The sequence below is a fragment of the Pedobacter sp. Bi27 genome (assembly GCF_918698255.1).
GTDB lineage: Bacteria > Bacteroidota > Bacteroidia > Sphingobacteriales > Sphingobacteriaceae > Pedobacter.
The window spans coordinates 922,744-980,414 of the sequence record NZ_CAKKMW010000002.1; the positions used below are offsets into that span (position 1 = coordinate 922,744).

Genomic DNA, 57,671 nt, shown 5'->3' on the forward strand with positions numbered 1-57,671 from the left:
GGCTTCCGTTCTGCCCCTCAGGCAATGCCGGATCATATGATGCAACCATTAACTTATTTGAGTCTTTATATTTTGTGGTATTCTTAAATTCATAAAACTGTAAGAAAGAAATTCTCTTAGTTCCCATATCGAGCATCAGTTTGGCCGATTTTAAAGACATATCGTATTCGTAAACTTTACTGCCAACGGTATAGAAAATATAACCCAAATCTGGATTCACAGCATATAATTCTGCATTTGCAAAATCTGTGGCTAAAATTTCTGCATAGTAAGATTGTGCATTGTTACCACTGTTAAATCGGGTCAGATAGCGTTTTGATGAGTTGGGATCTTTGAGTACACTAAACACCTCGCCGCCATTAAACGCTACCCATTGCATATAAATTAAATCCATCCCGGTTGAGAAATTGAATAATTTCTGTGCATCCGGAGGGTTTGGCAATGTTGTACAAGTTGCTGCCGAACCTACGTGTTTTACAAACCTACGGTTGGTAATGTCGTAAAATATAGCGTGGGCATTTGCAACAACAGCTGGGTTTCCTCCAACAAAAGGAGCAACCTTAAATCCTTTTTGTTCGGCTGTTATGTAATTTATAGGAGCAGAATAATATATGTTCTGTACACGCTCATAGTAATAAGCGTCCTGGTTTCCGATCATATATGCGGAGCTGCCTCCACGTTGTTTAATAACATCTGCATAAAACCCCTCAGGAACATTTCCATACATCTCATAAGTTAGGCCCATGGTTTTTGTCCATTTAAATGTATTAGGATCAACCTTTTGAGTACTTTTATCGGTACCAAAATAAACACCATAGCTAATTTGATCGGGCCCGACTAAAAGACCGGTGTTATAGGTATAAGCCAATACAGGTTTTCCGTCTAGTTTTAGGTCTGAACTCGTTGTGGCCAATAAATCTATAATTACATCGAACGTACTGCTTGTATTTAACGATAGCATATCTACTCTTGCTTTTCCCGATACATCGCACATCAACATCCAACCCTCATTTATCTCATTTACAACCTTTAACGTAAAAGGGTACCTAAATTTTACTCCCGTACTTTTATCAGTAACAGAATAATAAAATTGATAACTACCTGCAATAATTGTCATTTTTAAATCGAGGTTCCTTGTTGTGGCCAAAGTAAAGAGCTTAGAGCCTCCTACTCCATTTGGCCCGATGTAAGACCACTCGTAACTGTATTTAGATTCGTCTGCTCCAGCATCTTGTGTAAACTTCAAATCAGGCTTTAAAACAAATTGTTTGCTGTATACTGCGGTTAAATCTGGTGCGATACCGCTAACAGCTGATAGTTCATTTATATCATTGTAATTGTAATTGCCTATGTCCTTTTTACAAGCGCTAAATGTGCCTATAATACAAAGTGCAATGATCAATATGTATTTCTTGAAAGTCATAATCAATAATTTAAGGGATAGATTTTATTGAACAGAAGCACCCATAATCATTTCTGATCCGTCGTCTTCGTAAATAGTTTTTCCGGCTGCTTTTTGATCGTTTAAATAACGCTGCATAAATTTACCATATGCAGTAAGCTCAGCAATCGACATAGAGGTGTCCATGTAAGCTGGATCTATACCCAATACTTGAACAATCAAACTCAGCTTTTTTCGGGTAAAAGTACCTAGATAGCCATCCAACCACCTCCCCGGTTTTTTAATGATATCATTTACAAACCACCGGTATTTGATAAAGCTTAATCTTTGCCCGGTTGTGGCATTAATTAATTTATCTACCATATCAGTACTAAAGTTTTCATTCGCCTCCAGCTTAAAAAACAGTGTAAAATTCTGAGCCTGCATATCTACAGTTTTATGAAATTTAATCTTAACCGTATCTTGAAGTTTATTCTTTTTGATGCTAAAAGTTTGAGGTAAAGCGTCATAATGTTTTCCTTCTATGGCGGTCGAAACCGGATCCATTATTAATTTATAAGAACGGTCTTTATCACTCACTGTGCCGGTGGTTTTAATTACCATGTTTACTATTGAATCTGTATTCTTCGCTAAAGAAAAAGACATTACAGTAGAATCTCTTATTACTTCACCGTTAAACGCGGGTAGCCTGCCGGCCTCATTAAAATATATATTGTTCTTACCGCTGTAGGTTTCCAGATTTTTTTTGCATGAATTTGCGAATATCAGTATCAGTAAACCTGCAGTATAAAATTTAATTTCTTTCATTGGATCAATCTTTTAGGTTAACGATATTGAGTTTCTGATAATGGAAGTGGTACTACAGGAACAATGGTTATATTCCCACTCCCCGTTCCATTTCCTACCGAGGTTACATTTCTACGTTTGTAGTAATAAAACAACTGTCCTTCGCCAAAAAATTCTTTTTGATATTCTTTTTGCAGCTCTGTATTTACATTCGCGGTGGTAGCAAGGTTCGCTAAGCCCCTGTTAAGACGTACCACATTCAATTGGTTAATACCATCCGATGCAACAGGTTCACATTCAGCAGCAATGAAATACATTTCGCTAATTTTTAAAAGTGGAATAGTAAATCTGAATGTTTTGGTTTTATCTACGATATCAGCATACTTATAAAAGGTCCTATAGCTTTTTATCCCTGTTGATGGGATCTGCCAATTTAAATTATATCTATAATCGCTTTCGTTAGATTCAAAAACCGTTGTTAATCTTGCCGCTGCAGGTGCTAAAATGTTACCCTCCGTAACTGAAGGATCAAATAAAGTAAGGTAATTGTTGTACAGCTGTGTATTCATTGTACCGAATATCATCTCTGTAGAAAATACACGATCGGGGTTTACTTTCTCGCTTAAAGCATTGGTGGTAGTCGTCCACTTAAATTTATCGGCTTGCTGTATAACTGATTTCGCTGCCGAAAGTGCAGATACTTTATCTCCCCGGTATAAGTGGGCTCTTGCCAACAAACCCTTTACAGCATAATAATTTAAGCGGTAGTTTCGACTATTGTTTACAAAATCGACCTCTGCATTTGCTGCCGGAGGATTAACACCCGAACTCGTAATGATGATATCATTTTTGAGTAATTCTTCCGCACGCTGAAGATCACTCAAAACCTTTTGCATTACTTGATTGGCGGGCAAAAGTGGATTAATTTTCGATTGACTGTTTTCATAATAAGGAATAGATTGTTTAGTCGAATCTGCTGAGCTGTATTTAGGACCATAAAGGCGTAAAAGATCAAAGTGAAGTAAAGCCCGCATGGCCAAAGCTTCTCCCTTATAAAGAGATTCGGTTTTTGTATCCAATACGCCGGTATATATTTCAAGATTTTCTAAAAAACTATTGATATTTAGAATCGTAGAATAGGCTTCCGTCCAAATAGCATCGAACTTGGTGGTTGCTGGCTTATCCCCGTAGGCATAAGAGGCAATTTTATATAAGCTATGCGTTGACGGCACATTATATCTTTGGGCTAAAATCTCTACTGTAGAAAGTGTAAGATTTTCTCCGTATAAATTAGATTTTGCCAGGTTAATATACAAGCCATTTAAAGCAGTATTTATTCCACCTTTACTTGCAAATACCTGGCTTTCTATAACCTTATCTTCTGGCTGAACGTTAAGGAATTTTTTGCAAGCACCCAGCAACAGTGACAATACAATTGCTGCTACAAATAATTTTATATAATTCTTTTTCATCTATATATTTATTAAAATGAAGCCCTGAAACTAAATGATACCGTTCTGGCAAAAGGGTAATCAATGCCCCGCTCCTGTCTAACAGTTGATGCTTTGAAAATATCGTTTGCCAATGCATTAATGGCGAGAGAACGCATACCCAATTTTTTAACCCAAACCTTATTGTCGAAAGTATAGCCAAGATTGATCGCCTCGCCACTTATTGTATTTTCCTTTTGTACAAATCTTGAGGAAATTGGTGTGGTCGATGTCTGTGATATAGATTTAAACTGAGCTACGTCGCCAGGATTTTGCCACCTGTCGTAGAGTGCTCTTTTATCTTGGTTAAGGTTTATATTCGAAAAACTAATGTTTTCAACCTTATCAAATAAGGCTCCATTAAATACATCACCACCAAGTTTATACCTAATGTTAATACCAAAAGTAAATCCCTTAAACATGAGGTTTGTGGTAAATACCCCTTCAACTGTTGGTGTTGTATTTCCCACAGGTAATATATTGGCGGCACTATAATCAAATGAGTATTGGCCGCTTGGCGTTAAAAACACTTCCCTTCCTGTTGCCGGATCAATACCTAAAGATTTGGCAGCCCAAATGGTTTCGGCACTATAGCCATCGGTAAATCTCAATTTGCTTTTATTTAACTCTTGTTGTTTATTTAATGAGTTCAATGTGTTTCCAAAGCCTGCGTATTTACTCTTAAACATCGTTCCAGTTACTCCAAGCATTAATACAAATCTTTTTGCTGTATTGTAAATCGGAGAATAATTTAGTTTCACTTCTACGCCATTATAAGTTAAGGTACCTGCATTTAAAGGATAGCTATAAACACCTGTAGATGAGGGTAGGTCGACCGCTACAACTAATGGATCTGTTGTTTTATTGTATGCATTGATATAACCTGTAAACCTGCTATTGAAAAGCATAAAGTCTAGCCCTCCACTAATTAGCCTTGTTTTTTGTGGTGCTAAATCTGGGTTACCCAGCGTACTTAAATCTATACCTTGTCCAAATTGATTGTAATTGCTGTTACTATTGTAATTATAAACTGATACAGAGGTTATATTCCCATAATTCTGATTACCAGTTACTCCAATATTGGTAAAAAGCTTTAGTCTGTTTATCCAGTTTTTTCCCTTAAAAAATTCTTCGTTATGGATGTTCCAACCTAAACCAAAAGAATAATATGGCGAAAATTGCTTATTTCTTCCAAAAGCGGTAGACCCATCTAAGCGGTACGAGGCATCAGCCAAAAACCGATTATCGTAAGCATAGTTGGCAGAAAAAGTTCCATTTAACGTTCTGTAAATACTGGAAGCAGCTTTAGGCACTCCATTTTCTGCATAACCATAAGCAAATCGGGGGTTCCCATTGCTTCCTTGCGGAAAACCTTCTAAAAGGGTGATAAAACTATCATCCTGCCTTTCGTTGACTGTTGCCCTAAAATTTGCATTCAAAATATGTTTTTCAGCAATTGCTTTATAGTAGGTTAGCAATAGATTTGCCTGATAAGATAAATTATTGGAACTACTATCCTGATAAGTTCCCTTTCTTAATAAAGCCACATCTTCAAAATCGCTACTTTCTGGCGCTCTAAAAATCTTTCCTTTTTTATTGCCTTTCGTAATTTGAACAGCTCCGTTTAATCTTAAATCTGGCGTTAAATCGTAGTTGATATTTAAATTGTTTTGAACCTCTAAATTTTTAGTATTGTCGTATTGTGGAAGAGTGGCATCATACAATGGGTTTCTAACTTTAATCTCCGTACCGTTCGACTGTCTCGAAATCTCTAAATATCGATCGGAGTAGTTCTTTTCAAAATATGGATTTGCATTTACATAGTCCGAAAAAAGGCCATAAGGTGAATTAAAAGCAGAATATCCTCTGATGTAGGTAATATTATTAACGTTTAACTTCTTTTTTCTGTAAGTAAGATTGATGCTGCCACTATAACTATCTCTTCCAGAGCCTTTCATTGCACCAGTTTGGGTTTTATAATTCATCCCCACGCCGTAAGTAAAAGTATTATCTCCACCCTGTACAAAAACTGATGAGTTGTTGCTGTAGCCCGTTTGTATAGGTTCACTTAACCAATAGCTATCAACACCTCTTTTTACTTTCGCTAAATGCGAATTATAAAGCTGATCTAAATAAACCTGTTGTGTTGGGCTTCCATCTCCAGCAGAATATCTTCCAGATAACCTTTCGAATGCTAACTTTTCGGCCGCGTTCATCATATTATATGCAGATAAATCCGGTGTTTCTACTCTGAAATCATTTGAATAAGTAAACTGAAGTTCACCTGATTTTGGTCTGATTGTTTCAATAACAACTACCCCGTTTGATGCCCTTGCACCATAAAGAGCTGTTGATGCCGCATCTTTTAAAATAGTAATAGAACCCACCCTGTTCATATCCAAATCCACTATAGTTTGTAAGGTTGATTCAAAACCATCTAAAATAAATAGTGGTTGATTAGGATCGCCGCCAAACTGGTCTTTTAAACTGGCACTTGGTACACTACTTTTCCCCCGAACTTCTATAACTGGTAAAACATTTGGATTAGATCCTACCAAATTATTTTCAATTAAGATAAAAGAAGGATCTAAAGTTCTTAAACTTTGAATAATGTTGTTATTTCCAACCATTTTTAATGCATCACCAGAAAATGTGGCTGTACTTCCCGTAAACGTGTTTTTATTTCGGGTAATACCTGTACCTGTTACCACGACTTCTTTATCAAGGCTGGTACTGCTTTCCTTTAAAATCACTGATAGTGAAAAAGTACCTCCATCCTTAACCAGTCCATTAACAGTTTTAGATTCATACCCAATAAAATTAATGGTAAACTTGTAAGGGCCTGCTGCGAGCTTTGGAAAACTGAATACCCCGTTCCTATCGGATGATGTAGTTGTTCTAGCTCCCGTTTGAACATTTTGAGCGACAATTGTTGCCCCAACAATGGTCTCCTTTTCATCTTTAACGATTCCCTTAACAGCTGGAGCCTGCGCATAGGCACTAAAGCCATAATAAAGGCAAAGCAGTAGCAGTAAGGTACGTTTTGGAACGTTCCTTTTAGTAAAAATTTTAATCATGAAGTTAGTTAGTTTGGTTGTTTAGGTTTTTCGTTTACTTCTTCTTTATGTTATATCCCACCTCTGTTTTTTCTGGAGCCAAGTTATTGAGAGAACAAAGCATATTTAAGAAAGAGTCAATGTCATCGCGTCCGAATTCATATTGCCCTGTAAATACTTTTTTGTTTAACTGACTTGCAGAATATTTTATTTTAATGTTCAATTTAGTTTCAAGTGCATCAAAAACACCAGCTAATGATTCGTTATCGAAAATAATGGCATTTTCGGTAACAATAGCCTTGTTTTGATCTAAAATTTCCAGCTTCTTAGCCGGTAGTATATTAACCTCTTTCACATTTGCAACATAGGTTTGCATATTTACAGTAAATACTTTCCCTGGCAATAAATAAACGGTTTTAACCCCTGCTGATAAAAGTTTTTGCTGGGGTTTAACTACTACCTTTCCCTCAATTAATCGCACTTTAGTGTAAAGCCCCTTTTTAAAGGCTGTAATTTTAAAAACCGTACCTAAGGCAGTAGTAGCGAGGTTATTGGCAAAGACCGTAAAAGGTTTTGTCTTATCTTTATGTACCCTAAATAATGCCTGTCCTATTAAAACCACATCTCTTTTCCCTTGGTCAAACGGAAAATAACTTACCTCACTGTTTGGGTCAAGTTCAACAATGGTTCCATCAGGAAGGGTATGGATTAGTTTTGTGTTCGATGTATTGGTTACAAACTTAGCCACCCTTGCAGGCACACCGTGTTTAGCTAAAGCAACAGTATTTGATCTAGAAATCTGAGTACTATTAAACTTATAAACAACCAATCCTATTGTAGCAATCAATGCTATTGAGGCGGCATAAGCCAAATAACGCAACCGGCTTCTTTTGATTTCTATTCTATCATGGATATGATCTAACACATTTACATAAATCCGGTCTGATATTTCGCTATCAACTTTTTCTTTCGGTTCAAAATGCGCCCATTCCTCGCTGTTTAAATAAATTTCGCGGTTGTCTCCATCTGCTAAAAATTTACTTACCAAGCGGGCTTCTTCGGCAGTACACTGGCCGGCAAAGAACTTCTCAACAAGCTTTTGGTTGATTTGCATAACTACATTACGTTTTTGAAAGTGCTTTACCCCTATTCGATTGAAATTATTTGTGTAATTTCTTAAAATAGCGGTCCTGATGGTCAAAAAAGGCAATAATTATTTAATTATAATGGCCGACATGATGACGGCTAAAGAAATAATAGAAGAAAATGCAGCCCTTAATTGTTTTAATGCCTGCGATATGTGATTTTCGACTGTTTTTGGAGAAATAGAAAGCATTTCTGCAATTTCTTTATAAGAATACCCCTCTACTTTACTCAATTTAAATACTCTTTTTCTAACAGGGGCCATTTGTTCGATAGCCTGCTCAAGAGCATGATGCATTTCTGGCTGGTTAACTTCGTTCTGCATGGCATAATCACTTTCGACTACCGTTAAATGCTTTTTGCCAACAGCCTCTTTTCTAAGTTGATCGATAAGGATGGTGCCCGCAATGCGGAAAATCTGAGCTGATAAACTGTATTCCGAAGATAAATTTTCCTTCTTTTCCCAAAGCCTGATAAAAGTAAGCTGCACCACCTCTTCTGCCATGTATACTGAACCTGTTTTTTTCAGTACATAGCCATAAAGTTTTTGGTTGAACAAACGGTAAACAGTTTGAAAAGTTTGTAAACAACCCGACGTTAAATCAACAACATAGTCCATTAATAGGCATTCCTAAGAAAATAAAAAAGGGTGTTTTTACTAGTTATTCGGAGCGGATGATACGCCAAAGATATTTTTTCATTAAATAAGAATCAACCCATTATTAATCTTTTAATGCATTTTAATACAAAACGCACCTTAACGCATCTAATCAAACGTTTGTCTTATTTTTACCATTTTCATTATTTTGATGGAATTTCGATAAAAAACCGGCAAATAATCAGAATTGATAACCGATTTGTAATAAACACGTTATGCTAATATCAGATTTCTTTCAATTGATTAGAACTATTTTTACATTTACGGTGATATGGTGAGCAATAACTACAGCGATTTATTACGGAAGATAGATGAGTTTATCCGCAAATTTTACCTGAATAAAATTTTGCGCGGGAGTATTTATGCCGCTGCCATACTTTTAGGCCTATATCTCCTAGTTTTTTTGAGCCTTTATTACCTCAATCCAACTGCCGGTTTTAAAACCTTTGTATTTTTTGCTTATTTACTGATTGGGGCCTTACTTATTGGCTTTCTAATTATTAAACCATTACTTTCAATGCTCAAATTGGGCAAACACCTCACTTTCGATGAAGCATCGGTTATCATCGGAAATCACTTTTCCGATATTAAGGATAAATTGCTCAACACCTTACAACTTCACCGCCTTTCAGAAAATCATCCAAATAATAATCAGCTCATTATTGCCAGTATCGATCAAAAAATATTAGAGCTCAAACCTGTCCCCTTTTACACGGCTATTAGCATTAACGATAACCGGAAGTATTTAAAATATCTTTTTGTTCCCCTTTCTATTATTCTGTTAATTGCCATTATCGCACCTGCTATTTTGCGCGAGGGCACAAACAGTTTTTTTAAGTACGATGAATACATTGCACCTAAAGCACCTTTCAGTTTCACAGTTTTGAATAAGAGTTTAACCGTTACCCAAGGTGATGATTTAACACTAAACGTTAAACTGGCCGGTGATGAACTTCCTGCCGAAATTTACGTTGAAGACGGCAAAAACACCTATAAACTCGAAAAAGAGAACATCAGTAAGTTTAATTATAACATCAAAAATATACAGAGCGATAAAAAATTAATTTTTAAAGGGGGGGGCTTTAGCTCAGCTGTGTTTACAATTTCGGTTAAACCACGCCCTGAACTACTAAATGCAACCGCCACTTTAAATTACCCTGCTTATCTGGGCAAAAAACAAGAACTGATTGCCAATGTTGGCGATATGCTTCTACCCGAAGGCACAAAAGTTACCTGGAACTTTAAAACCGGCCAGAGCAACTCCCTGCTGTTTATTTTAAATGGGACCGAAAATGTTTTAAAAGTTGAGGACAATGAATCGGCCTTTAATACTACCATCAGGAATAATTCAAAATATAGCATCACACCTAAAAACCAATATGTTACGCTCAGAGATTCTTTGTCGCATCAAATCACGGTTGTTAAAGATCAATCTCCTAGTATTTCTGTTGAAGAAAAATCAGATTCGGTAAGTAACAAGGCCTTGTATTTCAGCGGTCAGGTTACTGATGATTATGGTTTTAGCCGCTTAAGTTTTAAATACAATATAAAAGAAAATAACCGCATTGTGGGTACAGTTACCAAAAATATTGCCATTAAAAGCAATGCGACAGAAAATAGCTTTTTCTATTTCTGGGATTTAAAAACTGCGGCTGCCAAACCTGGTCAGGAAATTGAATATTATTTCGAAGTAGCCGATAACGACGGTGTAAATGGCGCAAAAGTTACCCGATCTGAAATCAAAACCTTTAAACAGCCTACTAAAAAAGAAACTGCCGAACAGGTAAATGCAAGCAACCAGGCTTTAAAACAAAAAATGCAATCGGCCATACGCCTGGCCAATACCATCGAAAAAGAAAGTAAAAAGGTGGCCGAAAGCCTCATCGATAAAAAACAGATATCTTTCGAAGATAAAAAACAGATTGAAGCCCTTTTAGACAAACAAAAACAGCTTGATGAGGCTGTAAAAGAAATAAAAGAGCAGAACGATAAAAATATCCAGCAACAGGAAGACCAAAAGCAAACTGAAGAGCTCCTAGAAAAACAGAAGCAGATTAAAGACCTGTTTGATAATGTACTGGATAAGAAAACAAAAGAACTTTTGCAAAAGCTGCAAAACCTGATGAATGAGAAAAATAAGGACCAAACGCAAAATGAACTCTCGAAAATGCAACTGGACAATAAAACCCTTAAAAATGAACTCGACAGGATTCTAGAACTCTACAAACAATTAGAATTTGAACAAAACCTTCAAACCGATATCGATCGGCTAAATGAACTGGCTAAAGAACAAAAGGAACTTGCTGAACAAACCAAAGACAAAAAACAAGATAATGAATCGTTAAAGCAGAAACAGGATGCGCTTAACAAGGAAATGAAAGACCTGAAAGACGATCTAAAAAAGCTGGAAGAAAAAAATCAGTCGCTTGAAAGGCCCAATCCTTTCGAAAATCCTGAAAAAGATGTGCAGGATATACAAAAAGAACAGCAGGACAGTAAAGATGCTTTAGATAAAAAGGATTCGAAAAATGCAAGCCAGAAACAGCAAAAAGCTGGCGAGCAGATGGAAAAGTTATCTAAAAAAATGAGCGATATGCAGCAGCAGGGTGAAGAAATGGAAAACAACCTGAACGCCAAAGAGTTGCGACGCCTCTTGGAAAACTTATTGACCACTTCTTTTGATCAGGAAAAAGTAATGCTTGCTTTAAAGAAAATGACCGCGGCAGATCCTTCTTATACCAGCAACGTTCAGAAACAGCGCAGCATTAAAGATAACCTTAAAACTATCGCCGATAGCTTATACAGTTTAAGCAAGCGCGTTCCGCAGATAGAATCGACAGTTAACGAGGAGATGAACAAGATCAATTTCAACCTGGATAAAAGTTTGGAAAGTTTGGGTGATAGAAGAACGCCTGAGGCTAATCGTTTTCAGCAGTTTACCATGACTTCTATCAATAATCTAACCTTGATGTTGAGTGAGGCCTTGAGTCAGCTCCAAAATATGCAGAAAAACGGTAAGGGCGGTAGTGGAAAGAAACAAAAACAAGGGATGAAGCAGCTTTCGCAGATGCAGGAACAGTTAAACAAAAGCATGCAAAAGGCTCGTGAGCAAATGCAAAAATCGGGAGATAATCAAGGTAAAGTTGGCAAAGGACAAATGAGCCAGGAGTTTGGTAAGATGGCCCAGCAACAACAAATGATCCGTCAGGCGCTCGAAAAGATCAACCGTGAAGAGAACAAAGATGGCACAGGTAAAATGGGTAATCTAAATGAAGCCATTAAAGAAATGAAACAGACAGAGAGCGATCTGGTTAACAAACGTTTGCAACAAGAAACCTTAAACAGGCAAAAAGACCTTTTAACAAAGTTATTAGAAGCAGAAAAAGCCGAACGCGATCAGGAAGAAGACGCTAAACGGGAAAGTAAAGCAGCTAAAGAGTTCCCTCCATCCTATCAAAAAATGGTCGATCAGTTTAAAAAACAGCAACAAAACGGCAATGATATGCTGCAAAAACTGCCTCCAAGCTTAAATTATTACTATAAAAACAAGATCGCTGAGTATTTGAAGTCGTTAAATATGGAACGATGATGTTAGGCGTTGAGTCACCCTGACGTAAATCGACCCGTCATTTCGAGCGGAACACAGTGGAGTCGAGAAATCTTTTAACCTTGCCTACAATCTTTTTAATTAAAGATCTCTCAATTCCGTTGCACTCCAGTCGAGATGACGGCAACTATTGGAATATTTCTTAAATTTGCAGCCTTAAACACCACAATATGCCTGCAATATCATTTTTCACAGAATCAGTTAGCTATAGTCTTCCTCAGAAACTTAAGGTAAAGAAGTGGATTAAAACTACGATTGAAAAAGAAGGCTTTAAATTGCAGGAACTTAATTTCATTTTCTGTAGTGACGAATACCTGTTGGGCATCAACCAACAATATTTAAACCATGATACTTATACCGATATCATTACTTTCGATAATTCTGAAGAAGAAAAACAGATTGTAAGCGATATTTTCATCAGTATTGAGCGCGTTAAAGAAAACGCCAAAACCTTCAAAACACTGGAATTTGATGAGGTTTGCCGCATTATGATCCATGGCACGCTCCATTTACTGGGTTACAAAGACAAAGGAAAAGCTGCCAAAAGCCTCATGACGCAGAAAGAAGATGAATATTTAAGCTATAGAGCAGAAGTTGGCCTAATCTAAGTTTCTCTTTAGCCACACATTTTATTCATTTTCAGGTTATCTACTAGCTTTTTATATTTTGCATGGCAGAACCAACTGACCACAGCAAATGACCCCCTTATATTTAACTTCCATTGAAGTAAACCATTGCTTGCCTTTTATAATGCATAAATCTCGGAGTTTAAACAGGCTTTGTTCGGGTAACATTGTCACAACTTCGTCTTTAGTCCGAACCAACTCCGAACCAAACCCGTCTTAATTGTTAATTTCTCCATAAATTTTTTGCCAGTTCTTTCAATCAGACTTCCCAGTATACATTTAACAGGTAATTTTAAATCTATTGTTACCATTTGTTTTGCACACCTTCTGGCCCTTAGCCCCGTTCGTCTAACAGTTACGGGCGTTCGTCGACAATTAGACTATACTGGTATAATACACCGAGATTCTCTGCAACATTTCTAATCAACCGCAGTCTTATATTCAAAAAAGAACAATTACATAATGTACTGGAATTTACATCCAGGCATTATCAAGATAAAGTTTAGTTTTAGTTAATGATTGAAGCAGCGGTGGAGCGAGTCCGACCGCTGTTTTCTTTTACCGAAATAATGCAACTAATAACAAATGAACTACTGAACAGATAACCCAATGCATCAATATTCTGCCATTTTTAGCTGATACAGAAGCCCTTTACAATTTGATTATGCCGTTCCAAATATTTTATACTTACTTTTGCACTAATTTTCCTTTATAAATCCGAAATACAAAAAAATTGAGCACACTAATTGCGGCAGAAGGCTTAGGTCATGGTTATCATGACGAATGGCTATTTAAAAATTTAACCTTAGGTATTAACTCTGGTCAGCGCGTGGCGTTGGTTGGAATTAATGGTGCGGGTAAGAGTACACTTTTGAAATTATTGGCAGAAAGGTTCCCTCCGCTCGAAGGTAAAATTGTAAAAAATAAAGCTGTTAAAATCGGTTTTCTCGATCAGGAACCACAATTTACTGAAGGTTTTTCTATTAGCGACCACATATTCTCTCTTGAGAATAAACAACAACAGTTAATTAAGGAATATGAAGAATTAATTGAAGACCCTAATCCAGACGAAAAAACGCTTAATCGTTTATATGAAGAATTAAGTGAACACAATGCCTGGGAATATGAACATGAGATTAAAACCATTTTAAACAGAATGGGCATTACTCATCTTCAACAGAAAATATCTACCCTATCTGGCGGACAAAAGAAACGTTTGGCCCTGGCTAAGCTTTTAATTGAAGATCCAGAAATTCTGGTGCTTGATGAACCGACCAACCATTTGGATATCGATACCATTGAATGGCTGGAGAAATTATTAACTACCGGACAGAAAACAATTTTACTCGTTACCCACGATAGGTACTTTTTGGATAACGTTTGCAATACCATTGTTGAATTAGATCGAGGAAAAATTTTCAACTATAATGGGAACTACGCTTATTATTTAGAGAAGAAATCGGAAAGAGAAGCTTTAGACGCAACGGTTTTACATAAGAACCAACAGCTATTAAAGAAAGAATTGGAGTGGATGAGACGCATGCCACAGGCCCGCGGAACTAAATCTAACGCCAGAATCAATGCTTTTTACGATTTAGAGGAAAAATCAAAGAAAAAGTCTGATAATCAGAGTATTAACCTCCAAATGAAGATGTCTCGTCAAGGCGGGAAGATTATTGAGATCGAACATATTAAAAAAGCATTTGATGGCCGTCCGATCATCAACGACTTTAGTTATACCTTTAAAAAAGGAGACAGAATTGGCTTAGCAGGAAAGAATGGTACAGGTAAATCTACTTTGCTAAATATCATTACAAGTCAATTAAAGCCGGATGCTGGTAAAGTTGATACTGGAGATACAACCGTTTTTGGTTATTACAAACAAGGTGGTTTAACTTTCGACCCAAAGGAAAGGGTAATTGATATTGTAAAATCGGATGCTGAATATATTAAGATGGCTGACGGTTCAGTGATTACGGCTTCTGCCCTCTTAACCTTATTTCTCTTCCCGCCGAAGAAACAACATGGCATGGTAGAGAAATTAAGTGGTGGTGAAAAGAAACGTTTGAACTTGATGAAGGTCTTGATGCAAAATCCAAACTTTTTAATTTTGGATGAGCCGACTAACGATCTTGACATCGATACCCTGAACGTTCTTGAAGAATTTTTAGAGAACTTCCCAGGTATATTAATGCTGGTTTCTCACGACAGATACCTGCTTGATAAAATGAGCGATCAACTATTTATCATGGAAGGCGAAGGTGTAGTTAAAATTTATAACGGCAATTATTCAGAGTATCGTTTAAGTTTAGAGCAACCAAAAGTAAAAGCAGAAACCAAGAAAACACCTGCTCCTGTTGTAGAACAAACACCTATTAAAGCAGTAAAAAAACTAAGTTTCAAGGAGCAAAAAGAATTAGAAGAGAGTGAAAAAGGCATCGCTGAAACAGAAAAAAAAATAGCTTCACTTAACGAAAGCCTGGTTAAAATTGATGCAGCCGACTATGTAAAAATTCAGGAAGTTTCCAGCGAGATAGAATTGCTTCAGGCAAAACTTGACGAGTTAACCATGCGTTGGCTCGAACTTTCAGAATAACCAAAGTATAATTGAAAGATGTTTTCCACGTTATGTTTCACGTGGAACATCAAACAATCGCCGTACTGAAATTATTTTTAGCACGACGTAATATTAGGATAAAAACCAATTGTTCCACGTGGAACATTACAGAAATATAAAATAAAATGTTTTCAAAATACGATTTGATTGTTGTTGGTGCTGGTCATGCAGGCTGTGAAGCTGCTGCTGCCGCTGCCAATTTAGGATCATCTGTTTTATTAATAACAATGAACATGGGCACTATTGCCCAGATGAGTTGTAACCCTGCCATGGGTGGCGTAGCTAAAGGACAGATTGTTCGTGAGGTTGATGCCATGGGCGGTTATTCAGGTATTATCTCTGATAAATCGACTATTCAATTTAGAATGCTTAATAAATCAAAGGGACCTGCTATGTGGAGTCCAAGAGCGCAAATTGACAGAATGCGTTTTGCAGAAGAATGGCGCTTAGCATTGGAAAGAACACCTAACCTTGATATATGGCAAGACAGTGTAGTTGGCCTGTTGGTAAAAGACAATACGGTATATGGTGTTAAAACATCATTAGGTATCGAAATAGAAAGTACAGCAGTAGTATTGACCAATGGAACTTTCTTAAACGGTATAATGCATATTGGAGAAAAGAAATTTGGAGGAGGCAGAACTGCCGAAAGAGCATCAACAGGAATTACCGAACAACTGGTTGGATTAGGCATGGAAGCAGGCCGAATGAAAACTGGTACTCCCCCACGTGTAGATGGAAGAAGTTTGGATTATACCAAAATGGAAGAACAATGGGGAGACGAAAACCCAGGTAAATTCTCATATACGGATACCGAAGTTTCGACAGACCAACGTTGTTGCTGGATCACTTATACCAATGGAGATGTTCATGAAACGCTAAAAGAAGGTTTCGAAAAGTCACCAATGTTTACTGGAAGAATTAAAGGTTTAGGCCCGAGATACTGCCCATCCATTGAAGATAAAATTAACCGTTTTGCAGAGCGTGACAGACATCAGATTTTCGTTGAACCTGAAGGATGGAATACTTGTGAAATTTATGTAAACGGATTTTCAACTTCCCTTCCGGAAGATGTACAATTTAAAGCCCTAAGGTTAATACCAGGTTTCGAACAGGCAAAAATGTTCAGACCAGGTTATGCTATCGAATACGATTTCTTCCCACCTACCCAATTGTCTTTAACTTTAGAAACTAAATTGATCAGCAATTTATTTTTAGCCGGACAAATAAATGGAACTACAGGATATGAAGAAGCAGCTTGTCAAGGTTTCATGGCTGGTATAAATGCACACCAAAAAATCACAGATAAACATGAACTGATCATGAAAAGATCTGACAGCTATATTGGTGTTTTAATTGATGATCTGGTAACGAAAGGAACGGAAGAACCTTATCGTATGTTTACATCGAGAGCCGAACACCGTTTGTTATTAAGACAAGATAATGCCGATATCCGCTTATCCCCTATCGGCCATGAGCTGGGCTTAATTTCCGATGAACGTTTAGAGAAGGTGAATCAGAAAATTGCAAATGCTGATGCTTTGGTTAAGTTCACCAGAAACCAAGGTATCGAAATGGGTGATGCAAATCCAATGCTCGAAAGTTTAGGATCGAGTGTCTTAAATCAAAATGTAAAAATACACAGTTTGGTTGGCAGGCCTCATGTTGGTTTACCCGATCTGATTAAAGTAAGTAAAGCGCTTGCAGAAGCAACAAAAGATTTAGACAATGAAACCATTGAGCAAGCTGAAATCAAAATTAAATATGAAAGTTATTTTGAAAAGGAAAATGAAATTGTAGCCAAAATGCTGAAGATGGAAGACAAGGAAATTAAACCAGATTTCGATTACAATAAAATTGTTTCCATTTCAAAAGAGGCCAGAGAAAAATTATTTAAGATCAAACCACGTACCTTAGGTCAGGCGTCGCGAATTTCAGGCGTTTCACCTTCAGATATATCAGTTTTAATGGTCTATATCAATAAGTAATTGATAATCAATACTTTAACTATTTTAAAACAGACTTAAAATAAAGCGATATAAGCTAAAAAAAAGATTTTTTAATGTTATGGTTCCAAAAAGTATAAAAATTCGTCAGAACGTTTAAAATATGCCAAATTTAAAAGCTCAGTATTTTAACCTTAAAAATTTAGCGGTTGTAACAAGCTTGCTCCTATTTTTTGGTTGTGCAAGTATCCAAACACCGCAAGGTGGGCCAAAAGATACCAAGCCGCCAAAAGTTTTAAGTATGACTCCAAAAAATCAAACGAGGAATTTTAATGCTAAAAAAATTGTAATCGAGTTTGACGAATATTTTAATCTTAAAGATGAGTTTAAAGAATTTTCTATTTCGCCTGATCAGGAAAAACTTCCAGAATTGAAAAAGCGGCAAAAAAGATTAGAAATTAATCTTAAAGATTCTTTAGAAAAAAATACGACCTACACTTTAAATTTTGGAAAATCTGTAGCCGATGTTAATGAAGGAAATGTAGTTAAAAATTTATCCTATGTTTTTTCTACCGGCCCGGAAATAGATTCGTTATCATTAAGCGGCAAGGTAATCAATTCACTAACTGACGAACCGGAGAAGGAAGTTACGGTATTTATTCTGCCTTTAGAAAGAGATACTATTTTTGGAAAAAAACGTCCATCAATATATACCACTACCGATAGTGCCGGAACCTACAAATTAAATAACCTAAGAAAAGGTACTTATAAAGTGTATGCGATTAAAGAAAGTAGCGGAGGTGGCGATAAAATATACCAGCAAATTTCGGATGAGATTGGATTTGTAAAAGAACCTATTGTAATAGATAAAAATATAGAGAACATAGATCTGCAGATATTTAAAGAATTGGCACCAGAATTCCGCGTATTAGACCGAAAATTAAATAATGACGGTAGCATATCAATCATCTTTAATCAACAGCTTAAAAGCCCTAAAATAACCATTACAGATCCACCAGCTGTTGACGTAGGTAAGTTTGTCCATTTTTCTAAAAATAATGATACTGCGAAAATATGGTTGAAGGATTTGAGTTTCGATTCGGTTAAAGTTGCCATACAAGATCAAGGTAAAGTTTTACAGACCTTAAACTTTACCAGGGGTAAAAAAGACACCTATACACGCGAGGTTACTGTTTCTGATAACTTATTGGGCGGCAAGTTAAACCCTTTCCAACAGTTAACGCTAACCTTTCCTTTTCCAATGACTGCTGCAGATCCATCAAAAATCACACTTTTAGAAGACTCAGTAAAACGGACAACTTTTGAGGTGGTGAAAGACAGTGTAGATTTTCTTAAATATTACATTAAATATCCCTGGAAAAATAAAAGGACTTATGATTTAAAGCTAGCTGCAGGTGCTTTTACTGCCATATTTAACGCTAAAAACAAAGATGTAACCAAACGTTTTTCACTCGAAAGTTCGGATGCTTATACTACCCTGGTATTAAATGTAACTGTTCCAGATACCGCTAAAAGATACGTTGTGCAGTTTCTAAACGAAAAAAAGGACATCATAAAATCTTTTCCCGTCAGCAAAAACTCAAAAGTTACTTTTTCTAAATATCCAGCTGGCAAGTATATGCTCAGGGTAATTTATGATGAGAATAAAAATGGAATCTGGGATACAGGAAATGTAAAAGAAGGATACCAACCCGAAAAAGTTTGGTATTTAAAGGCTTTAATGGATTTAAAACCGAACTGGGAACGTGAAGATCCATTGGTTATCCCTCCGCCAACACCGTAGAAATCGTCATCTCGACTGTAACGCAGTTGAACGGAGAGATCTATCTCGAGAAAGATTTCTCCATTCAGTTTCACTTCAGTCGAAATGACGGACACTATTGGGTAAACCAACCCGAATACATGATATAATTATCAGGCAGTTTATTCAATAAAGCCCTTTGCTCATCAGTAATGGGCTTTATTTTTTTAGCAGGCGTACCCGCATATAAATAACCCGTTTCACAAATGGTATTTTCCAATACCACAGACCCAGCCGCAATAATACAATATTCTTCTATAACAGCATGATCCATTACAATGGCACCCATGCCGATTAAAACATTATCCTGGACTGTACAGCCATGCACTATGGCATTGTGCCCCACAGATACCCGGTTACCAATGTGTGTAGAAGCCTTTAAGTACGTAGCATGAATTACAGCACCATCTTGTATGTTTGATTCATTTCCAATCGTAATGGCATTTACATCGCCTCTGATTACAGCATTAAACCATACTGAACATTTATCACCTATTATTACATCGCCAACTATTGTGGCATTCTCTGCAATGAAATTGTCTTTTCCAATTTCAGGGTATTTATCTTTTACGGGTAGTATTAAAGGCATAACTCTATTTTGCGTCACCCTGAATTTATTTCAGGGTCTTTTTTAGTATTGTGTATCTGGTATATAGATGCTGAACTAAATTCAGCATGACGATCCACCTTAAAAAACGGTATCTACCAATTCTTTTGCATGTTCAGGATAATCAGTAGTATAATGTAATCCCCTACTCTCTTTCCGTTGCATAGCAGACTTGATCACCAGATAAGCCGTTTGAATTACATTTCTTAATTCGCAAAGTTTAACTGAAACTTTATTCTTTTTATAAAATTCTTCTGTTTCCTGGTAGATTAAAAATAAACGACGATGTGCTCTTTCCAAACGGAAATCAGAACGGACAATACCCACATAATCGCCCATAATCTTTTGTAACTCCCTCAGGTTATGTGTTACCAATACGTCCTCATTACTTTGTGTGACACCTTTCGAATCCCATTCAGGAATGTGATCTGGAATAATATTATTCCTGAAGTTTTCAATAGCATCCTGGTAAATACGGTGTGCAAAAACCGTGGCTTCTAATAACGAATTGGAAGCCAAACGGTTAGCTCCATGCAAGCCCGTAGAAGAACATTCTCCACAGGCATATAAATTTTTAATTGAAGAGCGACCATATTCATCGACCAGAATGCCACCACACATATAATGAGATGCAGGTGTAACAGGTATATAATCTTTCGTCATATCTATTCCAATTGACAAACACTTCGCATATATATTAGGGAAGTGTTTCAGAATATCTGCTTTCTTGCGCATGGTAATATCAAGGTAAACAAAGTCATCGCCTGATTTCTTCATTTCATTATCTACCGCACGGGCTACTATATCACGTGGTGCTAAAGATTTACGCTCGTCATACTCATGCATAAATTCCTCACCATTCTTCCGTCTTAACACACCACCAAAACCCCTAACAGCTTCTGATATTAAGAACGATGGGTACTCTCCAGGATGATACAAAGCAGTTGGATGGAACTGAATAAACTCCATATTCCTTACTTTTCCTTTTGCACGGTAAACCATTGCCATACCATCGCCTGTTGCAATAACCGGATTTGTTGTGGCCGAATACACATGTCCGGCACCGCCCGAAGCCATCACAGTCACATTTGCCACAATCTTTTCCACATCGTTAAGCTCTGTGTTAAAGGCATATACACCATAACAGTTAATATCTTCGGTACGTTTATCAACAAACTCACCCAGGTGATGCTGGGTAATTAACTCCAACGCAAAGTAATGTGTTAATATCTCTATGTTGTTATTCTCATGAATTTCATTCAGCAATACCCGTTCAATCTCGTATCCGGTGATGTCTTTGTAGTGCAAAACACGGTGTTCGGAGTGTCCTCCCTCCTTGGCTAAATCATAGAAACCGGAGTTATCCTTATCGAAGTTTATACCATAATCAATGATCTCCTGAATACGCTGAGGCCCCTCTTTTACAACGATTTCCACAATTTTTTCATCACATAATCCATCGCCGGCAATCAAAGTATCATCGATATGTTTCTCAAAAGAATCACCTTTATCTACTACAACCGCAACACCGCCCTGAGCGTATTTTGTATTCGATTCGTCTTCGTTCGACTTAGTAACGATTAAAACCTTACCAAACTTCGCTGCCTTAAGTGCAAAACTCAAACCCGCTATACCTGAACCAATTACCAGAAAATCTACTTTCCTCATTAATAAAAACATTTACTTTATCCACGATGTTAACAACTAGTTGATAAATGTTAACTCTGTGTCTAAATTATCCTAACAAATAAATTTGAATGTTTAAAGCTACTCTAAAAAGACAATTTGCCACAATCTTTTAAGTAATTTTTGAGCACCTTTGTACAAGTAATTAACTTTTTACCCACTTATAAACAATTAACATTCGGGTATTGATAAAAATTGAGCGACTTTTCGATAGTGCTGAAAATCAAACTCATGATATTAGAGAAATGTAATCTAAATGTTAGTAAACGATTAACAACTTATATAAAAGAACTTTTTTTCGAAACTTGCCAACAATACTAACACACTAATAAACAAACAAGATTTATTTATTTAAAAATACTTATTAATTATTGAGACGTTGAAAGCTTTATCTTTGGCCAACGTCAAAATTCAAAAAAGGAAAATTTTAAAATGAACATAGATGTCTTAGAAGAAATCAATAAAAAAGGTTTCGCAGAAGAAGAAATTGATCCTACACTCGATCTTTTTGCTGAGATTGAGAAATTAAAAAAGGAAAAGAATGCTATTATTCTTGCACATTACTATCAAGAACCTGACATTCAGGATATTGCAGATTATATTGGCGATAGTTTAGGACTGTCGCAAGAAGCTGCAAAAACAGATGCTGATGTAATTGTGTTTGCTGGTGTGCATTTTATGGCCGAAACAGCAAAGATTTTATCGCCCAATAAAACCGTTTTATTACCAGATGTAAAAGCAGGATGCTCATTAGCAGATAGTTGTCCGCCCCATCTGTTTAGAAAGTTTAAAGAAAAATATCCAGATCACCTGGTCATCACTTATGTAAACTGCACAGCCGAATTAAAAGCTTTAAGCGACATTGTTTGTACCAGTACGAATGCCGTTCAAATTGTAGAGAGTTTACCTAAAGACCAAAAAATAATCTTCGGTCCCGATCGAAATTTAGGTGCTTATGTAGCAAAGAAAACAGGACGGGATTTAGTATTGTGGAATGGTGCCTGTATGGTACATGAAATTTTTTCGCAAGAGAAAATTACAAAACTAAAAGAACGCCATCCGAACGCTAAATTTATTGCGCATCCGGAATGTGAAGAAGTGGTTTTGAAAATGGCCGATTATATCGGTTCAACAACCGGACTTTTAAAATATACGATTACCAATCCAGCTACAGAATTTATTGTAGCTACCGAAAGTGGAATTATCCACCAGATGGAAAAGGCAAATCCAACAAAAACATTTATTCCGGCGCCGCCGAATAACAGCTGTGCTTGTAACGATTGCCCATACATGAAAAGAAATACTTTAGAAAAACTATATTTATGTATTAAAAATGGTCTGCCTGAAGTTACTGTACCTGAGCATATTATTGAACTTGCCCGTAAACCGATACAGCGCATGCTTGATATTTCTGCAGAATTGGGCTTGTAAAAGATAGTGTAAAAGACATCCGAAGTTTACAAGGGCTTATGGCCAGCAAAACTTCGGATGTCTAATTTAACATTTATGGAAAAAAACAACATCCTTAAAAATTACTCAGGCTTATTATGGCTTTTGGCAGGAATAACTGTTGGAAGTATTGTGGGCTTAATTTTTGGGAAAAGCGTTGAAAGTATAAAACCATTAGGCGATATATTTTTAAACCTGTTGTTTACAGCTGTTATTCCATTGGTATTTTTTGCTGTTTCTTCAGCAATCGCGAACATAGATAGGACAAAAAAGTTAGGGAGATTATTAACCATTATGGTTTTGGTTTTTCTTTCTACCATACTCATTTCTGCGGTATTAACCTTGGTTGCTACATGGATTTTTCCTATCCACCAGCAATTAGGAAATACACCTTTACCAACTGAACCTGAGAAAATACAATCGTTTGGTGAACAAATGACCCAACTTTTAACCGTAGGAGAATTTTTCGAAATCGGAAGTAGAAAAAACATGCTGGCATTAATTATTTTTTCAGTACTGGTTGGTTTTTCTACGTTATATGCTGGGAAAGAGGGCAATGGATTTAAGAACTTCTTGGTATCGGGTAATGAAGTGATGAAAAAACTCATCATTTTGATTATGAAACTTGGCCCAATCGGTTTGGGTGCTTATTTTGCTTATCAGGTTGGGGTTTTTGGTCCACAGCTTTTTGGAACCTATGCAAAAGCTTTAGGTTTGTACTATGGTGTAGGAGCGTTTTATTTTATCGTTTTTTTCACCCTATATGCCTTTGTTGCAGGTGGATTTAAAGCGATAAAAGTATTTTGGAAAAATAATATTGTGCCGTCTTTAACCTCTATTGGAACTTGTAGTAGCATTGCCACTATTCCGGCAAATTTAGATGGTTCACGAAAAATGGGCGTACCCGATTACATTACCAATGTGACGATTCCTTTGGGTTCAACCTTGCATAAGGATGGTTCGAGTATTAGCTCTATTGTTAAAATTGCTGTTGTTTTTGCCATTTTTGGTAAAGATTTAGTACATGTTGATACCATTATTCTGGCACTGGGCATCACTGTTTTAGTGAGTATTGTAGAAGGTGGAATACCGAATGGCGGTTATATTGGCGAGTTATTAATGATTTCGGCTTACCAATTACCACCAGAGGCGCTACCACCAGCCATGATTATAGGAACGCTGGTAGATCCAATGGCTACTTTGTTAAATGCTACCGGTGATAATGTTGCGGCCATGTTAATTGCCCGGTTTACTGAGGGTAAGAATTGGATGGAAAATATTAAATAGATCCGTCATGCTGAATTTAGTTCAGCATCTTGTTAGTAAGGCTCTGAAACAAGTTCAGAGTGACGATAATTAAAATAAAAATCGGGGGCTTCGCCCCTAACTATTGCATATGTTTGAAAATAAAGAGCGTACAGATATTAATGAATTAGGAGAATTTGGGTTGATTAAACACCTAACCACTAATTTTAAAATTAAAAACGATTATTCGGTAAAAGGTGTTGGCGATGACGCTGCTGTTTTAGATGCCAAAGGAAAACAGACCTTAATTTCGACCGATTTATTGTTGGAAGGAATCCATTTTGATTTGGCTTATGTGCCTTTAATGCACTTGGGTTACAAGGCTGTTCAGGTAAATCTGAGTGATATTTATGCCATGAATGGAAAAGCAAGTCAGATTACAGTTTCACTGGGTTTGTCGAGCAAATTTCCTTTAGAGGCTGTTGAAGAAATTTATAAGGGAATTGAGCTGGCTTGCAACAAATATAACATTGATTTAATTGGTGGAGATACATCATCGAGCAAGCAAGGCCTGGTAATCAGTATTACGAGTATTGGTTATGCCGATGCAGACAAAGTGGTGTACCGAAATGGCGCTCAAGAACATGATTTATTATGTGTTTCTGGCGATTTGGGCGGTGCTTATTTAGGCCTACAGATTTTAGAAAGAGAGAAATTAATCTACCTGGAAAACCCACAGATCCAACCAGATTTAGAAGGTAAAGATTATATCATCGAAAGACAATTGAAACCAGAAGCAAGGATGGATATTATTGCACTTTTAGATGAAATGAATATAAAACCAACTTCGATGATCGATGTTTCGGATGGTTTAGCTTCAGAAATTTTGCATTTGGCAGAACAATCAGATAAAGGAATGACTATTTACGAGGAGAAAATTCCTTTAGATCCCATGACTTATGAAACCGCCCGTGAGCTAGGTTTAGACCCAACGGTTTGTGCATTAAGTGGTGGCGAAGATTACGAGTTGTTGTTTACCATTAGTCAGGAGGATTATAAAAAACTGAAACATGATGTAGATATCACCGTAATCGGACATGTTACCGATAAAAACTCGGGTTGTAAAATGGTTTCTAAATCAGAAAAAGTACACGAGCTCAAGGCTCAGGGTTGGAATGCTTTTAATAAGTAAAAATAGGTCGTCATTTCGAGCAGAGTGCAACGAAGTCGAGAACCCGAAGGCTCAGCGAAGCTAAATCTTAGTAGGCAGATCTCTCCATTCCACTGCGTTTCAGTCGAGATGACGATTTTACTTTGTAGTCGATATTGCTAAGAAATATAAAATGTTCTAAGTGATAACGACTTTTTTCTTTTAGTCGCTTATGTTAGTCTCTAATAGCCATCATTACAACTCTCTATTCATCAAGAAATAAAAAAATCGTCTTAGGCACGTCAAAAAAAAGCACTAACTTTGCAAGTTTTTAGCTATAATTTAGAGCTAAAAAATCAAAGGGATTTGCCTAATCCTCGTTAAGATCCAAATACTTCGTATCAATCTGTTTGGTGGTTTTTGCTCCTAATTTTTTAATCTTTTCAGAAGTGTTTGTTAAATTTCCCGAACCTACTGACAATTTATTAATGGCTTTATCGTAGGCATCCTGACCATTTTTGATGTGTTTGCCAATATTTTCCATATCCGAAATAAAGCCTACAAACTTATCGTACATACTGCCGCTTAAACGGGCAATTTCCATTACATTCCGGTTTTGGCGCTCCTGTTTCCACATGCTGGCAATGGTGCGTAAAGTTGCCAAAAGTGTTGATGGACTTACAATCACTACCCTTCTATCCCAGGCAAAATTGAAAAGTTCAGCATCTTTTTGAACCGCAATGCTGAAAGAAGATTCGATCGGTACAAATAGCAAAACAAAATCCGGAGAGTTGATTTTATATAAATCCTGGTAATTTTTTGAAGATAATTCCTGAATGTGGTTCTTAATAGAGGCTAAATGCTGTTTTACATAGCCTTCACGCTCTTCATCGCTCTCAGCTGATACAGAACGCTCGTAAGCAACCAACGATACCTTAGCGTCAACTACAAGGTGTTTGTTGTCTGGTAGGTCAATCACTACATCGGGCTGGTAGCGACCGCCTTCGGCGGATGTATGTGAGGCTTGAATGCGGTATTCCTGATCGCGTACTAAACCCGAGCGTTCCAAAACTTTTTCTAAAATCACTTCCCCCCAATTCCCTTGCTTTTTGCTATCGCCTTTTAAAGCTTTGGTTAAATTATTGGCATCTTCCTGAATCTGTTTACTTTGATCCATCAATAGTGAAATTACGCCTTTCAGTGTATTTCTTTCATCCGATTCGGCTTTGTAAACCTTTTCTACTTTATCTTCAAAAGCTTTAATATTTTCTTTTAAAGGATTTAAGATGATATCCAAATTAGTTCGGTTCTGCTCAATAAACTTGCTCGATTTTTCCTCCAGTATTTTATTGGCAATTAATTCAAAGTCTTTGTTTAATTTTTCTTGCGACTGCTCAAAACTTAGCTTCTGTTCGGCAAGTTTTTCTTTTTCGGCCAGGTAAAAAGACCTGGTACTTTCCAGTTCGCGATTAGCGTCGGCAAGCCTGTCGCGCTCAGCCTGCAATTCATCAATTAGGCGTTGCTGTTCTTGTTTAAGTAGCGCAGTAATATGCTCTTTTTCGGCAGATAAATTAGAAACACGTTCGTCGGCTTTGGCCAGGCTGATTTTTAACGATTCATTTTCACTTTTTGTTCTTTCGAAGTCTTCTACCGAGATAATAGAAAGAGCAGCCTGTGGTTTTTTCAATATTAAAATAACCAGGACTATTAAAATAAGGATTAGTAAAGCAATACCCGCAATCTCCATAATGATAAAAATTTTAGCAAAAATGAAGATTTAAAATAGATATACCAAAAAATTTTAGTTATTGTGAACGGAAAATAACGGAAAAAAATTTCTATAATTGGGTATTAGTATTTTATAAATGAACGCATTAACAGTCCTCATATCCTGCCCCGATCAAGTTGGTTTAGTTACAAATATTACGCGTGTGCTGGCTGCACACCAATTGAATATTATCGCCATGCGCGAGTTTGTAGACGAAGCCAATAAATCGTTTTTTACCCGTATTGCCTGTACCGGAAACCTGGAGGATGCAGAAAAATTAAAAGAAAAACTTTTAGAAAACCTGCCAAATGCTGCTGAGGTAAATTTAGTTACCCAACAGGAAAAACAGATTGCTGTTTTGGTAACCAAGGAGTATCATTGCCTGGCAGAAATACTGATTAAAAACCAATTCAAAACTTTAGGGGCTAACGTACAATGTGTAATCGGCAATTATGAAAGCCTGAGAGATTTTACCGAAAAATTGGGCATTCCTTATTTTTATGTCGATCATACCAATAAGGATAAAAGTGAATTTGAGGCTGAAGTTAAAGCTATTATCAACCGGTTTGAGGTAGACTATTTAGTGTTGGCTAAATTTATGAGAATCCTTTCTGCCGATTTTGTAAAAGATTATGCAGGTAAAATCATTAATATCCACCATTCCTTTTTGCCGGCTTTTATAGGTGCCAACCCCTATCGCCAGGCTTTTGATCGCGGGGTAAAAATTATTGGTGCCACCGCCCATTTTGTTACCGATAACCTGGATGAAGGCCCGATTATTACGCAACATACCAATCACGTAGATCATAATTTCGGTGTAAAAGAAATGGTTCGGGCAGGAAAAGAAATAGAGAAAAAAGTATTGTTAGAAGCTTTAGAACTTATTTTCGAAGACCGCGTTTTTGTAAGTGGGAATAAGACGATTGTGTTTAAGTAAAGCGGGCAGCGTTTGGCGACTGATTGATATGGCTGTCTTTTGAGCAAGCGCAACCCAACCGATAAATATATTCGAAAATGTCATCCTGATCCGATAGCTATCGGATGCAATGAAGGATCTTTAACAACAAATATACAAGTGAACTCAGTGTGCTTTGTGGTTTTTTCTCTGTGTTCTTTGTGGTAAAAAAACTATAAGCTTTTCAGCAGCAGATTCGCCGCATCTTCTCCTGTTTGCGCACCAATTGCTATCCCCATGCCATTGCACCGCGTAGCACAAAAGATATTTGGCTTAATCTCTTCTACAAGTGGTTCCAGAATTTTTCCAAAAGCCATAATACCGCTCCATCGATAATCGATTTCATAATTAACTTTAGGGAGAATTACATTTTTTAATAAATCTTCCAACGCTAGCTGAACTGGCTCAGTTTGGCCAAATTCGGTGGTTTCTTCGGCTTTAAAATCGATATTTCTGCCACCGCCTAATAAAACTCTATTATTTATATTTCTAAAGTAATAATAACCTTTATTGTAATGGAAGGTGCCTGCTATTTTTAGTTCCTTAATGGGTTTGGTAATTAAAACCTGACCACGGCCAGGGCTAATATCAACATCGGGCAATAAGTCTTTTACGAAAGCATTGGTGGTTACAATTAGCCGTTTACAGAAAAAGCTTCCATTTTTGGTTAGCAATTGCGTACCCTCGTTTTCTTGCTGAATCTGATCAACCGCACAATTATTAAATATGCTAACGCCGAGTTTTTGTGCATATTGAATTAAAGCAAACATCATTTTACCACTATCAATCTGTGCTTCGTACCGGTTTTCGATTAAAGTTCTGATGCCTTCAAAACCAAAGGAAGTAATTTTTTTATTGGCAAGGCCAAAGGCGTTGGCACCAACAATATCGTTAATGAGACGGTTATAATGTTCAATTTTGGATACACATGTGTCGGCCAGAAAAATGTCATCATTTTTAAATAATTCGTATCCTCCTAAACATTGGTAATCAATGGTTTTATCGCTTAATAAATTGCGCAGTTTAAGTAGGCCCTTCCAGCGTTTTTCTATAAGGAGTGCTAGGCCATTTAAGCCAGCACATTCTTCTTGCTCAATCAGTTCAGAAATACTACCGAAGCATGCAAAACCCGCATTTTTGGTGCTGGCACCTGTTGGTAAAAAGCCCCTTTCGAGGATTGCAATTTTTAAAGTTGGAGCGGTTTTTTTAAGTTGGATAGCAGCATTTAAACCCACAATTCCACTACCGATAACAATAGTATCATAAGTAAAAAACGACTCCTTCTCCCAATATGAAAACGCTGTTGGCATAGTATAAATGTACCATTTTTTAACGCTTAAATAATATGGGAACGCTTTTTGATATATGTTAAATGAAAAACATACAGAAGAAAATGGGAGTTTATTTAATATTAATCATCCCGGTATTATTGCTGAGCATGTTTGTACAATGGCGATTTAGAAATAAGTTTTCTAAGTATGCCGAAATGCAACTTAGCTCAGGTTTATCGGGCAAAGAGGTAGCAGAAAGAATGCTACATGATAATGGGATATACGACGTGAAGGTGATGAGTACCGAAGGACAACTAACAGATCATTACAATCCAACAGATAAGACCGTTAATTTAAGTACAGATGTATATTATAGCCGAAGCGTAGCTGCCGCGGCTGTAGCGGCCCACGAATGTGGACATGCGGTACAACAGGCGAAATCGTATAACTGGCTTAATTTAAGAAGCAGTATGGTTCCGGTGGTAAGTATATCATCTAATCTTTTACAGTGGGTATTATTAATTGGTGTATTGTTAATAGGATTTACCGGAAATCCGATTGTTTTGGCAATTGGCGTGGTAGGTTTAGCACTGGTAACCATATTTAGTATCATTACCCTACCAGTCGAATTTGATGCCAGTAACCGCGCATTGGCCTGGCTAAAAAATAATAATGGTGTAATGCAAACACAAGAGGAAAATGCGCAGGCTAAAGATGCGCTTTGGTGGGCAGCCATGACTTATGTGGTAGCGGCTGTTGGTGCATTAGCCAATTTATTGTATTACGCATCAATGCTTTTTGGAAGAAGCAGAGATTAAAGAGATATCTAATTATGAAAAGCACAGAACGGCCGGGTTAATCCTGGCCGTTTTTGGTTTAACTAAGTTCTACTAATTTGTTTCCATACAGGGTGTTTTTCAACGCGATCGTCATGCTGTCCCGAATGTTCGGGATCAGCATCTTTTCAGTCAGATAGACCCTGAAATAAATTCAGGGTGACGGCTATATTGGAATGTCTATTAGGAAAGCAGGTTTTGTTGTGCTTAGGTAAGCTCCGGTCCCGCTCCCGCTTCTGCCGATAGAAAAAATCGGCATCCCGCTTTGATCGGGTTTAGTTGGCGAGGAGAGTTGTACTATTTTGGGTTGCAGGGTGCGCAAAAATTTGTAGGCATCATGCTGATAAACCTTTAATAGTTGCAGCAAAAATGCGGTTTAAACCTGATTGCAGCGGCAGCTCCCGATTGAAAAGAGGGACTATAGCAGAAAGCAGGAATAACCTAAAAACGAAACACTGAAATTGCTTTTCTAAAAAATAGAGAAGAGATTGGTTGCCGTTTACACCCTGGGGGACAGACCTATAACGTAACTCGATTCAGAGATTTCTCCATTTCGCTTCACCTCAGTCGAAATGACGATTTGTGGCAGGATGGAATTAAGGATTAATTCAGTTTATAAGGAGCGATTAACTGAAATTCTGGAATATCAACCTCGAATTCAGATCCATCTATATCACGTTTCATTAAGTATGCACCCTTCATGCTGCCCATGTCGGTTTTTAAATTACAGCCTGAAACATATACATGTGTTTCGCCAGGTTGAATAATAGGCTGTAAACCAACAACGCCCTCACCTTCTACTTCTCTGCGGCTACTGTTCGAATCGAAAATAAACCACTGGCGGCGCATTAATTGAACAGCATAATCAGAAAGATTTGAAATTTCTACGCGATAAGCGAACATATAATGCTCGTTGGCCGGATTTGAATATTCTGGCTGGTACACTGTTTCTACTGAAACCTTAACACCGTCTGTAATAGCTGTAACCATGATGATTTACGAATGTATAAAAAAACCTTTCAAAAATCAAGCCAGTACTTTAGTAGCATCATAGTCGGCAAATTTTTCTGCCACTTCTTCTAAAATACTGTAAATGTTGTTGATATCTGGCTCGGCCACCAAACGCATACGGTAAGGTTTAAAATCTGGCAGGCCTTTAAAATAGTTTGCATAATGGCGGCGCATTTCGAAAATTCCGGTTTTAGGGCCTTTCCATTCAAGTGATTTATCTAAATGTGTACGGCAAACTTCAATACGCTCTTCAATAGTTGGTCCGGCAAGGTGTTCGCCCGTTTTAAAAAAATGTTTTACCTCGCGAAAAATCCATGGATAACCGATCGCTGCGCGGCCGATCATAATGCCATCTATCTCATATTCCATACGCCAGGCTGCTGCTTTTTCAGGACTATCTACATCGCCATTGCCAAAAATCGGTATTTTGATGCGCGGATTGCGTTTAATCTCCCGGATAAGCGACCAATCGGCCTCGCCTTTATATAACTGTGCTCTTGTTCTGCCATGAATGGTAAGCGCCTGAATGCCCACATCCTGAAGGCGCTCGGCCACTTCGTAAACATTTTTGGTGTTATCATCCCAACCAAGGCGGGTTTTAACGGTAACTGGCAAATGTGAAGCTTTAACAACAGCTTCGGTCATTTTTACCATTTTATCTATATCCTGTAAAAGGCTAGAACCTGCACCTTTACACACAACGTTTTTAACCGGACAGCCATAATTGATGTCAACCAGGTCAGGACCTGCTGCTGAGGCAATTTCTGAGGCTTCACGCATGTGCTCGATATCGCCACCAAAAATCTGGATGCCAATTGGCCTTTCGTATTCGAAAATATCAAGCTTTTGTAAGCTTTTTGCAGCATCACGGATTAAACCTTCCGAAGAAATAAATTCGGTGTACATCATATCGGCTCCGTTTTTTTTGCACACATAACGGAACGGCGGATCACTCACGTCCTCCATTGGAGCCAGTAATAACGGGAACTCACCTAAATCTATATTTCCTATCTTAACAGACATTTTCTATCTTCAACGATTAATAAAACATACAAAGGTACAAATAATGAATTTTGTAACACCTAACAAGGAGGAAATCAATCCTTTCTTACAATTACTTTTACTTTTATTTTACGCAGTTGTGGGCGGGCTTGTGTTTGGGCTTCTGGCTGTTGTCATCGTTTTAATGATGTATGGCTTAGGAATAGTAAGTAATTTGGACATGCTTTTAGCTGGTGATCCTAAGTATATTGCTGGTTTTAAAGTGATACAAATATTAAGTTCGATCGGAACATTTATTTTACCTCCAATTGCCCTGGCTTTAACGGAAAGAAAAAAAGTAGCAGAATTTTATCTTTTCAAGCAACCAAAATTCTTGCTGGTTGTGCTTGTTCTGGCCATTATGATACTGAGTATGCCATTTATGGAATGGACAGTGATTTGGAACCAGAAAATGGTTTTGCCTGATTTTTTGCATAAGATAGAACAGTGGATGAAGGAGAAGGAAGCTATTGCAATGAAAATGACCATTCAATTGATCACTGTACGAAGTAATTTCGATTTCATTGTAAACCTCGTTATGATTGCTGTTATACCTGCAATTGGCGAAGAATTAATGTTTCGTGGTGGTGTACAGCGATCGTTAAACAGGGCTTTTGAAAACCCACATCTAGCAATTTGGTTATCGGCCATAATTTTCAGTGCCATCCATGTGCAGTTTTATGGTTTTGTGCCACGTATGTTATTGGGTGCGGGTTTTGGCTACCTGTATTATTATAGTGGAAGCATCTGGTATGCTATGCTGGCGCACTTTATAAATAATGCCTATGCGGTTTGTGCGGCTTTTTATATGCAAAAACACCATATGCCCCTTGATAAAGCTGATGAACCGATCGGTTTTCCATGGTATGGCTATTTAATTAGTGCAATAATTACCATAGCTTTGTTCAAAATTTTTAAAGATAACGCATCACGTGAGCGAAAATTGGGTTAAAGTATATACCACCAGCGATGCCTTTGCGGCCGAGGTATTAAAACAGGGATTAACAGAAGCCGGAATTCCGGCAGTAACGATAAATAAACAGCTCTCGGCATATAATATTGGCGAAATAAATGTTTTGGTGAATAAGGTAGATTTCGATAAAGCCATAGAATACATCGTTGAAAACGAAATTGAATAGTGATGATGACCTTAAACCTTACACCCTTTTACCTCTTACCTTAAATGAAAACCAGGGCAATAACCGCTTTCTTTTTTACCATTGTAATGCTTGGATCTATCCTTCTGGGCAGCTATACTTTTACTATATTTTATCTTGTTTTAAGTGTTTTGGCTTTATTTGAGTTTTACAAGCTGATTAAAAACTCCGGCATCAGGCCACACCGTAATATCGGTTTGGCAGCAAGCTCATTAATATTTTTGATGGCAGCTGGCTTACACTACCTTAAATACGATGTTAAGTATTTATTGCTTTGTATCCCGCTGATTTTCTCGGTTTTTATTACTGAACTGTATAAGAAAAACAAAATTCCGTTCGCTAATATATCTTACACTTTTGTTGGCTTTGTTTATGTAACTATTCCATTCTGTTTTTTTCATGCCCTGGGCTTTTTAAAAAACTGGAACGAATATAACTTTCATCTTCCGCTGGCATTTTTACTGATGCTTTGGGCAAATGATACTGGTGCTTACCTTTTTGGTGTAAAATACGGTAAACGTAAATTGTTCGAGCGCCACTCGCCAAAGAAAAGCTGGGAAGGTTTTTTCGGAGGGATGTTCACCAGCGTTTTGGTCGCTTTTGGCTTATCATTTCTGTTCACCGAAAGTCCAGCTTGGGTTTGGATCGGTATGGCTGTATTGATTGCCAGTTTTGGTACGTTGGGCGATTTAGTAGAATCGATGCTTAAACGCAGTTTGGATACGAAAGATAGTGGTGGTTTATTACCAGGGCATGGTGGTTTATTAGATCGTTTTGATGGCTTGTTGCTGTCTGCCCCAGTGGTTTATGCCTATCTGTATCTGATTTTGTATTAAAATTGACTTATCTATCGTCCTCGTTTGTAACGAGGATGAATGAGATCCACATTTGTAATGTGGTTATGCTATTAGCGATACAATCGCTATTCTCGCTAATCCTCGTTACAAACGAGGACTATGATTATGCAGTAGCTGTTATAACGTAATATGCTCTTTCTATCTTTTCACCGGTTTTACTTTGTATCTGCTCTAATTTTTTGAGCGTATTTTTAATGGTATACCCCGCTTTTTCTAATAGTTCGTTTACGGTTTCTACATTGTAAAGTGTAAAACCATAAGGCGTAAACGGGAGGTTTTTCATAAAATTTTTATCAGCAAAACATATAGCCAAAGTGCCGTCAGGTTTTAGTGTTCGCTTAATTTCGTCGAAGTATTCACTTGGATTTGTCCAAAAGTAAATTGTATTAACCGTAAAAATTTTATCAAACCGATCATCCTCAAATGGTAATGTAACGCCATCTGTTAGCTGAAAATGAACCTTTCCTTTTGTTATGAAATCCTGATTGATCTTTTCAGCCTCGGCAATAATGGTTGCAGAAATGTCAGCACCGAAATAATGGAGGTTTTCGGCTTTTGATAAGAGTTGAGCAATGTGCCCGCCGTTACCATGACCAATTTCTAAAACAGTTTCATCGCTTTTAAGATCTAATGCCTCAATTGCAGAAGTAGTCATGCCGATATTATTGGCATGCATCATTTCACCTGTTTTAATGCCGTGTTCCCCTTCGGGACAACCCAATTGTTTGGCAATATTTTTTAAGTCTTCTTCAGAAAGTTGCTGTTCCATAATCAAAGTTAAAAATTAAGGCATTATGATTTTTACATCTTTTGGCCATAGCTTATAAGATTATTTAATCACTTGAACTGGCTTTTTATTTTCATCAATGGCGACGAAAGTAAAATCGCCATGAACGGCCAATTCTCTTCCTTCGGCATACATCTGTTCGATATAAATTTCTACATTAACCTTTAAACTGGTATTGCCCACATGGTTTACCTTACCGATAAGCTCTACGATTGTACCTGCTGGGATAGGTTTTTTAAAATCTATCCTGTCGCTGCTTACGGTAACCATAATCTGACGGCTAAAGCGGGTTGCGGTAATAAAAGCAACTTCGTCCATTAAATGCATGGCTGTTCCGCCGAAAAGGGTATCGTAATGGTTTGTTGTATTTGGGAAAACGGCTTTAAAAATGCTGGTTTTAGAATTTTCTATTCTTTCTTCTAGGGTCATGGGTTAAATATAGGTGCTGTAAAAAGCTTTGGCAACTTTCTAGTTATTTTTAGTAGAAAATTGCCAAAGTAAAGAATTAGTTCACCTGAAGATCTGCAGCCAAAACCGCTTCGGTTTTACGCATTTCTTTGGCAGCTTCGACCATTTCTATTAAGGCCTTTTTGGTTTCGTCCCATCCGCGGGTTTTTAGACCACAATCAGGGTTTACCCAGAGTTGCCCGGAGGGAATAACAGCCTTTGCTTTTTTGAGCAACTGAACCATTTCTTCCCTCTTCGGAACCCTTGGAGAGTGAATATCGTATACACCTGGGCCAATTTCATTTGGATATTTAAAATCGGCAAATGCGTCTAATAATTCCATTTGCGAACGTGAGGTTTCGATGGTGATTACGTCGGCATCCATATCGGCAATGTTTTGGATGATATCGTTAAATTCCGAGTAACACATGTGCGTGTGGATCTGTGTATCATCTTTCACGCCGCTCGCCGAAATTTTAAAGGCTTTAACCGCCCAGTTTAAATAGTTTTGCCAATCAGCTTTGCGCAATGGTAAACCTTCTCTAATGGCAGGCTCATCAATCTGAATGATTTTTATCCCAGCATTTTCCAGGTCGCAAACCTCATCACGGATGGCCAGGGCAATTTGGGTACAGGTTTCTGATCGTGGTTGATCATTACGTACGAACGACCATTGTAAGATGGTTACAGGACCTGTGAGCATACCTTTCATATATTTGGAGGTAAGCGACTGTGCATAGGCAGTCCATTTTACCGTCATGGGTTTCGGACGCGAAACATCACCAAAAATAATCGGTGGTTTTACACAGCGGGAGCCATAACTCTGTACCCAGCCATTTTTGGAGAAAGCAAAACCATCCAGCTGCTCACCGAAGTATTCAACCATATCGTTACGCTCAAATTCGCCATGAACCAAAACATCCAGATCGATTTCTTCCTGCCAGCTTACGGCTTTTGCGGTTTCTTTTGCAATGAGATCATCATATTCTTCAACGGTAAAAGTTCCGTTTTTAAGTTTCGCCCTCCAGCTTCTTACCTCAGCCGTTTGCGGAAATGATCCTATGGTTGTAGTGGCATAACTTGGCAGATTGAGTTCCTGTTGTTTAATTTTTCTGCCCGAAAATGGACTTAAACGTTCTGCATCCTGTTCTTTTAATCCTAAAACACGTTGTTTAACTTCAGGATTGTGGATGATTTTAGAAACTTTACGGTTAGCAATCGCGATCTTATTTTCCTCAAGTTTTTGCAGGGTAGATGCAGGGCTTTCGTTGGTGATCAGTTTTTTTAAGGTAGCTACCTCCGCAATTTTTTGTTTCGCATAAGCCAGCCACTGTTTAATTTCGGCTGAAAGGTTTTGCGCATTGGTTTCATTGTCTAAATCAACAGGTGAGTGGATTAAGGAACAAGACGGGGCGATCCACACCTTATCCAGGCCTCTTTTTTCTACAGCTTGATTAATGCTTGAAACAGATTTCTCGAAATCATTTTTCCAGATGTTTCTTCCGTCTACCAAACCTAACGAAAGGATAGTATCTTCTTTTAATGAAGCTAAAACATCCGATAATTGACCTTCAGCACGTACCAGGTCGATATGTAAAACATTTACCGGGAGTGAAGTCGTTAGTGCTAAATTATTGCCCAGGCCCTCAAAATAAGTAGCCAAAACAATTTTTAACCTTGGAAAAGCTTTTCTGATCTCTTTATAGGCATATTCGTAAGCTTTCTTGTCTTTTTCGGTAAGGTCTAAAGTCAAAAAAGGTTCATCAAACTGAACATATTCTACATCCAAAGCATCCAGGCGGGATAATATCTCGATATAAACCGGAAGGAGATTTTTGATCAGATCGATTTTTTCAAAGCCAGTTTCCTTTTCTTTTCCCAATAATAGGTAAGAAACAGGACCGATTAAAACAGGCTTTGTGGTAATACCCAATTGTTTTGCCTCGTAAAACTCATCGATAATTTTGGTAGAGAAAAGTTTAAAAGGCTGGTCTTTGTAAAACTCAGGAACAATGTAATGGTAATTGGTATCAAACCATTTGGTCATTTCCATCGCTACCACATCTAATCCCTCTTTCTGATAACCTCTTGCCATTGCAAAATAGAGATCAAGCTCTGAATTTCCTTTTTTCAGAATCACTTCGTTGTACCTTTTCGGGATCGCGCCAAAAGTTAAAGAATGATCGAGCACATGATCGTAAAAAGAAAAGTCATTCGAAGGAATGATATCAATTCCGGCTTCTTTTTGAAGGTTCCAGTTTTCGTGGCGAATGTTTTTTCCCACCTGAAGTACATTTTTGTACCCAGTTTTATCTGCCCAGTAATTTTCGCAGATTTTCTTTAATTCCCTTTGGCTACCTATTCGCGGATAGCCCAGATTTTGCGTTAGCATCTCTTTTAAAGATTAAGTAAATAAATCGTTTAAAAGCCCTTAAAGCAATATTTTATAATGTTTTTTGTTAGAAATGAAAAAGGAAAGGTAGCGCACAAGCAGCCTACTCATCAGCAAAAAGCTTAAAGCAAGCATATAAAATGGTTAATTTTATGGTGTACAATCAGACCTGACCAATTACTTTATAACGCGAAAGCACCGTCAATTCAATATAGGCAGGTCTCCTGACTTATTCCCGATCTTATCGCCTTCCCATCCCGGTAAACGGCACAGTGGCATGAATGATAAGACCGTTGTCTTTTAACAAAAAGACAGAATTTACAGTTGCGCGACAGCTCGTGATTTGCACACGATTCCCTATTAATCCCGGTTGTATTCCGGGAACCTGTATCGGTTGATGAAAAATAAAGTTAAGAACTTACATCAGGACAAATGTATGGATTAGGATTTAAAACTTGTAACAAATTTACAGCAAGCGGTTTTTGGACCTTATTCTCTACTATATTTGAGTACCTAACTAAACCTTATTATGATAAAAATCTACTTTAAAAGGCTTTGCTTTGCTTTTTTAATGGTAAATAGCTGTGCGGTGCTGGCGCAGGAAGTGCCAACGCCAAAATCGCATTTCGGTTTTGACATCGGTGACGATTATCAATTGGCCAATTATACCCAAACAGAAGCTTATTTTAAGAAACTCGCGGGAAGTTCTGACCGCATTAAACTGGTTGATATTGGCAAAACCGAAGAAGGTAGAAGTCAATATATGCTGATTGTTTCTTCACCAGAAAACCTCAAGAAATTAGACCGTTACAAGGAAATTTCGCAACAGTTGGCACATGCAGAAATTACACCTGAGCAGGCAAAAGCATTAGCCCAGGAAGGTAAAGCAGTAGTTTGGATAGATGGCGGCTTGCACGCAAACGAGGTAGTGGGTGCACATCAGCTGATCGAAACTGCTTATGAGTTTGCCTCCAGAAAAGACCCTGAAACCCTGCGTATTTTGGATAATGTAATCATTTTGTTTACCCATGCCAACCCTGATGGGCAAGAACTGGTGAGCAATTGGTATATGAGAGAGAAAGACCCAAAAAAAAGAACAACTTCAGGTTTGCCTGTTTTGTATGAAAAGTACGCAGGTCATGATAACAACCGCGATTTTTTTATGTTAAACCTTAAAGAAACGCAGAATATCGGCCGCCAGCTTTTTGTGGAATGGATTCCGCAGATTATGTATAACCACCATCAGGCTGGTCCGGCAGGAACGGTTGTAGCAGGTCCTCCCTACCGCGATCCTTTTAATTATGTTTTCGACCCAACGCTGTTAACCAGTTTAGATGCCGTTGGTGCGGCCATGCACAACCGTATGAATGTAGAAAACAAACCTGGTTATACCCAACGTGGAGGATCAGTTTACTCTACCTGGTACAATGGCGGTTTAAGAACCACCACTTATTTTCATAACATGATTGGGCTCTTGACCGAAATTATCGGAAGCCCTACACCTTCTGAAATTCCCTTAGTTCCTTCAAGATTATTACCGAACGGCGATTCGCCAAATCCGATTACCCCAAGGAAATGGTACTTTAAAAACTCGATTGGCTATTCAGTATCGTTAAACTATGCCGTTTTAAATTACGCACAACGTTATCGCGACGAATTGTTGTACAACATCTACCAGATGGGCAGAAATTCGATAGAACGTGGCAAAAAAGATACCTGGTCTTTTTCTCCTAAAAAAATAGAAGCCATTAATAATGCGGCAAAAAGTGAAAAAAATACACCCATAGCAGGCGGAGATACTGATTTTGGCCCAAGACGCCAGATCAGTATAAAAGCTTTTGATACGGTGATGAAGGCTCCTGTAAACAGAGATCCGCGCGGATATATTTTAAGCGCCGATCAGCCGGATTTTAATTCTGCCGTTAAATTTTTAAACGCCTTGATCAGAACAGGTATTGTGGTTCAAAAAGCAACTGCTTCATTTGCCGTTGCAGGAAAAAATTATCCTGCAGGAAGTTATATTGTTAAGACCGATCAGGCTTTTCGTCCGCATGTTTTAGATATGTTCGAACCCCAAGATCACCCAAATGATTTTAAATATGAAGGAGGCGCGCCAATTCCGCCATATGATGCTGCAGGATGGACGCTAGCCTATTTAATGGATGTTAAATTCGACCGGATTTTAAATGATTTTTCAGGGCCGTTTGAGAAAAATCCTTACGGAGAACTATTAAAGCCGGATAATAAATTACCTAACGGATCTAATTATGTGTTGAGTGCGGCACAAAATGATTCCTATACTGCTGTGAACGACCTTTTGAAGAATAAAATTGAAGTTTACCGGTCGACAGAAAATGGCGATTTTTATGTTTCATCAGCAGGGAAATCAATATTGGAAAAAGCAAACATCAAACTGAAAAGTGCTGCTGCACCAAAAGATAAAATTAAAATCTCTGCCGGAAGAATTGCCCTTTGGGATACCTATGGAGGTTCTATGGCCTCAGGGTGGGTGCGATTTTTAATGGAGCAATACCATTATAACGCAACAGTAATTTATCCCCAGGATATTGATGCGGGGAACCTAAAATCTAAATACGATGTAATTGTTTTTGTGGGTGGCGCAATACCATCGGTACAAGGAGGAGGGTTTGGAAACAGGTCTTTTGCGCCAATGGCAGAAGAAGTTCCTCAAGAATTTAGAAACCGTTTGGGAAGGATTACTGCAGACAAATCGATTCCAGAATTAAAGAAATTTTTAGAAGCCGGGGGTAATATTGTGACCATTGGTAGCAGTACCAATTTGGCCTATCATTTAAATTTACCGGTTCGGAATGCAATGGTTGAAATTGTAAACGGAGAGGAAAAGAGATTACCTGCTGAAAAATATTATGTTCCGGGAAGTGTTTTAAATGTTGGTGTAGATACAACTTTGCCAACAACCTGGGGCATGGAAAAGGAAGCTGACGTATATTTTGACAATAGCCCCGTTTTTAAGCTCACAGGCGATGCCATTGTGGCTGGAAAGATTAAACCTTTAATGTGGTTCGAAAATGCGACACCCTTGCGCAGCGGCTGGGCATGGGGGCAGGCTTACCTGCAAGATGGTGTAACGGCCTTTGAAGCAAAGGTTGGCAAAGGCAAACTGCTTGCTTTTGGGCCAGAAATTGCATTTAGAGCGCAAACGCACGGTACTTTTAAACTGATATTTAACCAGTTGTATAAGTAGTTATAATTGAGTTTGCCATGTTGAGCTTTCTGATCAGTCGTCATTCCCGCGTAGGCGGGAATCGTAATGCAACTTGCAAACCTACCAAGGCATTAAGATTCCCAATCAAGTTGGGAATGACGGTTCTTCGTAGCAGATCAATTTATTAAAATTTCCTTGTCATGTATATGCATTTTGTACAATAATTTATCCTCAGAATAACATTCTATGATTAATATGGAAGCCGCTATCCTAAACGATAGCGGCTTTTTACTTTGGCCTTACTATAGGCAAGTATAATCACCTTAATTTTGTGCTATGAAAGTAGAAATCTGGTCGGACGTAATGTGTCCGTTTTGCTATATCGGGAAAAGACATTTTGAGCAGGCGATAGAAAAATTGCCGTTCAAAAATGAAATTGAGGTGGATTGGAAGAGTTATCAGCTCAATCCAGCGTATCACAATACCAATAACGAATCGGTGTACGATTACCTTTCACGGAGTAAGGGAATGCCAATCGAGCAAGCTAAGCAAATGACCAAACAGGTTGTGGATATGGCAGCAAATGCTGGTTTGAAGATAGATTTTGATACAAATATTCCTGCCAATACCTTCAATGCACATCGTTTGATCCATTTGGCTGCAAAACATAATCTTCAGGATTTAGCCGAAGAAAAACTGTTTGAAGCACATTTTGTAAACAGCAAAAATATTGGTGAAACGAGTGTTTTGGTTGATCTTGCTGTAGAAATTGGCTTGGCTAAAGATGAAGCTGAATCAGTTTTGAATGGAAATGAGTTTGCTGAAGCCGTTCGTTACGATATTTATGAAAGCCAGAATTTAGGCATTAGAGGGGTTCCTTATTTTGTGATGGACCGTAAATATGGCGTTTCGGGTGCTCAGCCTGTTCAGGCTTTTACCGATGCGCTTACCCAAAGTTTTACGGAATGGAAAGCTGCTCAACCCAAAGCCACGATAACATCATTAAATAAAAATGATGATGCAGTTTGTGATGAGAATGGTTGTGAGATATAGATTTGTTTCCCGCAGATTAAGCTAATCTGCGGGGAATTTACCTCATTCGTCATGCTGAATTTATTTCAGCATCTATTAAATAGTTATGCGATTAGATCCTGAAACAAGTTCAAGAGGGCGATCGTTTTAGGTCCTTCGACTCCGCTCAGGATGACAATCACAGTTATTAGATGACCGATTTACCTCTCGAACTTAATTAACGTTGCTGATTTTTCAAGGGCGTTAACAGGTACTCTAAGCCATTTACCCGAATTTCGAACATCGTAGCCATTAAATCGCCCAGTTTGCCTTTCGGGAAGCCTTTATCCTTATACCAAAGCAAATAACTTTCGGGGATATTGCAGATCAGGTAACCTTTGTATTTTCCATAAGGCATTTGCATTTTCACTAAATCGAGCAATAAGGTTGGGTCTAACATTTTTTAAGATGGCGATGATAATAATTTTAAAACGTTAATTCAGTCAATAGACTGACTCAATTAACGTTTTTTAATCGATAAGCGCTAAAGTTTCAATTGCTTCTTCAACAGTACTTATGTTATCAAAAGCAATTCTTAAGGTATTTTTTACTTCTTTTAAATTGCACATACGCGGATGGTTCTGTGCAAAAGTTAAAATCTTGGTAAAGGTATTCGAATCGAAATAAGCAGATTGTTTATCGCTCAAGAAATACCCGCGCAAACTATTTTTCTTGAAACTAATTTTCTCGAAGCCCAATTTCTTGCCCAACCACTGCAAACGTACTACACTGAGCATGGTTTTTACCTGTGGAGGAACCGGACCGAAACGGTCGGCCAAATGTTTTTCAAAAATGGCTAATTCTGCTTCGTTATCGAGTTTAGAAAGCTCGGTATATAAATTGTAACGCTCAGTAATATTGGTGATGTATGCGTCAGGGATATACAATTCCAGATCGGTATCAACCTGTGTAAAGCCTACAAACGGACGGGCAGGTTCATTTTCGAACAGACCTTTAAACTCAGCTTCTTTTAATTCCTGGATGGCTTCATCCAAGATCTTGTGGTACATCTCAAACCCGATTTCGGCAATAAAACCACTTTGTTCGGCGCCCAATAAATTTCCACTTCCACGGATATCTAAATCGCGCATGGCCACGTTAAAGCCGCTTCCCAAGTCAGAAAATTCTTCAATGGCACTTAAACGCTTCCGGGCTTCAGAAGTTAAAGTAGATAATGGCGGTGAAAGTAAATAACAGAAGGCCTTTTTATTGCTTCTACCTACCCGGCCACGCATCTGATGCAGATCGCTCAGACCAAACATGTGCGCATGGTTAATAATGATGGTATTGGCATTCGGAATATCTAAACCTGCTTCTATAATCGTTGTGGCTACCAGAACATCTTTTTCTCCATTAATGAAATCGAGCATTACATCTTCCAGTTGATCGCCATCTAACTGCCCGTGCGCAATACCGATCCTCGCTTTTGGAACCAGTTTCTGAATCAATCCACCTAACTGCATCAGGTCATTTACACGGTTATGGATAAAGAAAACCTGTCCGCCGCGGTCCAACTCGAATTGAACGGCCTCTTGAATCAGTTTATCGTTAAAAACATGTAACTCGGTACTCACCGGTTGCCGGTTTGGTGGCGGCGTACTGATGATGGATAAATCCCTTGCCCCCATTAAAGAAAAATGCAGTGTTCTCGGAATAGGAGTCGCGGTAAGTGTTAAAGTATCAACGTTTACCCTTACAGCTTTTAACCTTTCTTTTGCAGTAACGCCAAATTTCTGCTCTTCATCAATAATCATGATGCCGAGATCCTTAAACTTTACATCCTTGCTTAGCAAACGGTGTGTGCCGATTAATATATCAACCTTACCGGCTGCGGCCTCGGCAAGGGTATCTTTAATCTGTTTACTGGTTTTAAAACGGTTAATGTAATCTACCGTAACGGGAAAATCTTTTAAACGCGACGAAAAGGTTTTAAAATGCTGTAAAGCCAAAATGGTTGTAGGAACCAGGATCGCCGCCTGTTTGCCTTCTGCTACCGCTTTAAATGCAGCACGCACAGCGATCTCTGTTTTTCCGAAGCCAACATCACCACACACTAAACGATCCATTGGATGTGGTGATTCCATATCCTTTTTCACGTCTTGGGTAGCCTTTAACTGATCGGGGGTGTCTTCGTAAATAAAAGAAGCCTCCAGTTCAGTTTGTAAATAGCTATCTGGCGAAAACGCTGTTCCAGCCTGGGTTTTCCGCAAAGCATAAAGCTTGATCAAATCGCGGGCGATATCTTTAACTTTTTTTTTAGTAGTTTTTTTTAGCTTATCCCAGGCATCGGTACCCAGCTTATTCATCTTGGGTACTCCACTCTCTTTGCCACTGTATTTGGCAATGCGGTTTAACGAGTTGATGTTTACGTAAAGCAGATCGTTATCTGCATAAATTAAACGGATCATCTCTTGCGTTTTACCATTTACCTCAACTTTTTCAAGCCCGGCATATTTGCCGATTCCATGATCAATATGGGTAACATAATCGCCTGATTTTAATTCCCGAAGATCTTTTAGGGTAATGGCCTGGCTTTTCTGATAGCCTTTTTTAAGCTTGTATTTATAGTAACGATCAAAAATCTGGTGATCGGTATAAAATGCCGTTTGGATCTGTGGATCTATAAAACCCTCGCGCAGCATGCTGTTAATTGGCGTAAACTTGGCCGTTTTATCAATATCCTCTAAAATGGCATATAAACGCTCGATCTGTTTTGGCGAATCGGTAAAAATAAAATTAACAATGCCGGCCTTTTCATTTTCCTTAAGGTTGTGAATGAGTAGGTTGAAATCTTTATTGAAGGAAGGTTGTGGCTTGGTTTCAAACTCAAAACGGTTATCCGTTTTATAAAAAAACTGCTTGCCGAATTCTATCAAAGGAAAATCCTGAAGATGATCACCCAACAATTTTTCGTCTGTAAAGGCAAACTTAGGGTCGATCCATTCTGGGTTTTGGGTTTTATCTGCTATAGATAAAGCTTTCCAGAGTTCAACGGCTTTTTTAAAGCCAGCTTTAATAATATCAAGGGTAAACTCAACATCCTTAAACCAGAGTTGTGTATCCTGATCGATATAGTCAAGGATACTGATATTACTTTCGGTTAAAAATTTCGCCTGAACGTTTGGCACAATTGTAAGCGACCTAACATCGGCAACCGAAAGCTGACTTTCAATTTCAAAACTCCTAATGCTTTCTACCTCATCGCCAAAAAACTCAATGCGGTAAGGAAGATCGGACGAGAAAGAAAATATATCTACAATACCGCCACGGATAGAAAATTGACCTGGTTCATAAACAAAATCTCTTCTGTCGAAATCATAATCAATTAAAAATTCGTTGATAAAATCGATGCCCAATTTGGCACCTAAACTAATTTCTAAAGTGTTTTTTTCTAAAGCAGAGCGATCAATAACCTTTTCGGCAATGGCTTCGGGATAAGAAACCACAATTTTTCCGTATTCCGAATCGTGGTTCAGTTCGTTTAAAACCTCTGCACGGGCCAAAACGTTGGCCGTATCTACCTGTGTAAAATCAAATGATTTGCGGTAAGAAGAAGGAAACAATAAAACCTGTTTATCCAAAACGCTTTCCAGGTCAGACTGAAAATAAGCCGCTTCTTCTCTATCCGGTAGAACGAACAGTAGGGGTTTATGTAATATAAAGTAAGAAGACAGGGCAACAATAGCATCAGCCGAACCCACCAATCCCTTTAATTGTATCTTTGGGTTTTTGCTGCTGTTCAACGCTTTGGTAAATTGGGTTACCCTATCGTCGGTTTTGTATCTGTTTATTAAATCGCGAATGTTCAAGGCACAAAAATAAGCTTATCTTTTAATATTAACCTGCAATTTGTGTAAAGGTTTTTTTAACTATTTTTGGCTGGGTTACCGTGTTGAAAAACAAAAAGCAAAATAAATAAGATCTTTTGTTAGATTCCATTACTGGTTTTGTCGAAATATATCCCCCATTCGTCGATTACAGGCAAATTGATGTAACAAAGGTGGTGTTATAACCTCTAAATTATATAAAAAGTGAAACAATGAAGTACATTAAAAGCTTTCCACTAGAACTTTTTTTCTGGGTAGCAGCTTTAGTATTACTGGCAACAACGAATGGCCACGAGCATCACTTCACACTTTGTCCGCTAGCCAATTTAGGTTTTGAGGATTGGTGTCCGGGATGTGGTATAGGCAGGTCAATCAGTCATATTTTACATGGCGAGTTTACCGAAAGCTTTTCCGAACATTGGTTTGGGTTTCCGGCACTTTTGATTATAGTTTATAGAATTTACACATTGATGAAAAATAAAAAAACGTTTAAAATTTCAACCACAAATACATAGCAACCATGGATATATTTCAATCACCTCTAATGTCGTTACCAGGTATAACGCCAGAAGAATTCTCATACTTACAACAAGCTACCACCGGATTAACCGAACAACAATTGCGTAACTTCTTAATGGTTTACAGCAGCAAAAGGAAAAATCCATCAGATATGCTAATTTTCTGTTTAATCGGTTTATTTGCTGTCCCAGGATTGCAAAGGTTTATCATCGGGCAGATCGGAATGGGTATTTTATACCTCTTAACCGCAGGTTTATGTTTTATCGGATCGATCATTGATGTCGTAAATCACAAAACCCTAGCTTTTGAACATAACCAGAAAATGGTTTTCGAAAGCTTGCAGATGGTAAGAATGGGCGGTTTTCAGTAAACTTTCACTTTTAGGATCCTTAATAATTTTTTGAAAAGCAAAGACAGCGCAATTATTAATGTTCGTCCCGCTATACACGACAAGTCCGCACCCAATGAAAAATTGGGTTTGCGGGCTTTTTGTTTCTATCGGGTTTATAAACATTGGTTTTGTTGCGCTTTGAGGGGACTGAAGGATCAAAAGAACTACAGGTTTACGTTAACTAAACCCGACAGCCGCGATTCCGATTCTTCATCGGATAAGCAAATGGCGGGGCTGCCCTAGCCATTTGCAGCAACTGTACGTTTTCAAAACATTAATCATTTCTCTTACCAACAAAACCCCAAATTTTCTATATTTATCAAATGAAATTAGCCGAAATAACGAACTATTTAGAAAGCATAGCACCACTTAATTATCAGGAAGATTATGATAACGCTGGTTTGATTGTGGGCGATCCGAATATGGAAATCCATGGGGCTTTGGTGGCTTTAGATTGTGTAGAAAAAATTGTAGATGAAGCAATTTCAACAGGCTGCAATCTGATTATTACCCACCACCCAATCGTTTTTAAAGGGTTAAAAAAACTAAACGGTAAAAATTATGTGGAGCGCGTAGTGCTTAAGGCAATTAAGAATAATATTGCACTTTATGCCATTCATACGAATCTTGATAGCATTCATACCGGTGTAAATGCGAGGATTTGTGAGCGTTTGGGTTTAACAGGAACTAAAGTGCTTTCACCGAAAACAGGCCTTTTGAAAAAACTGGTTACCTATTGCCCGCAGGCCCAGGCAGAGCAATTGCGGTCGGCATTGTTTTATGCGGGAGCAGGTAACATTGGCAATTATAGTGAGTGCAGTTTCAATGCCGATGGCTTTGGCACCTTTAAAGGTAACGAAGATGCTGATCCTTTTGTAGGTGAGAGAGGCGTTCGCCACCGTGAGGCCGAAGTGCGGATTGAAATGGTTTACCCTACACAGGCCGAACGCAAAATCCTGGTTGCATTGTTCGAGAACCACCCTTATGAAGAAGTGGCCTACGATATTTACAAACTCGAAAACAAACACCAATTGGTGGGCTCGGGCATGGTAGGCTGGCTGGAATACGATATGGATGCCTATGATTTTTTACATTTGGTAAAAGACAGAATGCAGGCCAAAGTGGTTAGGCACACCGAGGTAATTGGCAAAAGAATTAAAAAAGTGGCGGTTTGCGGCGGCTCGGGAAGCTTCCTGTTAAAAGAGGCCATTGCTGCCGGGGCAGATGCTTTTATTACCGCAGATTTTAAATATCACGAGTTTTTTGATGCAGAGGAAAAATTGATCATTGCCGACATCGGACACTTTGAAACTGAACAATTTACCTCAAATTTATTGCTTGAAATTATTCAGAAAAAATTTACTAACTTTGCAATCCGTTTAACGGAGCAAAATACAAACCCCATAAATTACTTGTTTTAATGGAACAAACCGTAGAACAAAAGCTAAAGGCTTTATACGAATTACAAAATATCCACACAAAAATTGATAAGATCCGCCAGGTACGTGGTGAATTACCAATGGAAGTTGCCGATCTTGAGGATGACGTTTTAGGATTAGAAACTAGAATTGCAAAAATCAAAGGCGAACTTGATGATCTTGAGGATTCAATCGTAACCCGTAAAAATACAATTAAAGATGCGCAAGCTGCCATCAAAAGATACGATACTCAATTAAAAGAAGTTAAAAACAACCGTGAATACGATGCTTTAACGAAAGAAATTGAGATTCAAGGTTTAGATATTCAGGTTTCTGAAAAGAAAATTAAAGAACACGGTTTCGAAATCACTTCTAAAACTGAAATCTACGAAGCTGCTAAAGCTGAGTTAGATGGCAGAAAGAAAGATTTAGAAGTTAAAAAAGGCGAGCTTGATGTAATTACTGCTGAAACTGAAAAAGAAGAGCAAGATTTACAAAAGAAAGCTGATAAAGCCGAGCCTCAAATTGAGGAGCGTTTATTGGTTGCCTATAAACGTTTACGCAAAAATGCTGTAAATGGTTTAGCTGTAGTAACAATCGACCGCGATTCTTGCTCAGGTTGTTTTAACCAGATTCCTCCTCAACGTCAGTTAGATATCCGTCAACGTAAAAAAATTATCGTTTGCGAACACTGCGGGCGTATTTTGGTTGATGAAGCTTTAACGCATGAAGTAGCAGAAGCTTAGTCCGCATCATAAAATTATTAGAACGTCCCGATTTAATCGGGACGTTTTTTGTTTAGACCTATTTTCTGGCGTTTACACAAAACAAGAATATGATTTTAGCGTTTAATGTAGATATTTGTTTAAATGTGAACTACTGTTGCTATAGCACAGAATCAAACTGAAATATATCCCGAATGACTAAAATCTTCCCTGTTTTTGTATTTTCTGCTCTTCTCCTGCTTCCAGCGTCTTTATTTGCAAATTTCGATTTTAACAACAATTGCTTAAATGCCTATAAAAGTATATTCGAACTTAAGTTAGGCAATGCAAGGGCTTATATCTCTACTGAAAAAAAGCAGCACCCCAATAATTCCATCATTCCGCTTTTAGAAAACTATGTAGATTATTTTACGGTTTTAACTTCAGAGAGCAAAGCTGATTTTGATCGCTTAAAAGGCAATAAATCTATACGATTGGATCAAATAAGTGATGATGATAAAAAATCGCCGTACTACCTGTATGCACAGGCAGAAATTAATTTGCAATGGGCACTGATCCGTGGTCGTTTTGGTGAATATTTTAATGCTGCAATGGAGGTTAAAAAGGCTAACAGCCTTTTGCAGGAGAACAATAAGAAGTTCCCAAATTTTCACCTTAACCTTAAAGGTTTGGGTTTGATTAACGCGGTTTTGGGTAATCTTCCGGATGGAGCTTTAAAAACAGCGCTGTCTACTTTTGGAATAAAAGGGAACCTCCAGAACGGATTAAATATGTTCGAAAAACTGGCCGATAATCTACCGAAATCTTCCTACGAGCCTTTTTACGAAGAAGTGGTGTTTTATTATGCCTATGTATTAACAGATGTGGCGCATAGCCCACAGGCCTATGCAAAAACAATAAAATATACCGAACGGATTGCCGATACCAGTTTATTAAAAAGTTATTTGCAGAGTTATGTATGCATCAAAAACGGGCATAGTGAAGAAGCTATCGTCATTTTGGCCAAGCGACCTGAAGGAGGCGTGTATCAACCTTTTCCTTATTTAGATTATCTGGAAGGCATTGCGCACCTGAATAAACTGGATCTTAATTCAGGAACCTATTTTAACCGCTTTTTGCAGGCAACCAAGGGCGTGAATTTTGTGAAGGACGCTTACCTTCATTTGGGCTGGATCTCTCTTCTGAAGGGAGATAAAGCGGCTTACGCAGCATTTGCAGCCAAGGCAGTTAAAAACGGATATACCTACATGGAAAAAGACAAACAGGCGAAAGCCGAAGCTACTTCAGGAACGCCAACAATTGATCTGTTAAAAGCCCGGTTACTGTTTGATGGTGGTTATTTGAACAAGGCCTTACAGATCCTTGATGATAAGAAAGTAAAGGATTACACCAACGATAAGGACAGAACAGAATTCAATTACCGATTAGGTAGAATTTATGATGATTTAGGGAAAGACGATCAAGCATTAACAGCTTATCAGGAGACAATTAATGAGGGCAAAAACCTGAAATATTATTTTGCTGCCAACGCTGCAGTGCAGATGGGTAAGGTTTACGAAAGACGGAAAAATAATGCGAAAGCAAAAGAGGCTTTCAATACAGCCATTGCCATGAAAAATCATGAATTTGAAAGCAGTATTGAAAGCCAGGCCAGGGCCGGATTAAAACGGTTAGCGAATTAGAAGCGGTGTATAAAGGCATTAATGTGCATCCCTGCTCCTACTGAAGCAAAAACAGCTACATCGCCAGGTTTAACTTTATAACCTTTAACTTCGCCTTTTAATACCAGGTCTAATAAGGTTGGTACGGTGGCAACTGAACTGTTTCCTAACCATGAAATCGTCATCGGGACTAAGTTTTCTGGTACTGTATCTTTACCATAAAGCTTAAACAAACGTTTCATGATAGCCGTATCCATTTTTCCATTAGCCTGGTGAACAAATACGATATTTACATCTTCAACGCTTAAGCCTGCTTTATCAATAGCCTTTTTAATCACCTGAGGCACCTGAACTACCGCAAACTCGTACAGCTTACGCCCATTCATTTTTAAATAGAGGTTTCCATTGGTTTCATCAGGATGAGAACTCTTGCCCATGGTTAATAAATTGCCATGGTTTACGGCATGCGTTTCTGTTTTATGTGCTAGTATTCCTCTTTTTTCTTCTGATTCTTCTGCCTCGAAAATTACAGCGCCTGCACCATCCGAAAAGATCATGCTATCACGGTCATGTGGATCGATAATGCGGCTCAAGGTTTCTGCACCAATAACCATAACACGTTTTGCATCTCCGCTTTTAATATAATAATCTGCCTGTATCGCACCTTGAACCCATCCCGGACAACCAAAAATAATGTCGTAGGCAACACAGTCTGGATTTTGAATACCTAATTGTTGTTTTACCTTTGAAGCCAAAGAAGGCAAAATATCTATGCGGTTGCTACCTAAAGGGATATCGCCAAAATTGTGACAGAATATAATATAGTCTAAAGTTTCTTTATCAATTCCTGCATTTTCAATGGCTTTTTCTGCGGCCTTTGCGCCAATATGATTGCTTAACTGCTCGGGGCAGGCGTAGCGTCTTTCTACAATTTCCGTAATCTCAGAGAATTTATCAATGATCTCCGAATTCTCTTTCTCCAATAGACTCCCATTCTCAAAAAACGTAGAATTTAGGAATTCATTACCAGAAATAATATTCTGTGGAATATAACTTCCAGTACCGGTTATTACCGTATTTATTGCTCTGCTCATAATTATAATACCGCATACTAAAACGGTATGTAGTATAAAAATATCAATTATATTCGAGAAACGAAAATTAATTAAATATTAACGGAGCTTATTTTCAATTGCGAATTTTAATAATCCTGCTTTCTCAGTCACGTTTAGCTTCTGTGCCATATTTTACCTGTTTTTTCATAGATATGGTATTTAAGCCATGTACTAAATATACCCAGTAAAGGGTATATAAATCATTTAGTTGATCGGGTATTTTTACAACAAATTAAACGAAATAAAATGAAAAGTTTCTTGACCATTGTTTTGCTCTTGTTCATGGTACAGGTGGCAAATGCGCAATCGCATGTTTCGAAGAGCGAATATGCCCGTTATAATTGCAGGTTTGCACCTAAAGGCTGGAATAACGCGGAGGGAAAACTGATGTGCCCTGCTTGTGACAAAGAAAATGAGGACGCCCGCAAAAAGAAAATAGCGGATGATAAAGCTGCTTCCGCTGCACATAATTTAAAAAATGAAAAACTTAAAGCAGAAAACGCAATTGCTTTTAAAAAGAAACAGGCAGAATATGCAGCTAAGAATAAAGTAACTGAAGTGCATGTTACGATGGGTAAAACGCCGGCAACCGAGAACAAAAAGCCCGAGCCGACTGTAAAGAAAGGCCCGGTTAAGTTAGGCAAAGATATACAGCTCTATGCAGGTTGGGGAATGGGTATGTTTACCCACAATAGCCGGGCTAATTGTTTTTTAAACGAGAATAAAGATACTGTGCTAAAGAGTAACGATTATTTAGAGGCTTATGCTGTAATGGGCGAAAACAAAAATAATTTTCCAAAGAACATTGGAATCGTACTTTTAAAGGAAACCAATAAAATATCAAACGGAAGAGAACTAAATGTTGCCGATATAGTCGACCTTAAAGGAAAAAGATATTTCAACGATAACACCATTAGTACCATTTTTCACCTGGCTGATGATTATTTTGTGGTATGCAAAAGCCCAACCCTTCCAGAATGGCGCTCTTATGGAAATAATTATACCGGTTACGAAAACGTTGAAATTTACAACCTAAAAACCAAGAAAAGTATAAAACTGGATAAAGATGCTGGCCGCTTTGTAAGCATATCCATCTATGTTGGTGGCAGAAAAATGCCAGGTGAACCTGATCTTACCCCTTTTCTCTCACGTGTATATACCAATTATGATGAAGATGTGTATTGCCTTAATGCCAATAGGGAAATGGTGGTTAAGAAAATATTAAAAGCGGATAGGTAACAACATTCAACAGTCAATCTTTTTTGGACAATTAAGTTTTGCAGTACAAAAACTATGATTATGGCGGTAACAAAGTCGTTGCTGCCATTTTTAGTTCTGAGCGGTAATTGCCAAAACTAATATAGTTTTAACTAAAATCATCAATGAGAAATACAAAAAGCTCTTTAGGTCCGTGCGCGCCTAAAACCAAAGTTTTTTCGATATCGGCAGTTCTGCTTGGGCCTGTAATGTTGCTGATCATTGATGGGATTTGATTGCCATACTTGTTCTTTAATAACAGAAAAGCATCTTTAAGATCTAAAACCAACTGACTGGTTTTGGCGATCACGATGTGATGATGTGGAAAGATGCTAAGCCTTCTTCCGGCAGCACCCTGGTTTGTTACCATAACACTTCCATTACGGGCAATTAAGGCTTCGCAAAGGGTAATGCCTACCTCGGCCTGTTCAAAATCTTTATCGGTTTGGTAAAAAGGAAATTCATATTTGCTTAAAAACTGTTGAAGTTCCGGTTCCCAGCAGTATATTTTTCGCCATTTAAACTTGTCGGCCAACTGTAGCATGTTTTCAAAAAAATCGATCCCGTCTTCGCAGAAGATAAAGTTGCCAGATATAGCGGTGAGCTGTTCGGCAAATAATACCTCTAGCTCATCCGTATTTTTTTTATACAATTGACTTTCTTCTAAATTAGGATAAGGGTTTTCGCGCTTTTCTAATAGTGCTTTCCTTATCTTTTTTAGTATTTGTTCTTTCGCTGTCGTATTATCCTTCATTATAAAAAAAAGCTACCCTAATAATTAAACTAGGGTAGCAAATGTAATAATAGAAATTATTTATTTATGCTTCTACCGGAGTAATATGTCCGGGAGTTCCGCTTTCTCCTTGGCTTTCGAATAAACGTTTACCAAAAATCACTTCTAAATCGTCTTTAAATAAAACTTCTTTTTCGATCAGGATATCGGCCAATTGGATTAATTTATCTTTATTTTCTTCTAATAAACTAATTGCTCTTTGGTATTGGCCTTCAATTAATGCCGAAATTTCTTTGTCGATAGTTAAAGCAGTATCCTCTGAATATGGTTTAGAGAAATTATACTCATTCTGACCAGATGAATCATAATAAGTAATATTTCCTAGTTTATCGTTCAAACCATAAATGGTAACCATTGCTCTGGCTTGTTTATTTACTTTTTCTAAATCGCTAAGTGCACCGGTAGAAATGGTATCGAACATCACTTTTTCAGCTGCCCTACCACCCATAGTTGCACACATTTCATCAAGCATTTGGTGCGGGCGAACAATTAAGCGTTCTTCTGGTAAATACCAGGCTGCGCCTAAGCTCTGTCCGCGTGGCACAATCGTAACCTTAACTAAAGGCGCCGCATGTTCCAACAACCAGCTTACTGTGGCGTGACCAGCCTCGTGGATCGCAATAGCGCGTTTTTCGGCTGGCGTAATGATTTTGTTTTTCTTTTCTAAACCACCTACAATTCTATCAACAGCATCTAAGAAATCTTGCTTGTCAACTGCCGATTTATTTTTACGGGCAGCAATTAATGCCGCTTCGTTACAAACATTTGCAATGTCTGCTCCTGAGAACCCTGGCGTTTGTTTTGCTAAAAATTCGGTATCAAGCTCTTCTGATTTTTTAAGCGGAGTGATGTGAACTTCGAAAATTTGTTTACGCTCGATAACATCCGGTAAATCAACATAAATCTGTCTGTCGAACCTCCCCGCCCTTAATAAGGCCTTATCTAAAACATCAGCACGGTTAGTGGCAGCTAAAATGATAACATGTGTATTTGTGCCAAAACCGTCCATTTCAACTAAAAGTTGATTTAAGGTGTTTTCGCGTTCATCATTTCCACCCATTACACCATTTTTACCACGCGCTCGGCCAATAGCGTCAATCTCATCAATAAAGATGATACACGGCGATTTATCTTTTGCTTGTTTAAATAAGTCGCGAACACGAGATGCACCTACCCCTACAAACATCTCCACAAAATCAGATCCTGACAGAGAGAAGAAAGGAACCTGAGCCTCGCCTGCAACAGCTTTAGCCAACAAGGTTTTACCGGTACCCGGCGAACCTACAAGTAAAGCACCTTTAGGGATTTTTCCACCTAAATCGGTATATTTTTTAGGGTTTTTTAGGAAATCTACAATTTCCATTACCTCTGTTTTTGCTTCTTCTAAGCCTGCAACATCGTTGAACGTAATGTTTACCTGGCTTTCTTTATCAAATAAAGTTGCTTTTGATTTTCCGATACTGAAAATCTGACCGCCACCGCCAGCACCACCGCCCATTCTGCGCATCATAAAGATCCAGAAACCGATTAAAAGCAACACAGGTAAAATGATACTTAAGAACCAGCTTGCTAACGGATTGCTGCGGCTGGTTTTTTCTGCCAGTATCCTTGGTTGGTTAGCCGGAAGGTCTTTTTGCGAATCTGCCAGTTGTTTATCAAGGCCATCCATTGTGCCGGCATTGAAATATACAACAGGGCTAGCATTGTTACTGTTTACATTAAACGTGCTATTGCTTTTATAAGCATCGTATAGTTTCTTTTTCTCTAAACTATCTTTTTTGATGTAAACCTCTACCCGTACTAAATCGTCTGATTTATAAGCAACAACTTTCTGAACATCACCTTTAAGTAACATCTGTTGTTCAAACTTTTGGTAGGTAACCTCTTTACCGCCATCGGTAGTAAATAAAAACTGTGCTGCTATAATCGCAATGATAATGGCTGCATAAACCCAGAAAATATTAAATTTTGATCCTTTCTGTGGTTTTTTTGGAATATTTGGAATTCTTTTTCCTTGTTTTTCGTTGGTATTTTGATTGTCGTTCATTTGTCTTTGTCAAAATGGTTCTATAGGTTATGCGCTTTGATAATTTGTGCTTTCTGCATCCCCCCAAAGTTCTTCTATGCCATAAAAGTGGCGCTTTTCGGTTTTAAAAATGTGCACAACCACATCGAAATAATCAAGAATAATCCAATCTGCTGATTCGAAACCTTCTTTATGTCTTGGATCGGCCTGAGTGGCTTTATATATTTCTTTTTCTACACTATCAGCAATAGCTTTTACCTGAGTACCGGAATTGGCGCTCGCAATAATAAAGTAATCAGCCACTGAAGTATGAATATTTCTAAGATCTAACCGCACTATATCTTCTCCTTTTTTCTCCTGGATGCCGTGAACAGCTAACTCAGAAAGGTATGTAGAAAGGGCTACTATTTTCTTTTTTACCATTAAAATGCTTTAATTTTGGAATTACAATATTATAAATTCAACACTTGCAAAATAACACTTTTTCGACACTATTTGTTGGTCAAAATTTAATCAAATTAAAAGAAGTTGATTCTACTAATAACTTTTTAAAAGATTTGGTGTCAAAATCCGAGCCATTAGCCGAAGGGACTGTAATTATGGCAGATAATCAGTTTGCCGGAAGAGGACAGCAGGAAAGCGTTTGGCAAACACAGGCAGGAAAAAATATAAGCACAAGTATTTATTTAAGACCTTCGTTTTTGCCCCTTAATAAACAGTTTTATTTAAATATAGCTGTTAGTTTAGCCGTTAGTGATGCTTTATCCTGCTTTGTTCCAGAAGGGATAAAAGTAAAATGGCCTAATGATATGTATTACCAAAATAAGAAATTAGGTGGAATATTAATCGAAAATACACTGACAGGCAATTCCATTAAATCATCAGTAATTGGCATTGGTTTAAATATTAATCAATCCGAATTTTCGGATAGTATTAGCCAACGTGCTACTTCCGTCATTCAAATTTTACAAAGAGATGTGCCTTTAATGGATATTATGGAGAAATTATTCATATTTATGGAAAAATACTACTTAATTTTGAGGGCCGGGAAATATAGTATTTTACAAAATGATTACCTTTCAAGGCTTTATAACTTCAATATTCAAGCGTTGTATATGCAAAATGGAGCGTTTTTTGAAGGTATTATAACAGGAGTTGAAGATGATGGTAGGCTAACGGTTGATACAAAGAACGGCTTAAAAGTCTTTAATTTTAAAGAAATAGAATTTACACACACAAAATAAACACACAATGAAAAAAATCAGCCTAGTGCTTTCGATGGTACTTTTTACCATCGCAGGTGCATTTGCCCAAATCGAAAAGCCGGTTACCTGGGCTTATTCTGCAAAGAAAATAAGTAAAGATGAAGCCGTTATATATTTAAAGGCTACAATCGAAGATAGATGGCATATCTATTCGCAAAATGTGAAAGATGGTGGTCCGGTAAAAACGACTTTTACTTTTGCCCCTTCTAAAGATTTTAGCCTGGTTGGTAAAACAATCGAGCCTAAAGCAATTGTTAAATACGAAAGTACATTTAAAATGAATGTAAGCTATTTCGAAAAAGCAGTAATTTTCCAGCAAAAGGTGAAATTAAATAAAGGTACAACTGCTGTTAAAGGTAAAGTGGAGTTTATGGTTTGTAACGATAAACAATGTCTTCCACCAGAAGAAGTTGAGTTCAGTGTTCCGGTTAAATAGTTGACATCAAAATATTTACAAGCAGTCCCGAATTTTCGGGACTGTTTCTTTTTAAAGTAAAATCTACGTGTTGTAGTGGTTTATAAAAAATCGTTTCTAAAATTATTCTTAATTTCACGGTTTCAAAAAATACACACACAAAACACACAAATGAAAAAGGTTTTATTA

The 57,671-nt window shown here is 37.8% G+C and carries 45 protein-coding genes and 1 riboswitch (2 of these 46 only partly in view); of the genes, 24 read left to right on the forward strand and 21 right to left on the reverse strand.

The features are described from left to right. From LQ227_RS09370 to LQ227_RS09395, 6 genes are all read right to left on the reverse strand, one after another. Positions 1 to 1,423: the 5' portion of a PKD-like family lipoprotein gene (locus tag LQ227_RS09370; RefSeq protein WP_230142950.1), read on the reverse strand. Its footprint begins 101 nt before the window's first position; the window shows 1,423 of its 1,524 coding nt (coding positions 1-1,423); the start codon lies at positions 1,421 to 1,423; its stop codon lies off the left edge, out of view. 24 nt (positions 1,424 to 1,447) lie between these two features. Next, a complete protein-coding gene (locus LQ227_RS09375) occupies positions 1,448 to 2,209 on the reverse strand; it encodes a DUF4843 domain-containing protein (RefSeq protein ID WP_230142952.1) in 762 nt (253 codons plus the stop codon). Positions 2,210 to 2,226: 17 nt separating this feature from the next. After that, a complete protein-coding gene (locus LQ227_RS09380) occupies positions 2,227 to 3,660 on the reverse strand; it encodes a RagB/SusD family nutrient uptake outer membrane protein (protein WP_230142954.1) in 1,434 nt (477 codons plus the stop codon). Between the two features lie 11 nt (positions 3,661 to 3,671). Continuing rightward, positions 3,672 to 6,755 carry a SusC/RagA family TonB-linked outer membrane protein gene (locus LQ227_RS09385; RefSeq protein ID WP_230149143.1) on the reverse strand — a complete coding sequence of 1,028 codons (3,084 nt, stop codon included), beginning with the start codon at positions 6,753 to 6,755 and terminating at the stop codon, positions 3,672 to 3,674. Positions 6,756 to 6,789: 34 nt separating this feature from the next. After that, entirely contained in the window at positions 6,790 to 7,848 is a 1,059-nt protein-coding gene (locus tag LQ227_RS09390; protein WP_230149144.1) for a FecR family protein, read from the reverse strand. Between the two features lie 99 nt (positions 7,849 to 7,947). Then, a complete protein-coding gene (locus LQ227_RS09395) occupies positions 7,948 to 8,496 on the reverse strand; it encodes an RNA polymerase sigma factor (RefSeq protein ID WP_230149145.1) in 549 nt (182 codons plus the stop codon). A 310-nt stretch (positions 8,497 to 8,806) separates the two neighbouring features. Here LQ227_RS09395 and LQ227_RS09400 point away from each other — a divergent pair, with 310 nt between their 5' ends. The 5 genes from LQ227_RS09400 to LQ227_RS09420 all read left to right on the forward strand — a co-directional run bounded on the left by LQ227_RS09400 (position 8,807) and on the right by LQ227_RS09420 (position 19,135). Continuing rightward, complete coding sequence (locus tag LQ227_RS09400) at positions 8,807 to 12,124, forward strand: DUF4175 family protein (protein ID WP_230149146.1); 3,318 nt, start codon at positions 8,807 to 8,809, stop codon at positions 12,122 to 12,124. Positions 12,125 to 12,312: 188 nt separating this feature from the next. Beyond that, complete coding sequence (ybeY, locus tag LQ227_RS09405; RefSeq protein ID WP_230142964.1) at positions 12,313 to 12,750, forward strand: rRNA maturation RNase YbeY; 438 nt, start codon at positions 12,313 to 12,315, stop codon at positions 12,748 to 12,750. Positions 12,751 to 13,501: 751 nt separating this feature from the next. Then, a complete protein-coding gene (locus LQ227_RS09410) occupies positions 13,502 to 15,364 on the forward strand; it encodes an ABC-F family ATP-binding cassette domain-containing protein (protein WP_230142965.1) in 1,863 nt (620 codons plus the stop codon). 146 nt (positions 15,365 to 15,510) lie between these two features. Continuing rightward, entirely contained in the window at positions 15,511 to 17,373 is a 1,863-nt protein-coding gene (gene mnmG, locus LQ227_RS09415) for a tRNA uridine-5-carboxymethylaminomethyl(34) synthesis enzyme MnmG (protein ID WP_230149147.1), read from the forward strand. A 121-nt stretch (positions 17,374 to 17,494) separates the two neighbouring features. Then, entirely contained in the window at positions 17,495 to 19,135 is a 1,641-nt protein-coding gene (locus tag LQ227_RS09420; RefSeq protein WP_230149149.1) for an Ig-like domain-containing protein, read from the forward strand. Between the two features lie 94 nt (positions 19,136 to 19,229). Here the strand turns inward: LQ227_RS09420 and LQ227_RS09425 are convergent, their stop codons facing one another. Further along, on the reverse strand, positions 19,230 to 19,742 hold the full coding sequence (locus LQ227_RS09425; protein ID WP_057931003.1) for a gamma carbonic anhydrase family protein: 513 nt from the start codon (positions 19,740 to 19,742) through the stop codon (positions 19,230 to 19,232). 99 nt (positions 19,743 to 19,841) lie between these two features. Continuing rightward, positions 19,842 to 21,428 (reverse strand): L-aspartate oxidase, encoded by a 1,587-nt coding sequence (gene nadB / locus LQ227_RS09430; RefSeq protein ID WP_230142969.1) that lies wholly within the window; start codon positions 21,426 to 21,428, stop codon positions 19,842 to 19,844. A gap of 450 nt (positions 21,429 to 21,878) precedes the next feature. Between nadB and nadA the strand changes: the two genes are divergently transcribed. The 3 genes from nadA to thiL all read left to right on the forward strand — a co-directional run bounded on the left by nadA (position 21,879) and on the right by thiL (position 25,332). Next, positions 21,879 to 22,877: a quinolinate synthase NadA gene (gene nadA / locus LQ227_RS09435; RefSeq protein WP_025141668.1), complete on the forward strand. Its 999-nt coding sequence runs from the start codon at positions 21,879 to 21,881 to the stop codon at positions 22,875 to 22,877. A 75-nt stretch (positions 22,878 to 22,952) separates the two neighbouring features. Continuing rightward, complete coding sequence (locus LQ227_RS09440) at positions 22,953 to 24,182, forward strand: dicarboxylate/amino acid:cation symporter (protein ID WP_230149151.1); 1,230 nt, start codon at positions 22,953 to 22,955, stop codon at positions 24,180 to 24,182. A 109-nt stretch (positions 24,183 to 24,291) separates the two neighbouring features. After that, entirely contained in the window at positions 24,292 to 25,332 is a 1,041-nt protein-coding gene (gene thiL / locus LQ227_RS09445; protein ID WP_131526686.1) for a thiamine-phosphate kinase, read from the forward strand. Between the two features lie 328 nt (positions 25,333 to 25,660). Here the strand turns inward: thiL and LQ227_RS09450 are convergent, their stop codons facing one another. Beyond that, positions 25,661 to 27,037: a DNA recombination protein RmuC gene (locus LQ227_RS09450; RefSeq protein WP_230149153.1), complete on the reverse strand. Its 1,377-nt coding sequence runs from the start codon at positions 27,035 to 27,037 to the stop codon at positions 25,661 to 25,663. A gap of 118 nt (positions 27,038 to 27,155) precedes the next feature. Here LQ227_RS09450 and purU point away from each other — a divergent pair, with 118 nt between their 5' ends. Next, positions 27,156 to 27,995 (forward strand): formyltetrahydrofolate deformylase, encoded by an 840-nt coding sequence (purU, locus tag LQ227_RS09455; RefSeq protein ID WP_230149155.1) that lies wholly within the window; start codon positions 27,156 to 27,158, stop codon positions 27,993 to 27,995. A 191-nt stretch (positions 27,996 to 28,186) separates the two neighbouring features. On the opposite strand, the gene LQ227_RS09460 is transcribed toward purU, so the two are convergent. After that, positions 28,187 to 29,323 (reverse strand): FAD-binding oxidoreductase, encoded by a 1,137-nt coding sequence (locus LQ227_RS09460; protein ID WP_230149157.1) that lies wholly within the window; start codon positions 29,321 to 29,323, stop codon positions 28,187 to 28,189. 83 nt (positions 29,324 to 29,406) lie between these two features. Here LQ227_RS09460 and LQ227_RS09465 point away from each other — a divergent pair, with 83 nt between their 5' ends. Further along, positions 29,407 to 30,102 (forward strand): zinc metallopeptidase, encoded by a 696-nt coding sequence (locus tag LQ227_RS09465; protein WP_230143451.1) that lies wholly within the window; start codon positions 29,407 to 29,409, stop codon positions 30,100 to 30,102. A gap of 621 nt (positions 30,103 to 30,723) precedes the next feature. Here the strand turns inward: LQ227_RS09465 and apaG are convergent. Next, positions 30,724 to 31,110, reverse strand: coding sequence for a Co2+/Mg2+ efflux protein ApaG (apaG, locus tag LQ227_RS09470; RefSeq protein ID WP_029274928.1), 387 nt, complete (start codon positions 31,108 to 31,110; stop codon positions 30,724 to 30,726). A 36-nt stretch (positions 31,111 to 31,146) separates the two neighbouring features. Next, on the reverse strand, positions 31,147 to 32,154 hold the full coding sequence (dusB, locus tag LQ227_RS09475; protein WP_230142978.1) for a tRNA dihydrouridine synthase DusB: 1,008 nt from the start codon (positions 32,152 to 32,154) through the stop codon (positions 31,147 to 31,149). Between the two features lie 43 nt (positions 32,155 to 32,197). Here dusB and LQ227_RS09480 point away from each other — a divergent pair, with 43 nt between their 5' ends. The 3 genes from LQ227_RS09480 to LQ227_RS09490 are packed head-to-tail and all read left to right on the forward strand — an operon-like array spanning position 32,198 to position 34,165. Then, positions 32,198 to 33,124: a CPBP family intramembrane glutamic endopeptidase gene (locus LQ227_RS09480; RefSeq protein WP_230149159.1), complete on the forward strand. Its 927-nt coding sequence runs from the start codon at positions 32,198 to 32,200 to the stop codon at positions 33,122 to 33,124. Then, the gene (locus LQ227_RS09485) at positions 33,105 to 33,311 is read left to right on the forward strand and encodes a putative signal transducing protein (RefSeq protein ID WP_029274925.1); all 207 of its coding nucleotides are present in this window, start codon (positions 33,105 to 33,107) and stop codon (positions 33,309 to 33,311) included. The genes LQ227_RS09480 and LQ227_RS09485 overlap by 20 nt, the downstream gene beginning before the upstream one ends. Before the next feature lie 44 nt (positions 33,312 to 33,355). Then, a complete protein-coding gene (locus LQ227_RS09490) occupies positions 33,356 to 34,165 on the forward strand; it encodes a phosphatidate cytidylyltransferase (protein WP_230149160.1) in 810 nt (269 codons plus the stop codon). A gap of 124 nt (positions 34,166 to 34,289) precedes the next feature. On the opposite strand, the gene LQ227_RS09495 is transcribed toward LQ227_RS09490, so the two are convergent. The 3 genes from LQ227_RS09495 to metE all read right to left on the reverse strand — a co-directional run bounded on the left by LQ227_RS09495 (position 34,290) and on the right by metE (position 37,812). Then, entirely contained in the window at positions 34,290 to 34,955 is a 666-nt protein-coding gene (locus tag LQ227_RS09495) for a class I SAM-dependent methyltransferase (RefSeq protein ID WP_230149161.1), read from the reverse strand. A 60-nt stretch (positions 34,956 to 35,015) separates the two neighbouring features. Next, a complete protein-coding gene (locus LQ227_RS09500) occupies positions 35,016 to 35,402 on the reverse strand; it encodes an acyl-CoA thioesterase (RefSeq protein WP_025141655.1) in 387 nt (128 codons plus the stop codon). Between the two features lie 76 nt (positions 35,403 to 35,478). Further along, positions 35,479 to 37,812 (reverse strand): 5-methyltetrahydropteroyltriglutamate--homocysteine S-methyltransferase, encoded by a 2,334-nt coding sequence (gene metE / locus LQ227_RS09505; protein ID WP_230149162.1) that lies wholly within the window; start codon positions 37,810 to 37,812, stop codon positions 35,479 to 35,481. A 196-nt stretch (positions 37,813 to 38,008) separates the two neighbouring features. Next, positions 38,009 to 38,216, reverse strand: a riboswitch (cobalamin riboswitch). 125 nt (positions 38,217 to 38,341) lie between these two features. Between metE and LQ227_RS09510 the strand changes: the two genes are divergently transcribed. Next, positions 38,342 to 41,038, forward strand: a complete 2,697-nt coding sequence (locus LQ227_RS09510; protein ID WP_230149163.1) for a M14 metallopeptidase family protein — start codon at positions 38,342 to 38,344, stop codon at positions 41,036 to 41,038. A 297-nt stretch (positions 41,039 to 41,335) separates the two neighbouring features. Further along, complete coding sequence (locus tag LQ227_RS09515; RefSeq protein ID WP_230142985.1) at positions 41,336 to 42,052, forward strand: DsbA family oxidoreductase; 717 nt, start codon at positions 41,336 to 41,338, stop codon at positions 42,050 to 42,052. Positions 42,053 to 42,248: 196 nt separating this feature from the next. On the opposite strand, the gene LQ227_RS09520 is transcribed toward LQ227_RS09515, so the two are convergent. After that, positions 42,249 to 42,470 carry a DUF3820 family protein gene (locus LQ227_RS09520; protein ID WP_230142986.1) on the reverse strand — a complete coding sequence of 74 codons (222 nt, stop codon included), beginning with the start codon at positions 42,468 to 42,470 and terminating at the stop codon, positions 42,249 to 42,251. A gap of 70 nt (positions 42,471 to 42,540) precedes the next feature. Continuing rightward, positions 42,541 to 45,879 (reverse strand): transcription-repair coupling factor, encoded by a 3,339-nt coding sequence (mfd, locus tag LQ227_RS09525; RefSeq protein WP_230149165.1) that lies wholly within the window; start codon positions 45,877 to 45,879, stop codon positions 42,541 to 42,543. A 230-nt stretch (positions 45,880 to 46,109) separates the two neighbouring features. On the opposite strand from mfd, the gene LQ227_RS09530 reads away from it, so the two are divergent. From LQ227_RS09530 to LQ227_RS09550, 5 genes are all read left to right on the forward strand, one after another. After that, positions 46,110 to 46,412, forward strand: coding sequence for a DUF2752 domain-containing protein (locus LQ227_RS09530; RefSeq protein ID WP_230142989.1), 303 nt, complete (start codon positions 46,110 to 46,112; stop codon positions 46,410 to 46,412). 5 nt (positions 46,413 to 46,417) lie between these two features. Further along, positions 46,418 to 46,786: a TM2 domain-containing protein gene (locus LQ227_RS09535; RefSeq protein ID WP_029274914.1), complete on the forward strand. Its 369-nt coding sequence runs from the start codon at positions 46,418 to 46,420 to the stop codon at positions 46,784 to 46,786. A gap of 344 nt (positions 46,787 to 47,130) precedes the next feature. Continuing rightward, positions 47,131 to 48,228, forward strand: a complete 1,098-nt coding sequence (locus LQ227_RS09540; RefSeq protein ID WP_230142990.1) for a Nif3-like dinuclear metal center hexameric protein — start codon at positions 47,131 to 47,133, stop codon at positions 48,226 to 48,228. Continuing rightward, positions 48,228 to 48,971: a zinc ribbon domain-containing protein gene (locus LQ227_RS09545; protein ID WP_057930982.1), complete on the forward strand. Its 744-nt coding sequence runs from the start codon at positions 48,228 to 48,230 to the stop codon at positions 48,969 to 48,971. Before LQ227_RS09540 ends, LQ227_RS09545 begins: the two co-directional genes overlap by 1 nt. Positions 48,972 to 49,144: 173 nt before the next feature. Then, positions 49,145 to 50,632: a tetratricopeptide repeat protein gene (locus tag LQ227_RS09550; RefSeq protein WP_230149167.1), complete on the forward strand. Its 1,488-nt coding sequence runs from the start codon at positions 49,145 to 49,147 to the stop codon at positions 50,630 to 50,632. Here the strand turns inward: LQ227_RS09550 and LQ227_RS09555 are convergent. Then, positions 50,629 to 51,705 (reverse strand): 3-oxoacyl-ACP synthase III family protein, encoded by a 1,077-nt coding sequence (locus LQ227_RS09555; RefSeq protein ID WP_230143016.1) that lies wholly within the window; start codon positions 51,703 to 51,705, stop codon positions 50,629 to 50,631. The genes LQ227_RS09550 and LQ227_RS09555 overlap by 4 nt on opposite strands. Positions 51,706 to 51,972: 267 nt before the next feature. Here LQ227_RS09555 and LQ227_RS09560 point away from each other — a divergent pair, with 267 nt between their 5' ends. Beyond that, positions 51,973 to 52,965 carry a hypothetical protein gene (locus LQ227_RS09560; protein ID WP_230143017.1) on the forward strand — a complete coding sequence of 331 codons (993 nt, stop codon included), beginning with the start codon at positions 51,973 to 51,975 and terminating at the stop codon, positions 52,963 to 52,965. A 127-nt stretch (positions 52,966 to 53,092) separates the two neighbouring features. Here the strand turns inward: LQ227_RS09560 and LQ227_RS09565 are convergent, their stop codons facing one another. The 3 genes from LQ227_RS09565 to rsfS form a co-directional block, all read right to left on the reverse strand. Beyond that, entirely contained in the window at positions 53,093 to 53,737 is a 645-nt protein-coding gene (locus LQ227_RS09565) for an LUD domain-containing protein (protein WP_029274908.1), read from the reverse strand. A gap of 64 nt (positions 53,738 to 53,801) precedes the next feature. Beyond that, positions 53,802 to 55,823 carry an ATP-dependent zinc metalloprotease FtsH gene (gene ftsH / locus LQ227_RS09570; RefSeq protein WP_230143019.1) on the reverse strand — a complete coding sequence of 674 codons (2,022 nt, stop codon included), beginning with the start codon at positions 55,821 to 55,823 and terminating at the stop codon, positions 53,802 to 53,804. Between the two features lie 27 nt (positions 55,824 to 55,850). Continuing rightward, the gene (rsfS, locus tag LQ227_RS09575; protein ID WP_057930976.1) at positions 55,851 to 56,225 is read right to left on the reverse strand and encodes a ribosome silencing factor; all 375 of its coding nucleotides are present in this window, start codon (positions 56,223 to 56,225) and stop codon (positions 55,851 to 55,853) included. Between the two features lie 44 nt (positions 56,226 to 56,269). Between rsfS and LQ227_RS09580 the strand changes: the two genes are divergently transcribed. The 3 genes from LQ227_RS09580 to LQ227_RS09590 all read left to right on the forward strand — a co-directional run. Further along, complete coding sequence (locus tag LQ227_RS09580; RefSeq protein ID WP_230143021.1) at positions 56,270 to 57,046, forward strand: biotin--[acetyl-CoA-carboxylase] ligase; 777 nt, start codon at positions 56,270 to 56,272, stop codon at positions 57,044 to 57,046. A gap of 7 nt (positions 57,047 to 57,053) precedes the next feature. Continuing rightward, positions 57,054 to 57,503 (forward strand): protein-disulfide reductase DsbD domain-containing protein, encoded by a 450-nt coding sequence (locus LQ227_RS09585; protein ID WP_230143023.1) that lies wholly within the window; start codon positions 57,054 to 57,056, stop codon positions 57,501 to 57,503. A gap of 150 nt (positions 57,504 to 57,653) precedes the next feature. Further along, a protein-coding gene (locus tag LQ227_RS09590) for a protein-disulfide reductase DsbD (RefSeq protein ID WP_230143025.1) crosses the window boundary here: on the forward strand, positions 57,654 to 57,671 show its beginning. The gene runs 1,677 nt beyond the window's last position; only the first 18 of its 1,695 coding nucleotides appear in the window; its start codon is at positions 57,654 to 57,656; the stop codon falls past the right edge of the window.

What these genes read in the sequence shown, in the direction of transcription:
- LQ227_RS09375 (WP_230142952.1), bottom strand. Translation starts at nt 2,209, where the DNA reads ATGAAAGAAATTAAATTTTATACTGCAGGTTTACTGATACTGATATTC.
- LQ227_RS09380 (WP_230142954.1), bottom strand. Translation starts at nt 3,660, where the DNA reads ATGAAAAAGAATTATATAAAATTATTTGTAGCAGCAATTGTATTGTCA.
- LQ227_RS09385 (WP_230149143.1), bottom strand. Translation starts at nt 6,755, where the DNA reads ATGATTAAAATTTTTACTAAAAGGAACGTTCCAAAACGTACCTTACTG.
- LQ227_RS09390 (WP_230149144.1), bottom strand. Translation starts at nt 7,848, where the DNA reads ATGCAAATCAACCAAAAGCTTGTTGAGAAGTTCTTTGCCGGCCAGTGT.
- LQ227_RS09395 (WP_230149145.1), bottom strand. Translation starts at nt 8,496, where the DNA reads ATGGACTATGTTGTTGATTTAACGTCGGGTTGTTTACAAACTTTTCAA.
- LQ227_RS09400 (WP_230149146.1), top strand. Translation starts at nt 8,807, where the DNA reads ATGGTGAGCAATAACTACAGCGATTTATTACGGAAGATAGATGAGTTT.
- ybeY (WP_230142964.1), top strand. Translation starts at nt 12,313, where the DNA reads ATGCCTGCAATATCATTTTTCACAGAATCAGTTAGCTATAGTCTTCCT.
- mnmG (WP_230149147.1), top strand. Translation starts at nt 15,511, where the DNA reads ATGTTTTCAAAATACGATTTGATTGTTGTTGGTGCTGGTCATGCAGGC.
- LQ227_RS09420 (WP_230149149.1), top strand. Translation starts at nt 17,495, where the DNA reads ATGCCAAATTTAAAAGCTCAGTATTTTAACCTTAAAAATTTAGCGGTT.
- LQ227_RS09425 (WP_057931003.1), bottom strand. Translation starts at nt 19,742, where the DNA reads ATGCCTTTAATACTACCCGTAAAAGATAAATACCCTGAAATTGGAAAA.
- nadB (WP_230142969.1), bottom strand. Translation starts at nt 21,428, where the DNA reads ATGAGGAAAGTAGATTTTCTGGTAATTGGTTCAGGTATAGCGGGTTTG.
- nadA (WP_025141668.1), top strand. Translation starts at nt 21,879, where the DNA reads ATGAACATAGATGTCTTAGAAGAAATCAATAAAAAAGGTTTCGCAGAA.
- LQ227_RS09440 (WP_230149151.1), top strand. Translation starts at nt 22,953, where the DNA reads ATGGAAAAAAACAACATCCTTAAAAATTACTCAGGCTTATTATGGCTT.
- thiL (WP_131526686.1), top strand. Translation starts at nt 24,292, where the DNA reads ATGTTTGAAAATAAAGAGCGTACAGATATTAATGAATTAGGAGAATTT.
- LQ227_RS09450 (WP_230149153.1), bottom strand. Translation starts at nt 27,037, where the DNA reads ATGGAGATTGCGGGTATTGCTTTACTAATCCTTATTTTAATAGTCCTG.
- purU (WP_230149155.1), top strand. Translation starts at nt 27,156, where the DNA reads ATGAACGCATTAACAGTCCTCATATCCTGCCCCGATCAAGTTGGTTTA.
- LQ227_RS09460 (WP_230149157.1), bottom strand. Translation starts at nt 29,323, where the DNA reads ATGCCAACAGCGTTTTCATATTGGGAGAAGGAGTCGTTTTTTACTTAT.
- LQ227_RS09465 (WP_230143451.1), top strand. Translation starts at nt 29,407, where the DNA reads ATGGGAGTTTATTTAATATTAATCATCCCGGTATTATTGCTGAGCATG.
- apaG (WP_029274928.1), bottom strand. Translation starts at nt 31,110, where the DNA reads ATGGTTACAGCTATTACAGACGGTGTTAAGGTTTCAGTAGAAACAGTG.
- dusB (WP_230142978.1), bottom strand. Translation starts at nt 32,154, where the DNA reads ATGTCTGTTAAGATAGGAAATATAGATTTAGGTGAGTTCCCGTTATTA.
- LQ227_RS09480 (WP_230149159.1), top strand. Translation starts at nt 32,198, where the DNA reads ATGAATTTTGTAACACCTAACAAGGAGGAAATCAATCCTTTCTTACAA.
- LQ227_RS09490 (WP_230149160.1), top strand. Translation starts at nt 33,356, where the DNA reads ATGAAAACCAGGGCAATAACCGCTTTCTTTTTTACCATTGTAATGCTT.
- LQ227_RS09495 (WP_230149161.1), bottom strand. Translation starts at nt 34,955, where the DNA reads ATGGAACAGCAACTTTCTGAAGAAGACTTAAAAAATATTGCCAAACAA.
- LQ227_RS09500 (WP_025141655.1), bottom strand. Translation starts at nt 35,402, where the DNA reads ATGACCCTAGAAGAAAGAATAGAAAATTCTAAAACCAGCATTTTTAAA.
- metE (WP_230149162.1), bottom strand. Translation starts at nt 37,812, where the DNA reads ATGCTAACGCAAAATCTGGGCTATCCGCGAATAGGTAGCCAAAGGGAA.
- LQ227_RS09510 (WP_230149163.1), top strand. Translation starts at nt 38,342, where the DNA reads ATGATAAAAATCTACTTTAAAAGGCTTTGCTTTGCTTTTTTAATGGTA.
- LQ227_RS09515 (WP_230142985.1), top strand. Translation starts at nt 41,336, where the DNA reads ATGAAAGTAGAAATCTGGTCGGACGTAATGTGTCCGTTTTGCTATATC.
- LQ227_RS09520 (WP_230142986.1), bottom strand. Translation starts at nt 42,470, where the DNA reads ATGTTAGACCCAACCTTATTGCTCGATTTAGTGAAAATGCAAATGCCT.
- LQ227_RS09530 (WP_230142989.1), top strand. Translation starts at nt 46,110, where the DNA reads ATGAAGTACATTAAAAGCTTTCCACTAGAACTTTTTTTCTGGGTAGCA.
- LQ227_RS09535 (WP_029274914.1), top strand. Translation starts at nt 46,418, where the DNA reads ATGGATATATTTCAATCACCTCTAATGTCGTTACCAGGTATAACGCCA.
- LQ227_RS09540 (WP_230142990.1), top strand. Translation starts at nt 47,131, where the DNA reads ATGAAATTAGCCGAAATAACGAACTATTTAGAAAGCATAGCACCACTT.
- LQ227_RS09545 (WP_057930982.1), top strand. Translation starts at nt 48,228, where the DNA reads ATGGAACAAACCGTAGAACAAAAGCTAAAGGCTTTATACGAATTACAA.
- LQ227_RS09550 (WP_230149167.1), top strand. Translation starts at nt 49,145, where the DNA reads ATGACTAAAATCTTCCCTGTTTTTGTATTTTCTGCTCTTCTCCTGCTT.
- LQ227_RS09555 (WP_230143016.1), bottom strand. Translation starts at nt 51,705, where the DNA reads ATGAGCAGAGCAATAAATACGGTAATAACCGGTACTGGAAGTTATATT.
- LQ227_RS09560 (WP_230143017.1), top strand. Translation starts at nt 51,973, where the DNA reads ATGAAAAGTTTCTTGACCATTGTTTTGCTCTTGTTCATGGTACAGGTG.
- LQ227_RS09565 (WP_029274908.1), bottom strand. Translation starts at nt 53,737, where the DNA reads ATGAAGGATAATACGACAGCGAAAGAACAAATACTAAAAAAGATAAGG.
- ftsH (WP_230143019.1), bottom strand. Translation starts at nt 55,823, where the DNA reads ATGAACGACAATCAAAATACCAACGAAAAACAAGGAAAAAGAATTCCA.
- rsfS (WP_057930976.1), bottom strand. Translation starts at nt 56,225, where the DNA reads ATGGTAAAAAAGAAAATAGTAGCCCTTTCTACATACCTTTCTGAGTTA.
- LQ227_RS09585 (WP_230143023.1), top strand. Translation starts at nt 57,054, where the DNA reads ATGAAAAAAATCAGCCTAGTGCTTTCGATGGTACTTTTTACCATCGCA.